The organism is candidate division TA06 bacterium (assembly GCA_016235665.1).
Taxonomy (GTDB): Bacteria; Edwardsbacteria; AC1; order AC1; family EtOH8; genus UBA5202.
In genome coordinates this window covers 115,344-173,014 of record JACRJI010000003.1, presented here as the reverse complement: position 1 = coordinate 173,014, position 57,671 = coordinate 115,344, and the positions used below count along the sequence as shown (strand labels likewise).

General features: G+C 54.2%; 55 protein-coding genes (2 of these 55 cut by a window edge). 21 read left to right on the top strand and 34 right to left on the bottom strand.

Annotation, left to right across the window (positions count from 1 at the left end):
• The 3 genes from msrB to HZA73_01485 all read left to right on the top strand — a co-directional run.
• Positions 1–881, top strand: the 3' portion of a protein-coding gene (gene msrB, locus HZA73_01495) for a peptide-methionine (R)-S-oxide reductase MsrB (protein ID MBI5804701.1). 160 nt of this gene lie to the left of the window's left edge; the window shows 881 of its 1,041 coding nt (coding positions 161–1,041); the start codon falls outside the window, past its left edge; it ends in the stop codon at positions 879–881.
• A 158-nt stretch (positions 882–1,039) separates the two neighbouring features.
• On the top strand, positions 1,040–1,396 hold the full coding sequence (locus HZA73_01490) for a hypothetical protein (protein MBI5804700.1): 357 nt from the start codon (positions 1,040–1,042) through the stop codon (positions 1,394–1,396).
• 21 nt (positions 1,397–1,417) lie between these two features.
• Positions 1,418–2,254, top strand: a complete 837-nt coding sequence (locus tag HZA73_01485; protein ID MBI5804699.1) for an OmpA family protein — start codon at positions 1,418–1,420, stop codon at positions 2,252–2,254.
• Between the two features lie 98 nt (positions 2,255–2,352).
• On the opposite strand, the gene HZA73_01480 is transcribed toward HZA73_01485, so the two are convergent.
• The 6 genes from HZA73_01480 to HZA73_01455 form a co-directional block, all read right to left on the bottom strand.
• A complete protein-coding gene (locus tag HZA73_01480) occupies positions 2,353–3,453 on the bottom strand; it encodes a tetratricopeptide repeat protein (GenBank protein MBI5804698.1) in 1,101 nt (366 codons plus the stop codon).
• Positions 3,454–3,586: 133 nt separating this feature from the next.
• On the bottom strand, positions 3,587–5,260 hold the full coding sequence (gene hcp / locus HZA73_01475; GenBank protein ID MBI5804697.1) for a hydroxylamine reductase: 1,674 nt from the start codon (positions 5,258–5,260) through the stop codon (positions 3,587–3,589).
• Between the two features lie 112 nt (positions 5,261–5,372).
• On the bottom strand, positions 5,373–5,690 hold the full coding sequence (locus HZA73_01470; protein MBI5804696.1) for a cupin domain-containing protein: 318 nt from the start codon (positions 5,688–5,690) through the stop codon (positions 5,373–5,375).
• A 75-nt stretch (positions 5,691–5,765) separates the two neighbouring features.
• Entirely contained in the window at positions 5,766–5,927 is a 162-nt protein-coding gene (locus tag HZA73_01465; GenBank protein ID MBI5804695.1) for a rubredoxin, read from the bottom strand.
• A gap of 58 nt (positions 5,928–5,985) precedes the next feature.
• On the bottom strand, positions 5,986–6,690 hold the full coding sequence (locus HZA73_01460; GenBank protein ID MBI5804694.1) for a 4Fe-4S dicluster domain-containing protein: 705 nt from the start codon (positions 6,688–6,690) through the stop codon (positions 5,986–5,988).
• Between the two features lie 57 nt (positions 6,691–6,747).
• Entirely contained in the window at positions 6,748–7,137 is a 390-nt protein-coding gene (locus tag HZA73_01455; protein MBI5804693.1) for an Rrf2 family transcriptional regulator, read from the bottom strand.
• A 172-nt stretch (positions 7,138–7,309) separates the two neighbouring features.
• Here HZA73_01455 and HZA73_01450 point away from each other — a divergent pair, with 172 nt between their 5' ends.
• Positions 7,310–7,729 carry a YjbQ family protein gene (locus tag HZA73_01450; GenBank protein MBI5804692.1) on the top strand — a complete coding sequence of 140 codons (420 nt, stop codon included), beginning with the start codon at positions 7,310–7,312 and terminating at the stop codon, positions 7,727–7,729.
• Between the two features lie 165 nt (positions 7,730–7,894).
• Here HZA73_01450 and HZA73_01445 read toward each other — a convergent pair whose 3' ends face one another.
• Entirely contained in the window at positions 7,895–8,596 is a 702-nt protein-coding gene (locus HZA73_01445) for a DUF2807 domain-containing protein (GenBank protein ID MBI5804691.1), read from the bottom strand.
• 209 nt (positions 8,597–8,805) lie between these two features.
• Here HZA73_01445 and HZA73_01440 point away from each other — a divergent pair, with 209 nt between their 5' ends.
• From HZA73_01440 to HZA73_01420, 5 genes are all read left to right on the top strand, one after another.
• Positions 8,806–10,440: a hypothetical protein gene (locus tag HZA73_01440; GenBank protein MBI5804690.1), complete on the top strand. Its 1,635-nt coding sequence runs from the start codon at positions 8,806–8,808 to the stop codon at positions 10,438–10,440.
• Positions 10,441–10,845: 405 nt separating this feature from the next.
• Positions 10,846–11,109 (top strand): hypothetical protein, encoded by a 264-nt coding sequence (locus tag HZA73_01435; GenBank protein ID MBI5804689.1) that lies wholly within the window; start codon positions 10,846–10,848, stop codon positions 11,107–11,109.
• A gap of 43 nt (positions 11,110–11,152) precedes the next feature.
• Positions 11,153–11,878, top strand: a complete 726-nt coding sequence (locus HZA73_01430) for a hypothetical protein (GenBank protein MBI5804688.1) — start codon at positions 11,153–11,155, stop codon at positions 11,876–11,878.
• Positions 11,875–12,342, top strand: coding sequence for a hypothetical protein (locus HZA73_01425; protein ID MBI5804687.1), 468 nt, complete (start codon positions 11,875–11,877; stop codon positions 12,340–12,342). The genes HZA73_01430 and HZA73_01425 overlap by 4 nt, the downstream gene beginning before the upstream one ends.
• Before the next feature lie 30 nt (positions 12,343–12,372).
• Entirely contained in the window at positions 12,373–12,771 is a 399-nt protein-coding gene (locus HZA73_01420) for a YjbQ family protein (protein MBI5804686.1), read from the top strand.
• Positions 12,772–12,931: 160 nt separating this feature from the next.
• Here HZA73_01420 and HZA73_01415 read toward each other — a convergent pair whose 3' ends face one another.
• Positions 12,932–13,354 (bottom strand): thioesterase family protein, encoded by a 423-nt coding sequence (locus HZA73_01415; GenBank protein ID MBI5804685.1) that lies wholly within the window; start codon positions 13,352–13,354, stop codon positions 12,932–12,934.
• Positions 13,355–13,562: 208 nt separating this feature from the next.
• Between HZA73_01415 and HZA73_01410 the strand changes: the two genes are divergently transcribed.
• Genes HZA73_01410 through HZA73_01385 form a run of 6 tightly spaced genes read left to right on the top strand, consistent with a single transcriptional unit; the run spans position 13,563 to position 17,268 of the window.
• Entirely contained in the window at positions 13,563–14,096 is a 534-nt protein-coding gene (locus HZA73_01410) for a sigma-70 family RNA polymerase sigma factor (protein MBI5804684.1), read from the top strand.
• A gap of 39 nt (positions 14,097–14,135) precedes the next feature.
• The gene (locus HZA73_01405) at positions 14,136–15,053 is read left to right on the top strand and encodes a zf-HC2 domain-containing protein (protein ID MBI5804683.1); all 918 of its coding nucleotides are present in this window, start codon (positions 14,136–14,138) and stop codon (positions 15,051–15,053) included.
• Positions 15,054–15,096: 43 nt separating this feature from the next.
• Positions 15,097–15,735: a response regulator gene (locus HZA73_01400; GenBank protein MBI5804682.1), complete on the top strand. Its 639-nt coding sequence runs from the start codon at positions 15,097–15,099 to the stop codon at positions 15,733–15,735.
• A 51-nt stretch (positions 15,736–15,786) separates the two neighbouring features.
• Positions 15,787–16,443, top strand: coding sequence for a hypothetical protein (locus tag HZA73_01395; protein MBI5804681.1), 657 nt, complete (start codon positions 15,787–15,789; stop codon positions 16,441–16,443).
• A 22-nt stretch (positions 16,444–16,465) separates the two neighbouring features.
• Positions 16,466–17,035: a zinc ribbon domain-containing protein gene (locus HZA73_01390; protein ID MBI5804680.1), complete on the top strand. Its 570-nt coding sequence runs from the start codon at positions 16,466–16,468 to the stop codon at positions 17,033–17,035.
• Positions 17,036–17,082: 47 nt separating this feature from the next.
• The gene (locus HZA73_01385; protein ID MBI5804679.1) at positions 17,083–17,268 is read left to right on the top strand and encodes a hypothetical protein; all 186 of its coding nucleotides are present in this window, start codon (positions 17,083–17,085) and stop codon (positions 17,266–17,268) included.
• Between the two features lie 130 nt (positions 17,269–17,398).
• On the opposite strand, the gene HZA73_01380 is transcribed toward HZA73_01385, so the two are convergent.
• The 25 genes from HZA73_01380 to lpxB form a co-directional block, all read right to left on the bottom strand.
• On the bottom strand, positions 17,399–18,301 hold the full coding sequence (locus HZA73_01380; protein MBI5804678.1) for a radical SAM protein: 903 nt from the start codon (positions 18,299–18,301) through the stop codon (positions 17,399–17,401).
• Positions 18,298–19,221: an NAD(P)/FAD-dependent oxidoreductase gene (locus tag HZA73_01375; protein MBI5804677.1), complete on the bottom strand. Its 924-nt coding sequence runs from the start codon at positions 19,219–19,221 to the stop codon at positions 18,298–18,300. Before HZA73_01375 ends, HZA73_01380 begins: the two co-directional genes overlap by 4 nt.
• Positions 19,222–19,372: 151 nt before the next feature.
• Complete coding sequence (locus HZA73_01370) at positions 19,373–19,966, bottom strand: cysteine hydrolase (GenBank protein MBI5804676.1); 594 nt, start codon at positions 19,964–19,966, stop codon at positions 19,373–19,375.
• A 261-nt stretch (positions 19,967–20,227) separates the two neighbouring features.
• Entirely contained in the window at positions 20,228–20,803 is a 576-nt protein-coding gene (locus HZA73_01365) for a LemA family protein (GenBank protein ID MBI5804675.1), read from the bottom strand.
• A gap of 65 nt (positions 20,804–20,868) precedes the next feature.
• Positions 20,869–21,864, bottom strand: coding sequence for a hypothetical protein (locus HZA73_01360; protein MBI5804674.1), 996 nt, complete (start codon positions 21,862–21,864; stop codon positions 20,869–20,871).
• A gap of 103 nt (positions 21,865–21,967) precedes the next feature.
• Complete coding sequence (gene mce, locus HZA73_01355) at positions 21,968–22,369, bottom strand: methylmalonyl-CoA epimerase (protein ID MBI5804673.1); 402 nt, start codon at positions 22,367–22,369, stop codon at positions 21,968–21,970.
• A gap of 3 nt (positions 22,370–22,372) precedes the next feature.
• Positions 22,373–24,259, bottom strand: coding sequence for a hypothetical protein (locus tag HZA73_01350; GenBank protein MBI5804672.1), 1,887 nt, complete (start codon positions 24,257–24,259; stop codon positions 22,373–22,375).
• A gap of 115 nt (positions 24,260–24,374) precedes the next feature.
• A complete protein-coding gene (locus HZA73_01345) occupies positions 24,375–26,993 on the bottom strand; it encodes a hypothetical protein (GenBank protein MBI5804671.1) in 2,619 nt (872 codons plus the stop codon).
• Between the two features lie 528 nt (positions 26,994–27,521).
• Positions 27,522–29,120, bottom strand: coding sequence for a DUF3667 domain-containing protein (locus tag HZA73_01340; protein ID MBI5804670.1), 1,599 nt, complete (start codon positions 29,118–29,120; stop codon positions 27,522–27,524).
• Between the two features lie 17 nt (positions 29,121–29,137).
• Complete coding sequence (gene meaB / locus HZA73_01335) at positions 29,138–30,091, bottom strand: methylmalonyl Co-A mutase-associated GTPase MeaB (GenBank protein ID MBI5804669.1); 954 nt, start codon at positions 30,089–30,091, stop codon at positions 29,138–29,140.
• Between the two features lie 112 nt (positions 30,092–30,203).
• Entirely contained in the window at positions 30,204–30,698 is a 495-nt protein-coding gene (locus HZA73_01330) for a hypothetical protein (protein ID MBI5804668.1), read from the bottom strand.
• Positions 30,699–31,218: 520 nt separating this feature from the next.
• Positions 31,219–31,785 carry a hypothetical protein gene (locus tag HZA73_01325; GenBank protein ID MBI5804667.1) on the bottom strand — a complete coding sequence of 189 codons (567 nt, stop codon included), beginning with the start codon at positions 31,783–31,785 and terminating at the stop codon, positions 31,219–31,221.
• On the bottom strand, positions 31,764–31,979 hold the full coding sequence (locus tag HZA73_01320) for a hypothetical protein (protein MBI5804666.1): 216 nt from the start codon (positions 31,977–31,979) through the stop codon (positions 31,764–31,766). The genes HZA73_01325 and HZA73_01320 overlap by 22 nt, the downstream gene beginning before the upstream one ends.
• Positions 31,980–32,094: 115 nt before the next feature.
• The gene (locus tag HZA73_01315; protein MBI5804665.1) at positions 32,095–32,481 is read right to left on the bottom strand and encodes a cobalamin B12-binding domain-containing protein; all 387 of its coding nucleotides are present in this window, start codon (positions 32,479–32,481) and stop codon (positions 32,095–32,097) included.
• Positions 32,482–32,596: 115 nt separating this feature from the next.
• Positions 32,597–33,301 carry a TerC family protein gene (locus tag HZA73_01310; protein ID MBI5804664.1) on the bottom strand — a complete coding sequence of 235 codons (705 nt, stop codon included), beginning with the start codon at positions 33,299–33,301 and terminating at the stop codon, positions 32,597–32,599.
• A 142-nt stretch (positions 33,302–33,443) separates the two neighbouring features.
• Positions 33,444–33,800, bottom strand: coding sequence for a DMT family protein (locus tag HZA73_01305; protein MBI5804663.1), 357 nt, complete (start codon positions 33,798–33,800; stop codon positions 33,444–33,446).
• A 106-nt stretch (positions 33,801–33,906) separates the two neighbouring features.
• Complete coding sequence (locus HZA73_01300) at positions 33,907–35,685, bottom strand: methylmalonyl-CoA mutase family protein (GenBank protein ID MBI5804662.1); 1,779 nt, start codon at positions 35,683–35,685, stop codon at positions 33,907–33,909.
• Between the two features lie 178 nt (positions 35,686–35,863).
• The gene (locus tag HZA73_01295; protein ID MBI5804661.1) at positions 35,864–36,079 is read right to left on the bottom strand and encodes a hypothetical protein; all 216 of its coding nucleotides are present in this window, start codon (positions 36,077–36,079) and stop codon (positions 35,864–35,866) included.
• A 108-nt stretch (positions 36,080–36,187) separates the two neighbouring features.
• Entirely contained in the window at positions 36,188–39,280 is a 3,093-nt protein-coding gene (locus HZA73_01290) for a T9SS type A sorting domain-containing protein (GenBank protein MBI5804660.1), read from the bottom strand.
• A gap of 81 nt (positions 39,281–39,361) precedes the next feature.
• Positions 39,362–42,439, bottom strand: coding sequence for a beta-propeller fold lactonase family protein (locus HZA73_01285; protein ID MBI5804659.1), 3,078 nt, complete (start codon positions 42,437–42,439; stop codon positions 39,362–39,364).
• A gap of 49 nt (positions 42,440–42,488) precedes the next feature.
• The gene (locus HZA73_01280; protein ID MBI5804658.1) at positions 42,489–42,878 is read right to left on the bottom strand and encodes a hypothetical protein; all 390 of its coding nucleotides are present in this window, start codon (positions 42,876–42,878) and stop codon (positions 42,489–42,491) included.
• 182 nt (positions 42,879–43,060) lie between these two features.
• Positions 43,061–46,270: a tetratricopeptide repeat protein gene (locus HZA73_01275; GenBank protein MBI5804657.1), complete on the bottom strand. Its 3,210-nt coding sequence runs from the start codon at positions 46,268–46,270 to the stop codon at positions 43,061–43,063.
• 590 nt (positions 46,271–46,860) lie between these two features.
• The gene (gene speD, locus HZA73_01270) at positions 46,861–47,721 is read right to left on the bottom strand and encodes an adenosylmethionine decarboxylase (GenBank protein ID MBI5804656.1); all 861 of its coding nucleotides are present in this window, start codon (positions 47,719–47,721) and stop codon (positions 46,861–46,863) included.
• 75 nt (positions 47,722–47,796) lie between these two features.
• A complete protein-coding gene (ltaE, locus tag HZA73_01265; protein MBI5804655.1) occupies positions 47,797–48,840 on the bottom strand; it encodes a low-specificity L-threonine aldolase in 1,044 nt (347 codons plus the stop codon).
• A gap of 76 nt (positions 48,841–48,916) precedes the next feature.
• Positions 48,917–50,044: a lipid-A-disaccharide synthase gene (lpxB, locus tag HZA73_01260; protein MBI5804654.1), complete on the bottom strand. Its 1,128-nt coding sequence runs from the start codon at positions 50,042–50,044 to the stop codon at positions 48,917–48,919.
• Positions 50,045–50,142: 98 nt separating this feature from the next.
• Between lpxB and HZA73_01255 the strand changes: the two genes are divergently transcribed.
• The 6 genes from HZA73_01255 (at position 50,143) to HZA73_01230 (ending at position 57,391) form a co-directional block, all read left to right on the top strand.
• Positions 50,143–51,075, top strand: coding sequence for a TerC/Alx family metal homeostasis membrane protein (locus HZA73_01255; GenBank protein ID MBI5804653.1), 933 nt, complete (start codon positions 50,143–50,145; stop codon positions 51,073–51,075).
• A 104-nt stretch (positions 51,076–51,179) separates the two neighbouring features.
• Positions 51,180–52,928: an ABC transporter ATP-binding protein gene (locus HZA73_01250; GenBank protein MBI5804652.1), complete on the top strand. Its 1,749-nt coding sequence runs from the start codon at positions 51,180–51,182 to the stop codon at positions 52,926–52,928.
• A 53-nt stretch (positions 52,929–52,981) separates the two neighbouring features.
• Complete coding sequence (locus tag HZA73_01245) at positions 52,982–53,584, top strand: methyltransferase domain-containing protein (protein ID MBI5804651.1); 603 nt, start codon at positions 52,982–52,984, stop codon at positions 53,582–53,584.
• A 79-nt stretch (positions 53,585–53,663) separates the two neighbouring features.
• Positions 53,664–55,760, top strand: a complete 2,097-nt coding sequence (locus HZA73_01240; GenBank protein ID MBI5804650.1) for an ABC transporter ATP-binding protein — start codon at positions 53,664–53,666, stop codon at positions 55,758–55,760.
• Positions 55,761–55,835: 75 nt separating this feature from the next.
• Entirely contained in the window at positions 55,836–56,453 is a 618-nt protein-coding gene (locus tag HZA73_01235; GenBank protein MBI5804649.1) for a class II aldolase/adducin family protein, read from the top strand.
• Positions 56,454–56,518: 65 nt separating this feature from the next.
• Entirely contained in the window at positions 56,519–57,391 is an 873-nt protein-coding gene (locus HZA73_01230) for a hypothetical protein (GenBank protein ID MBI5804648.1), read from the top strand.
• 77 nt (positions 57,392–57,468) lie between these two features.
• On the opposite strand, the gene HZA73_01225 is transcribed toward HZA73_01230, so the two are convergent.
• A protein-coding gene (locus HZA73_01225; protein ID MBI5804647.1) for a guanine deaminase crosses the window boundary here: on the bottom strand, positions 57,469–57,671 show its 3' end. It continues 1,042 nt past the right edge of the window; the window shows 203 of its 1,245 coding nt (coding positions 1,043–1,245); the start codon falls outside the window, past its right edge; it ends in the stop codon at positions 57,469–57,471.

The following is a 57,671-nucleotide window of genomic DNA, read 5'->3' as shown; positions in this document are numbered from 1 at the left end:
CCGGCTATTCCGGCGGCCACATGAAGGACCCCAGCTACCGGGACGTCTGCTCCGGCGAGACCGGGCACTACGAGGCGGTGCGCATCACTTACGACCCGGCCAAGATCGGTTACGCCCAGTTGCTGGACCACTTCTGGCGGCAGATAGACCCCACCGACCTTACCGGGCAGTTCGCCGACAAGGGACCCCAGTACCAGACCGCCATTTTCTATCAAAACGAAGAGCAGAAGAAACTGGCCGAAGCATCCAAGACAGCCCTGCAGAACTCGGGCAAGTTCAAAGAACCAATAGCCACGGCCATTCTGGCCTACAAGAACTTCTATCCGGCCGAGGAATACCACCAGAAGTATTACCAGAAATGCCCGGCCCGTTACAGCACCTACAAGGTGATGTCCGGCCGCGAGGCGGCGCTAAAGAAGATCTGGAAGGATTCCCCCGCCGTCAAGACCTATACAAAACCCAGCGACAAGGAGCTAAAGAAAAAGCTCTCGTCCCTGGAATACCAGGTGACCCAGAAGAGCGCCACCGAGCCGCCCTTTGCCAACAAGTACTGGAACGAGAAGCGCGACGGCATCTACGTGGACATCACCACCGGCCAGCCCCTGTTCAGCTCAAAGGACAAGTTCGATTCTGAATGCGGCTGGCCCAGCTTTACCAAGCCCTTGGAGACAAGCCTGGTTTTGGAGAAGAAGGATTCCAGTTTCGGCCGGGTAAGGACCGAAGTGCGCAGCCAGGCCGGCGACGCCCACCTGGGCCATGTGTTCGATGACGGCCCCCAGCCCACCGGCCTGCGTTACTGCATCAATTCTGCTTCGCTGAGGTTCATCCCGGCGGAGGATCTGGACAAGGAGGGTTACGGAGAGTACAAGAGACTGTTTTGACCCAACCCTCAATCCCTTCCCCACAAGGGAAGGGAAGCAATAAGCCGTGGCAAAATGCCACGGCTTCTTTTTTCGTCATTTCATTTGACAATGAAATGTTTGTAATATATAATAAACTTTACGAAAGAAGAGAAGTAACCGTTAAATAATGAGCTGAAATGAAAAAGCTTGTCGTCGGTGATACGATCAGGTTTAAAGGTGGTTACGACTACGACCCTACATTTCTTAAAGAACCCCCAAATAAAGCCCGAACCGGAAAGGTGATTAAAACTATACCGGGGCAAAATGGAGAAGATGCTTTTGTGGTAAAATTAGATTTCCCGATAACTGGGAAAAATATTACCGGAGACATTTTGATTATGGAGATTAGATACGAAGGGCAAACATGGACCACCGATGGGCCGGTTCATCTGGAACTCTGTGATTTTATACCTAAAGAAAAAGCATGGAAGGACCGTAAGCGGGGAGAATGGATAGAATCACATGCGTCATTTGAAATAATTGAGAATCTATAAATCCTTAATTTTAGAGGTAACATGAAAAGATCAATAGCTCTCATCTTCAGCCTGTTCTTAGTGCTGGCTAGTTTCGGCCTTTCCCAGGCCGCCGATCCGGATGTAACCGGAGGCAAGGACCATCCCCTGCTGTCACGGATGCCCGGATTCCACATTTCGGACTACAAGGACACCGAATTCGACAGCCATAAATTCATTGGCCAGGACAAGAAGACGGTTGTCATCGAGGGCCACAAGTACTATATCGAATACCGCCTGGACAAGGGATTGCCGGAATCCGGAGAGTTGAAGATCCGGAGGAACATTCAGGAGGCCCTGAAAAAGATCGGGGGAAAGGTGATCTTCGACGACAATTTCAACCGGGCCTCCACCATTGTGCTTAAAAAGGACGGCCGGGAGACGTGGGTCGGGGTTTCGTCGTTCAATAACTGGTACCGGCTGACCATCGTCGAGAAGCAGGCCATGGAGCAGGAGATGGTGGCCAATGCCGAGGCCCTGGGCAACGGCATCAATGCTACCGGCCATGTTTCGGTTTACGGCATATACTTTGATACCGGCAAGTCCGAGATCAAGCCCGAATCCGACGCCGCCATCTCGGAGATCGCCAAGCTTCTTCAGAACAACCCAACGCTTAAACTGTACGTGGTCGGCCACACCGACAACGTCGGCTCCCTTGACTCCAACCTCAAGCTGTCGCTGGACCGGGCAGATGCCGTGGTCAAGTCGCTGACCGGCAAATACGGCATAGCCGCTGCCCGATTGAGCCCCCACGGGGTGGCCTCCCTTTCGCCGGTCACTTCCAATGATACGGAGGAGGGAAGGGCCAAGAACCGCCGGGTGGAATTGGTCAAGCAGTAATACGGGTCGGTTGAATATAGTTGAAAATAAAAAGCCGTGGCATAACGCCACGGCTTTTTATTTTTAGACGGCCAATTTATCTAAGACAGTTCTTCACCTTACCTTACTACGGCCTTGGTCTTTGATATGCGTTCTTGCAATTCTTTGGCGCTTTTTTCGTCGTCTGCATCACCGTTTTCTTCTGCTAATTGATGCGACCTGGCGGCTGCCCGTTCTGCTTCGGACAGGTTATTTAAGGCCATCTGAATTTCAGCCAGCAGAAGGTACTGCTCTGGAAGAAAATACTTGAGACCCAGCTTTTCACCGATAATTATTGCTTCCTGGATTTCACGAAGGGCGTTTTCATACTCCCCCAGGTGATAACTAACCTTGCCCAGGTTCCCAAGCGCCAGACAGGTTCCCTTCTTTTCCCCCATCCGTTTTGCCAGGATAAGTTGCCGGCGATAATTGTCCCTGGCCAGCGGGTAGTTTTCAAATTGTACATAATAATTGCCAATGTTTCCATAGGCCACCCTTATTTTTCCGGTGTCGCCTATGGCGGTTGACAGATCCAGGAATTTGCTAAAAGACTTTATGGCCTTGTCGTATTCGCCTCTTTGCGCATAGATGCAACCCATGGCTCCCATGGCTATGGCTTGAAAATCCTTCCTGTCTTCTTTTCTGGCATTTTCATCCTGGCGGCGGTACCATTCCTCGGCCAGGGCAAGATCTCCCCTGACATACTCCAAATTACCCAGGTTACCGTAGGTGGCGCAAAGTCCGGAGGCATCGTTGCTTTTTGTGTTCAGCTCCAAACGGCGTTCAAAAAGCATTCTGGCTTCCTGATAGCGTGTCTGGTTCAGGCGTATGTTGCCCAAGAGATTGCATACGTCAGCCTGTTGCTTCAGATCGCCCAGCTGCTGGAAGATAGCATCTGCTTTTAGCAGATTCTCTTCAGCTTCGGCATGGTCGCCCATTTTGTACAGCACCCTCCCGATGTTTACCAGCTGAGCGGCGGCCAGTACTGTCAAAGAGGCCCCTTCCGTAATGCCTGCCAGATCCCGGTAAGTTCCCAGGGCTTCGCTCCACATTCCCACCAGTTCCCTTACCTCGGCCCGGCGTAGGTGCAGGTCGTACGGCAGATAATTTCCGCCGCCCTTTTTAAGTTCCCGCAGCCAAAGGATGGTTGTATGATATCTATGGCCTGAACTACTATTCATTGGATTTATTATACACACAACCTGTCCGTTATGCAATAAAAAAGCCGGGGCATAATGCCACGGCTTTATATTTTCTCTTTTCGCTGAGACAGCCGCCCTCTCCTGATTCATCAGGAGAGGGTTGGGGTGAGGTCTACTGTCCAGCCATCAACTTCTTCATATCCTCCTCCACCCCCGCCGTGGGCTGGACATTGAACTTCTCCACCAGCACCTTCAGCACATTGGGCGACACGAAGGCCGGCAGGGTCGGCCCCAGGTGGATGTTCTTCACCCCCAGATGCAGCAGGGCCAAAAGCACCAGCACCGCCTTCTGCTCGTACCAGGCAATGTCGAAGGAAAGCGGCAGTTCGTTAACGTCCTTCAGGCCAAAAGCGTCCTTAAGGGCCAAAGCGATCAGCACCAGCGAATAGCTGTCATTGCACTGCCCGGCGTCAAGCACCCGCGGGATGCCCCCGGTTCCGGTGAGCCCAGTCGAACCGATGTCGCCCAGATTCAGCTTGTTGTAGCGGTACTTGGCGCAGCCTGCGGTGAGAATGACAGCATCCTTGGGCAGTGCCTTGGCTATGTCGGTGAAATATTCCCGGGATTTGTGCCGGCCGTCGCAGCCGGCCATCACCACAAAACGCTTGATGGCGCCGCTTTTCACGGCCTCGATCACCTTGGGAGCCAGGGCCAGCACCTGGTTGTGGGCAAATCCGATGGTCAAATTGCCGTCTTCCAGTTTCTCCGGGGCCTTGGACTTTTGGGCCATAGCGATGACGGCGGAGAAATCCTTCTGTTTACCCTCTTTGCGATCGGCGATGTGTTTGACCTCCGGAAAGCCCACCACTCCGGTGGTAAACACCCGGTCCTTGTAGCTGTCCTTGGGCGGGACCAGGCAGTTGGTGGTCATCAGCACCGGACCGTTGAACTTCTCAAATTCCTCGTTCTGGTGCCACCAGGAGCCGCCGTAGTTGCCGTGGAAGTTGTCATACTTCTTGAAGAACGGATAGGCGTTGGCCGGCAGCATCTCGCCGTGGGTGTAAACGTCCACTCCCTGGCCCTTGGTCTGTTCCAATAATTCCTCCAGATCCCTCAGGTCGTGCCCGCTGATCAAGATCCCGGGGTTGGTGCCTACGTCCAGCTTGACGCTGGTGATCTCGGGATGCCCGTACTTGCCAGTGTTGGCCTTATCCAATAATGCCATGGCCTTTACCCCGTACTCACCGCACTTAAGCACCAGACCTGTCAACTCGTCCGCCGATAGGCCGTCATCCAGAGTGGCGGCCAGGGCCTTCTGCATGAAAAACAGAATGTCGTCCTCCCTGGCATCCAGCACATAGGCGTGATGGGTGTAGGCCGCCAGACCCTTGAGGCCGAACAATATCAGCGACCGCAGGGAGCGGACGTCCTCGTTGGCTGTGGCCAGAATGCCCACCCCGGCGCCCTTGAGCAGGTACTCGTTCAGACCGCTCTGGGCGGACCAGGTGGCGGCATCGGGTAATTTACCGGAGGAATCCTTGGTGGCGGTGTTATTCAGCTGATCGCGGATCTCCCGGGCCCGGTCTATTTGCTTGACGAAATATTCCGGATCAAAATTGACATTGGTGATAGTGGCGAACAGCTGTTCCATCACGAACTCCGAGGCTTTGGGATCGCACTGGCCTCTGTCCTTGGCCTTGACATTGAAATAGGAAATCCCCTTCAGGGTGTGGATCAGGAGGTCTTGCAGGACCGCCACCTGATCGGGCTTGCCGCAGACGCCCCGGGTCCCGGCGCAGCCCTTGTTTCCGGCGGTCTCCTGGCATTGATGACAGAACATGGTCATTTTATCTCCTTCTTATTTTTGGCATTTTGTGTTTCTCATTCCCGTACGCTTATGCCCCGCCGGATACTGAGCTGTGTCGAAGTATGGCGGGGCTTAAATCTTGTCAATTATGTCACTTGTTCTCCGGATTGGGCGTTTTTATCACAATGAAACTTAGGTCTTCCGACTCCCGATTTGTTATGTGCATCGGCGTTCCCCGCGTCACCGCGGCCAGCTGGCCGTGTTTCATGACATGATCCCTTTCCTCAAAGTTGAAAACCCCTTCGCCCTGCAGTACGATCAGGTAGACCATATCGGCGTTAGCCAGGTGACGGGCCACTTCCTGGCCCTGCTTGAGATGTAGATAGTTGACCAGAGCCTGCGGTTGGCTGAACACGCCCTTGCAGGCCTTCTCCGCCGTGTTGAAATCCAAAGTTTCTATGGTTATCATCGCTTACTCCTTTTTAATACCCAGACACTATGCATAAAATATCCTTAATAATATCTCTGTGTCTCTGTGGCATGTTTAGTCTAAAGGTTCAAAGTTGCTTTTGTCCACCTGGCAGATCGGGCAGACCCAGGTATCCGGGATCTTCTCGAACGGGGTCCCCGGGGCAATGCCGGAATCGGGATCACCGGCGGCCGGATCGTAGATGTAATCGCAGATAGTACAGCGGTACTTTTTCATGGTGGTTCCTTTCTGGTTGGGGCAATTCATGAATTGCCCTTACTTTTTAAGGTTGGGGTCATAGCCTTTCGCCTTTTACGGTGATTGTTTCTACAGTAATAGACATTCTCTTCCCCGAGTCCTTCAGCGACTGGCGCACCAGCCGCAGCAAACCCTGGCAGCATGGCACTTCCATGATGGCCACGGTAACGGATTTGATGTCGTTCTGCCGGAATATCTCCGTCAGCTTTTCCAGATACGGCTCTGTCTTGTCCAGTTTGGGGCAGGCTATTATCAGCGATTTACCGGCCAGCATCACGGTGTGAAAATCCCCGTAGGAAAAAGGCGTGCAGGAGGCGGCGATAAGCAGATCGGCATCCTGGAAGAACGGGACGTTGACCGGCACCAGGTGCAGTTGGATGGGCCAATGAGCCAGTTGAGAGTTTACAGTTGTAACGTTTGCAGTTGCCGGGGATGGAAGTTTCTGCCGGATCTGCGATCCGGGACAGGCGCAGGCCGGGGAATTATTTGTTTTATCCCGTAAGGGCGATTCATGAATCGCCCTTACGATATTTTCATCGAAGGCCTCGGCCTCGCGCTCCACCACCCTGATGGCATCCTGGGGACAATGTCCCAGGCAGGCCCCCAACCCGTCGCAGTATTTGTCGCCCACCAGCCGGGCCTTGCCGTCCACGATCTTCAGCGCGCCCTCCACGCAGTTGGGGATGCATTCTCCGCAGCCGTTGCATTTTTCCTGGTCTATCTGGACTATCTTGCGTTTCATGATATCCTTTGACCTCTCCCTCTTTCCCTCCCCTCGAGGGGAGGGATGGGGTGGGGTTCAAACAAAGATTGACAGTTTGGCCGAATTAAGCTGGTTGTCCAGGTCTTTCTGTAGTTTGGTCAGGGCCGGATAGATCGGGCAGACATGGTGCTTACAGCGGCCCTCGTTCAGGCAGGCGCTGACCAAAAGCGTCCCGTCCACCGCCGAAAAGATCTGTTTTACCAGTATCTTTTGGGCCGGCCGGCCCAGGAACAGCCCCCCGTTCTTGCCCTTTTGGGACCTTACCAGACCGGCCCCGGAAAGCTGCTGGGCTATCTTGGACATGAAGGCCGGAGTGGTCTTTAATTTTTTGGCCAGGGCCGAGGCCGGCACTGGCTCTCCTTCCTTTTGGCGAGCCAGCAGGATCATGGCCTGCAGGGCGTACTCGTTGCGTTTGGTCAGAAGCATTTTCGAACCTTTTTATTATAAGACTAATTTAGTCCTATTATACATAAAATGTCCGGATTTGTCAATAGCCGGTTTAATTATTTTTGGCCCTTGTATTTTGGGCCGTCCTGGCCCTATAATTGGAGGACTCAGCCCCGGAGAACATGCTAAACATTTTTTAAGGATCCTTGCCATGAAATCCTACCGCCAGGAACTTTGGTTCAACCTGCCAGGCCGCCGGGGATTTGTGAACATCACGCCCCAGGTGGAAAAATGCTTAAAGGATAGCGGCATTACCGAGGGCCTGTGCCTGGTCAACGCCATGCACATCACCGCCAGCGTTTTCATCAACGATGACGAGGGCGGCCTTCACCAGGACTACGAGAAATGGCTGGAGAAACTGGCTCCGCACGAGCCGGTATCGCAATACCTGCACAATAGGACCGGCGAGGACAACGGCGACGCCCACCTCAAGCGGCAGGTGATGGGCCGGGAGATCGTGGCGGCGGTGACCAAGGGAAAGCTGGACTTCGGACCCTGGGAGCAGATCTTCTACGGCGAGTTCGACGGCAGGCGGAAGAAGCGGGTGCTGGTGAAGATAATCGGGGAATAAATAAAGGGCGGGTTCGATGAACCCGCCCTTTATTAAGCGATAGCCTAAAGGCTATCGCTTGATATCATCAAGGCCGCACAAGCGGCCTGATATTGGAGGCTCGAAAGAGCCTTGTTGATTACCAGCGATATCATTCATGTTATCGCTGTTTTGGTAATCATCAGGTCACTCTACCTTTTTCACCTCGCCCGACCCGCTGACGCTGTTGCTGACCTTGGCCGGGTTGCCCTTGTAGCTCACGTCCCCGCTACCGGCGATGCTGATCTCCAATTCCTGTGACGCGTTCACCTGGCAGTCGCCCGAGCCGGCAATGGATACCTCGCATTTTTCCGTGATCAGCTCCAAAGCCTTGATGTCCCCCGAGCCGGCGATGGCGGCGCTGAAGGTTTTGGCGATGCCGGTAAGCTTGACATATCCCGCTCCTGAGATGGCGGTTTCCAGCACCTTGGTTTCCAGCTCCAGAATGATGTCCCCGGACCCGGAGATCGAAAGATCCATGGTATCGCTGACGAACTTTCCCTTGCCGGTGATGTCGGCCGATCCGTCTATGTCAATGGCTTTCAAGTCCTTGACCGTGATGTAGACCTTGATGTCTTCCCGGTCGTTATGGCAGGAACCGAACCAGCCGCGGCCTTTGGTGTCCACCCTCAACGTTCCGTTCTTGACCTCGGTGGTAACCTTGGCCAGCAGTTTGGGCTCGGCCTCGATCTTGACCGAGCAGGTTTGGCCCTGCTCAACGAACACGGTATAGGCCCCGTCGAAATGCAATTTGCTGAAATCCCCGGTGTTCCTGACCTGGACCTCCGGCGCGGCCGCGCGGGCCAAAGCGGTCCATAAAAAGACCAGGATGGTTACCATATACGGCATTTGGCCGATCCTTGTTTTTAACGATGAAAAATTCATGTTTTTCCCCTCTTTTGGCGGTTTTTTGCTGTGTTTAGATTGAATACGCATGGACGCTGTCTTTTGTTTCAAATTTTCTTGACAATTGATTTTACATATATTAAGATGATTGTAATACAAGTAAATTTCGACTGTTTTCCGAAATTTGACATACCCAAACAAAGGGTTTGAAAATGAAACATAAACCATTCTTCCTGGCCCTAAGCCTCCTGCTGGCCGTCGGCTCCACCGCCCTGGCCGACTACCGCTTTGAGCTCCCCCGCAATGTCTCCTGGGTGACCATAAACCCCTCGGGACAGGCTGACCTGTATTATGCCCTGACCTTCACCTGTCTGCCCGAAGGCCAGGCCATAGACATCGTGGACATAGGGCTGCCCAACGGCAGCTACCAGCTGGAATCGGCCCGGGCCAAGGTCGGCGAGACCGTGCTTTCCGACATCCGGGTCTCGGAGTACGTCAAGCCCTACGGGGTGGAGGTGCATTTGGACGAAATGTCCATCGCCCCAGGCGATTCAGGGACGCTGGAGTTCTGGGTGCATTTGACCAGCATGCTGAACCAGGATTCCCAGGACGAGGCCTATGCCTCCTTCATGTTCTCGCCCACCTGGTACGGCTCGGAATATGTCTCCGGCAGCACCTACCTGGAATGCAACTTCGTCTTCCCGCCCGGCGTTCAGGCGGACGAGCCGCGCTATCACGAAAATCAGTTCACCGAGGCCTGGTACGATACCGTGGACAATACCCCGGTCTACCGCTGGGTGATGGAATCAGCAGAACCCGATGAACAGTACACCTTTGGGGCCTCCTTCCCGGCCAGATACGTCAGCCCCGGGGCCGTCTCCCGGCCGGCCCCTTTGTTGGTGCGGATAGTGGGCGGGTTCTTCAAAGCCATCTGGTGGGTGATCCGGTTCCTTTTGGGAAATATTTTCTTCCTGTTCTTCCCCGCCATCATCGCCCTGGGATACTGGCAGAACAAGAAGCGCAAGATGAAATACCTGCCGCCCGAGGTCTCGGTGGAGGGCGTGGGCATCAAGCGGGGCCTGACCGCGCCCGAGGCCGGCCTGCTGCTGGAGATGCCTCTGGACAAGGTTCTGACCATGATCCTGTTCGGGCTGATCAAGAAAGGCGCGCTGGAGGTTTCCAGCCGCTCGCCCCAGCTTAAGTTCAAGGTGCTGGACGAAACCACGGCCGACCAACCCTACGAAAAAACATTCCTGGCGTCTTTGGACAAGCAGGGCCTTGCTCCCGAAGCCAAGCTGCAGGCCCTAATGATCGATCTCATCAAGGAGACCAACGCCAAGATGAAGGGTTTTTCCCGCAAGGAGACCATCGCCTATTATAAGAGCATCGTCAGCCAGGCCTGGCAGCAGGTCACCGCGGCCCAGACCCCGGAGCTTAAGACCAAAGAGCTGGAGGAACAGTTCGACTGGATGAGCATGGACCCCGCTTACAACGACCGGATGCGCAGCCAGTACGGCACGGGTGATGTGTTCCTTCCCCGCTGGTGGGGCCGCTGGGGATACGGCGGCGGCCAGACCACCGGCGGCGGGGGCTCGGTGGGAAAAGGGCCGAGCATTGAGATGCCCAAGCTTCCCGGCGCCGATTTTGCCAATAGGATGACCACCGGCATGGAGGGCTTTGCCGCCGGGCTGGTGGGCAAGGTGGACAGTTTCACCGGCAAGATCACCGACAAGACCAACCCCGTCCCGGTAAGCTCCGGCAGCGGCAGAACCAGCGGCGGCGGGGGCTGCGCCTGTGCCTGCGCCTGCGCCGGGTGCGCCTGCGCCTGCGCGGGAGGAGGAAGATAATACTTTTCCCTGGACAGGATTAACATGATTCTTTTACTAATGTTGCTACGTTGAAATCCTGTAAGATATTTGTCCAATTAGCTCGGGATTATGTATGAATAACCGGTGTCAACCCCGGTATGTCGCGTTAAAACGATCAGTGAGCATCGCAGTTGATGGCGGAAAAAGCTTGTCTGCATGTTTGAGGGATTGGCCAAAGCCCGAGTTCAGACAAGCCCGTCAGCAACGAGAAGCGCAACGCGGGCCCGCTGAAGCTTTAGCGTAAGCGTGGCCCGGAGAGTTTTAAGCGACGAGCTTTTTTCTTTTTGGTTCTTTTTCTTAGTTGGCGGTACAAAAAAGAAAAAGAACATGGTGATTTCAGGTAAATCCTGTCTATCCCGTAAATAATATTTTTCAGAAAAAAGTATGCGCGTTAATTTAGACAACAACCTCGATCTTTCCCAGGGTTCGCCCTTCGCCCAGCAGGACCCGGTGATCACCGTGATCGCCATGGCCATCCTGGTGCCGGTCTGCTTCTGGGTGTATTACGACGCCAGGCAGCGCTACCGGGCGCCCTGGGCTCCATTGCTCTGGGCCATGCTGGTCTTCCTGGTGCTGATATTCTTCCTGCCGATGTACCTGATCACACGGCCGCCCAAGAACGCCCCGGTGGGCAAGAATACACAGTAACAGACTTCACCCCGCCGGAACAGATTTACCACGGAAACACAGAATGTTGAAAAAAATATTCATCCTTTTAGCCTTGCCTTTGCTGGCATTCGCCCAGCAGCCGAAGCTGATCAAAGATATCCCCGTCCCGGCCGGCTACAAAGCGGTCGAATATCCCGCAGAAGGCTATAGTTATTGGCTTACCCGGCGGCCGCTGAAAAACAGTCTGGAGATAGCGGACCATGCCGGACGCAAGGTCCCGGCCGGATCATACAGCGTTTACGCTGTGCTGGACCTGCCCCTCTTGTTCACCGGAGACCTGGAGCAGTGCGCCGATTACGCCATGCGGCTGTGGGCCGAGTATCATAAGGACACCAACCGGCTGGATAAGCTCTACCTGTTTGACTACAACGGCAGGAGGCAGAATTACAGCACCTCCCGGCTGAGTTACCGGAATTTCTTGCGCCGGGCCTTTGCCAACAGCAATTCCTATTCCCTTAAAAAAGGCTGCGCCGTGGTGGATACCTCCGCCCTGGCCCCCGGCGACATGGTGGTCCAGAACGAGCGGGGCGGGGTGGGCCACGTTTCGGTGGTGATGAATGTCTGCCGGAACTCTGCCGGACAAAAGCTTTATCTGCTGGGCTTCAGCTACATGCCGGCCCAGGAGTTCCATATCGAGAAGGCCCTGGAGGGTTACGGCAAGGATGGCTGGTTCACTGTGGAGGGTTACTTCAGGTATCTTAAAGATTACATGGACCTGGGAACACCGGTGTTAAGGAGATTTAAATGATATTACCTGCCCGCGAAACACGCGAAAACAATAATATTAACCGCACAAATCCCCCAGTCCAAAAGATCATCCTTTGGGCCGTAGCCTCGGAGCCGCTGTTTTTGGCCGGCATCGCCTACTTTCTTAATCAGCAGGGGGCTTTTGGACGGCCTGTTAGCGGCGCCCCGGAAGAGATCATAACTGCCGTTTTTACCCTGGTTTCGCTGGTGGTGGCGGGTCTTTCCTTCAAATTCGCCTCCCTGTCCGGACGGCCCAGGCCCTTGCCGGGGCAGCTGCCCGAGCCGGCCATTCCGGCGGTGGTCAAGCCGATGCAGATAATAGCCGTGGCCCTGGCCGCCATCCCCGGGATCTTCGGCTTCGTTCTCTTCATCCTGCTGCGCAATGAACTTCACCTTATGCTCTTCAACGGCGGAGCCTTGGCATTGGCGGCTTGGCACATAATGAGCTTTGAAAATGCCCGTTAAATATGGCTGAAACGCTAGAACGTGGATAAACTGCATAAAATAATCCTTTCCACCGGGTCCCGCTCCCAGTTTCTGGACATCACCGGCCGGGTGCAGGAGATAATTGCCCGGGAAAAGGTCAAGGACGGACTGGCCCTGGTCTGGGTGCCCCACACCACCGCCGGGCTGACCGTCAACGAAAACGCCGACCCCGACGTGGTCCGGGACATTCTGGCCTCTTTGGACAGGCGGTTTCCCTGGGACGACAACTACGCCCACTCCGAGGGCAATTCGGCCGCCCACATCAAGTCCAGCCTGATGGGCTGTGAGAAGACCTTGATCATAAAAGACGAACGTTTGGCCCTGGGAACCTGGCAGGGGCTGTATTTCTGCGAGTTTGACGGGCCCAGGAAACGGGAGGTCTGGGTGAAGCTGGTGGAGGGACGATAAAAAAACCGGGGCTTAAATCTTTAAGTCCCGGTTTTTTGGGTTACTGTCGACAGTCATTGCAAGGTGGCTCATCATCGGACAAACGGAGCAATCCACCTGCTTAAAGTCAGATTGCTTCATTTGTAAGGCACGGTGCCACATTCGCAATGACGTGGGGCGGTCACTCAAACCTCTTCCTAAATCCCTCCGGCACCGGCAATACCTTCTTGTTCCGGTAATCATAGAACACTATCCCGGTCTTGGCCCCGCCCACGGGGCCTCCGGTCTTGGCGTTGGTGACCTGGTAAAATATGTCGCAGCCGGCCCGGGAGAATTCCCCGGCGGTAACCTGAAACTTAAGGACATCGCCGTAAAAGCACTCGGCCTGGTAGACGATGGCCGCGTCGGACATGATTATCCCCGCGCCTTCGACATCATGCTCGCTGTAACCCATGCTCTTCAGGAACCTCAGCCGGGCCTCGTGGATCAGCCCCAGCAGTGCATCGTTGCCCAGGTGCCCGCCGTAGTTGATGTCGGTGATCCGCACAGGCATCTCCGTTTCAAAGCTGAATTTTGGGGGAAGGTCTATCTTTATCCGGGCCATTTTCAGTTCCTTTATTATTTGCTTGAATTGCGGTGGCCTTTGTATTATACTATAAATTATAGTTTTAAGAAAGTATTTTGCCACAAAGACACTAAGACACAAAGGATATAAATTACTGCTTGAGAATTAAAGAAAAATATTGGTGCCTTTATGTCTTGGTGGCGAGCCCGGTAAAGTGGAATAAACCAAGCCTTTTGAAAGTATATACTTGGAACAGCAAACCGATCAAGCGCTTATAGAACAGACCCTGGCCGGCGACAACCAGGCCTTTAACCTGTTGGTAATCCGTTACCAGAAGGCGGTTTACTCTTCGGCCGCTCGCATCCTGCGGGACCATGACCTGGCCGATGAGGCCGCCCAGGAAACCTTCGTCAAGGCCTATTTTGCCCTGAAACAGTACGACGACAGCTACAAGTTCTACACCTGGATCCTCCGAATATGCCTTAACCTCTGCTACGACCAGCTGAAGAAACAGAAAAGACTGGCTCCGATTGACGAGGCTTTGGAACACCAGGGCCCGGACCCGGCCGAGATTTTCGCCAACGACGATGCCTGCAGAAAGATAAGAAAAGAGATAGACAAACTGCCAGCAGACCAGAGGATGGTGGTTCAGTTACGGGTGGACAAGGACCTCTCTTATTCCGAGATCGGCCAGGCGCTGAAGATACCGATCGGGACCGTGATGTCACGGTTGTCCCGGGCCCGGCTGGCGCTGGGAAAAAATTTGAAGGAGATATTATAAGTACGGGTTGGTCTTAGACCCACCCCAACAATAAAGAAAATGAAACACACAGAACAACATACATTCACGCCGGAGCAGATAGGCGCCTACTACGACGGCCAGCTGACGGAGACCGAACGGCTTGAGGTCGAACAGCACCTGAAGCAATGCGCCGCCTGCCAAGCCGTTTTGACTGAGCTGTCCCTGGTGGACAAGGCCGTGGAAAAAGCCGAGGGCATCAAAACCCCCGAGGGCTATTTCCAGACCTTTGGCTCGGCCGTGGCCAACCGCATCGCCCAACAGAAACTGGCTCCGCAGAAAGAAGCCAAAAGATTCAGCTGGGGCTGGGTAACCGCCGCCGCCGCTTTGGCCAGCCTGGCCATTGTGCTGGTCTCCGGCGACCTGACCAAACCCCGCCTGTACCGCTCCGTTCCGGAAGAACAAAGGACAGTTTTGCTGGAAGCCCCAGCCATATCCCAACCAACCGCTGCGGATGAGGCAAAATATCAGGCCCCGGCCCAAAGTTCAAAAAGCCTGGAAGCCGCTCCGGAATTGAACCTGGCCGAAGCTCCCGCCGAAGAGGCGGGTGAAGAGACACCTGCCCAAGAAATCCGGAAAATGGAAGCTGCGCCGGAGATGGACCTGGCTGAGGTCTCCATGGAAAAAGAAGCTCCTTCAGCGGCCCCGGCCAAGCGAGCCAAAAGCATGGAAATGGCCGCTTCCATCAGTTCCCACGCAATTGGCTCTGCCGGGATATCAGACAAAAAAGACCTGGCCGCAAAACCTGCCTCAGTACAGGCCTCGGTTAAAGGGGCTTCATCACCGGCTCCGGCCCCGGTTTCTCTGGCTACTTCGCAGGTCAGCCCCTCCTCGGTGGAGACGGTCACGGTGATAGAGATCTGTCTGCCCGACGGAAACAAGGACTGCCCCGAGCCCAAGGTAAGATCGGCCATCAGGATAAACCTGGACGGAATATAAAAAGGTATTGACATCAATACAGCGTTTAGCTTATACTAATCGCATGCCGGGATACAAAATTTTAGTGGCCGATGACGAGGTCAACATCGTCAAAATAATGGAGTTCGAGCTTAAGAAGAACGGTTACGAGGTCTTTACCGCCAACGACGGCGCCGAGGCCTTTGAACTGGCCAAGCAGAACACTCCTGATCTGATCCTCTCGGACATCATGATGCCCAGGATGGATGGGTACGAGCTATGCCAGAAGGTCAAGGAAATTCCCGGCATGCGGGGCACTCCGTTCATTTTCCTGACCGCCAAGACCGGCATGGAGAACCGCATCCAGGGCTATCTGCTGGGCGCCTCCAAGTACATCACCAAGCCCTGCAGCCGCCAGGACCTGATCAAGGCCATAGACATGCGGCTGAAGCTGGCCGAGCAGGCCAAGAGCCTTTTTGCCCAGAAGGCCAAGAAGTTCACCGGCGACCTGTCCATTATCTCGGTCTTCAGTTTATTGGACATGTTCTTCATCGGCAACTGGAGCGGCTACGTGGAGATGGACTCCGGCGACGGGCACCGTGGCCTGCTGGAGATAAACGACTCCCGGATAAGCGCCTGGAACCTGGACGGGAGCAACGACGAGGCTGCGCTGGGAAATCTGCTTTCCTGGACCCAGGGAAAATTCACCGCCGAGCATGTTTAAAACCCCCGCAGTTGCGGGGGTTTTATTTTTCAATATTTAAGGAGTTTCAAAATGAAACGTTTTACTCTTCTGTTTGTTATTCCAGCCCTTCTTTTAACTGGTTGCGCCAGCATATATACCGCACCAGATTTTGATGTTTACTATCAGGCCCATAAGACCGTTGCCATAATGCCGTTTAAGGTTAGCTACGATCCTTCCAAACTCCCCAAAGACATGACAACCGAAACGATTGCTTCAATCCAAAAAGAGGAGGCCTATTCGCTCCAACAACAGATGTACATCAAATTCCTTGAACGTGAGGCAAAAAACAAATTTACTGTGACCTTTCAGGACGTTACACAAACCAATGCTCTTCTCAATGACGCAAGCATAAAGTATGATTCTTTATCTTTTTACACACCTCAAAAATTGCGAGAAATATTGAACGTCGATGCCATTATTACTGGTCATGTTCGCCGGTCCAAACCGATGTCCACAGGAGCCGCAGTAGCGATGGGGGTTATTTTCGGGGCTTGGGGGCCTACCAATGAGGTCAATGTGACCGTTAGCATACACGACGCCGGGGCAGGAACTTTGTTATGGAACTATGAGCATAAGCTATCTGGCAGTATTGGAAGTTCTTCGGAGGGATTGGCAAAATCTCTGATTTCAGACATTTCTTCTAGTTTCCCCTATAAACGGGATCGTAAAATTAAGAACCCTCAATAACATATTCGTTCAATCAGTTTCTATGTACTGCCCGCACTGCGGCACCCTAAACAACCCCGCAGCCAAGCGCTGCACCCAATGCACCGGCCTTTTGCCCGAGCTTAACAAAAAAAGCCTCTGGCAGCAGTTCTACCGGCCGGGGCAGGGCCTGGGCTGTCTGCTGATCATCGCGGCCCTGGCCATCAGCAGCCTCTTCATCATCATTCCCCAATACCGGCTGTACAACATGCAGGTTAACCTGGCCCGGGAGTCCGTCGTCAAGAGCAACATGCGGCAGCTGCGGGTGGCCCTGGACCAGATGGCGGTGGAATACGACAGCTACCCGGCCAGCCTTGACTTGGAAAGCTCCAAGATGGATGAACCCGGCATGGAATACATCTACTCCGTCCTCCGGCAGTTACACAACCCATTTGACCAAAGGGATCCGGCAGTGGGCGAATCCGAGATCGAGCCCCCGGACTGGAAAGCCTTTAAACCCGGACAGATAATATACGTGCCCATGGATGTCAGCGAGGGCCGGGCCCAAGGCTGCGCGATATACGGGGTGGGCAAAAAGGGACTGCTGAAAGAAGTGCTGCGCAGCGGGTTTTGAGCCAATGGATTTTCAAGTTTCCTAAATGAATAGATATTGTTTTATCTATGTTCTTTTTCTTTTTTGTACCGCCAACTAAGAAAAAGAACCAAAAAGAAAAAAGCTCGTCGCAAAGAACCATCCGGGCGTTGCGCTTCTCGCTGACGGCGGGCTTGTCTGAACTCGGGCTTTTGCCAATCCCTCAAACAGGCGCAGACAAGCTTTTAACCGCCGTCAACTGCGATGCTCACTGATGGTTCTTAACGCGACAACGGGGTTGATACTTTGGGTAGGTTTCGTTAGAAACCTTGATGATATCTAGCGATAGCCTTTAGGCTATCGCTAGCTGAGTGAAGCCCCCCGCCAAAGGCGGGGGGCTTCTTGCTATACAGCCATGCAGTCCACAAAACTTCTTACCGCCTGGCCGCAGTTGCTTCCTATCCTGTTCTCCTCCAGCTCGCCGATGGATCTGATCACCAAAAACCCCTGCCGTTCCAAGTCCCGGGCCTTTTCCTCCATCTTGCCGTTTATCGAGCCCAAGTCCTCGTTCAGATCCAGACCATTCTCCCTGCCGGTCGCGGTGGGGTTGGTGGGTGTCAGCTTGACCGCAAAATATTTTGGGTCGAATTTCCTCCTCAGTTCCACCGCATCCAGCGGCCAATCGGGCTGCAGGGCAAAGTTCAGCACCGCCTTGCGCTGGCCCGGCCGGTAAAAAGCCTGGCCGTAATCTGCCAGTTGGCTCAATAACATCTTGGGATAAGGCATGATCACATTGCGCAAAGCCTCATCGGTAGAGTTTATCGAGAACTGCAGTTGGAAATCCCGGAACAGGTCCCGCACTATCAGCAGTTCGCTGAACCAGCGGCTGGAATCCTTGGGCCCGATGGTGGCGATGCAGGGGATCACTCCGGGATACAGGGCGGAAAGTTCGCGGAGCGCTGTGATCACCTGGGAATTTAGGGCCGGCTCGCCCATCCTGGCGAACTGGACCTTGAACTTGGCGCAGGAGTTGGGATCCAGCCCGTTCTCGGCCACTACTGTTTTGACCTGCCCCAGCATTTCATCTGAACTCAAGTTGCCCCTGAACCCGCCTCCGGCGTCGCACATCACGCAGTTCACCGGACAGCCCAGCTGGGTGGAAACGATGATCACCCACTTCTTCAGCCTGTCGCCCAGGACCGGGGAACAGGCATCCACGAACTCCACCAGGTATTTCTGATCATTGCGAAGGCTGGCTATGTAGACCCGGGCCAGTTCAGGTTTGCCGTTCACTTGAAGGATGTTCATTTGCTCCTTTTGACCCTTCCCTCTCCTAATGTTGCTGAGCCGGTCGAAGTATTAGGAGAGGGATAAAGGGTGAGGTCAGCCAGCATGGCAGCTTGTACCCCGCTGCCAAAAGCAATGGCCGCTTGCTTGTGATCCTTGTTTGCCAGATCCCCGGCCAGATACAGCCCTTTGTTCAAGAGCTTTTTTGCTTGACTATAGATAATTGTCCCTGGTACAGATGAACCTATGGCCACCACGGCCCGATCGCATTTAATGTTCCTGTTTTCTGAACCATGGAGAACCAGCTCCTGCCCGTTCAAAGAGATCCTGTCAATTATGGAACCGTATTTTATCTTCACCCCCAGGCCTTCCGCCATTTTGATCAAACCGGGATAGGCTTTCACTTTATCGCCCCTAACCAGCACCGTAGCCTTGGCCCCCTTGGCTGCCAGACTACAGGCCTGATCCAGAGCCACTTCCCCGCCGCCGATGACTGCTATACTCTTGTCTTTCAGTTGCCCAGGAATATCGTCCCAGTAGTAAACCAAGCGTTTCTGTTCAAAGGCTTTCCCAGCGCCGGGGACGAGGAGCTTCTTGGGCTCCAGCCCCCCGGCCATGACCACCGACCGGGAATTGTACAAGTGGTCGTTTATCAAAGAGACAAAACATACGCCTTTATGGTCTATAGCCTGACAAGTGCCTTGGATCGTGCCAATATCAAGGCTCTTCAACTGTTTCACCAGTCCACGGACGATTGTTTTCCCGGAACTTCCTTCCGGCCCGGCCAGAGGAAAGTTCTTTACCCAAAAGGCATGGTTAAGCCGGCCGCCCAAAATGTCCTTTTCGGCCAACAGTACTTTGCGCCCCTCGCGCCCGGCCTGCAGGGCCGCGCCGATCCCGGCCGGCCCCCCGCCGATGATTATGAGGTCGTATGGTTTCATGATATTGTTCACAGTTCATACCAACTCAACCCCATGTCCCCTTCTCTTGGCCGGCAGATGGCCAACATGAACGAAAGAGAAGGGGATGGCAGGGGATGAGTTCGGCCAGTTACCTTAAAATAGGGATAATAAATAGTATGAATTATCTTTGTTAATCTGCGTAATGCTTCGACTCACTCAGCACAACGTCTGCGGACAAGAAATTCCCGGTTATTTCTCTTGTACTCACAACTTCCGCAAAGCCGTGTCCCAGCGCCAGCAGGGCCGCCCGGTGCAGGGCCGGACTTTTGGAGCAGCAGGCATCCCTGACGATCACAGGCTGGAACCCCAGCATAAAGGCGTGCCGAGCGGTGGTATCCACGCAAAGATGGGTCATAGCTCCGCAAAGCACCACCCGGCCAATACCCCGCTTTTTCAGATATTTTTCCAGCCCCGTTCCAATGAAGGCCGAGTAATGCTGCTTGTGAATGATCTTTGCCTTGCCCGGAACGTTCAAGTCTTGTTGAAGCTCACATTGTTTACCCTTGGGCAAATGGCGCCATTTGGCAAGCATCAGGTTCCCGGGACTGTACGACGGCCCATGGATGGTGAAGACCACCGGCCATTTACGGACCTGCGCCAAAGTGACCAGCTTTTTCACCCGTGGCAGTAGTCTCTTGGATGCAGGCAGGTAGGCCGGTGAGGCCGGGTCGAAGAAATATTTCTGGCAATCTATCACCAGCAGGACTGTTTTAGTGTTTTTCATAAATACCTTATTTTTAAACCGCGAAGACACTAAGCATGCACTGAGCGCCACACTAAGTATACAGAAATGTAATGCCGAAGTGAACGCGAAGTGTTTTATTCCTCTGTGTCTCTGTGCCTCTGTGCCTCTGTGCCTCTGTGCCTCTGTGGCTGTAAATAAACGAAGCCACCCACACCGGAAGCTCCGGTCTGGGTGGCTTTTTACAAAACCTTATTGCATGACCAACTTTAATTATATAACAGTGCTGTGCCCGGTGTCAAGCTATTTGGGCATGTTGAAAGCAATGTCCGGTGACTTCTTCTCGGCCTCGGCCACCTTGTACATCTCGCGCTCCATGTAGCCCATCATGTTGGCCACGATCATATCCGGGAACTGGCGGATCCGGGTGTTGAAGATGGCCACCGACTCGTTGTAGAACTCCCGGCGGTCGGCGATCTGGTTCTCCAGCGCGGTCACCCGGCCCTGCAGGTGGACGAAGTTCTGGTCGGCCTTAAGCTGGGGATAGTTCTCGGCCACCGCGAACAGGGTCTTTAGCGCTCCGGCCATGTCCGAGCTGGCCTGGGCCATGCCGGCCGGGGTCTTGGCTTCCATGAACTTGGTGCGGGCCTCGGTCACCTTCTGCAGGGTCTCCTTTTCGTACTGCATGTAGCCCTCGCAGATCTTGACCAGCTTGGGGATCTCGTCAAAGCGCTGTTTCTCCATCACCTCGATGTTGCCCCAGGCCTTGTCGATGTTGACCTTCACCTGGATCAGCTGGTTGTAGATGCTGATCAGGTAGCCGATGACTCCCACCAGCAGCAGTCCGATGATGACCAGCAGCAGGAACACAACTATCATTTTGGTCTCCTTATTAAGTTTTATATTTTCAAATGCCTTTGGTTCTGGCTTGATCCGCTGACCGGTTAGTGAACGATGTTCTTCAGCAGCAAGTAGGCCATCCAGATTATCAATCCGCTGCCGGAGACAAAGGAAAGCCCGGATTGTATGGTTTTATTCTTTATCACCTGGCGCTCGTCCTGGTCGGAGATGATCATGATGTTGTTGGACGGGTCCCGGCTTATCACCACGTCGTCCTCCAGCTGCTGGGGCTTATCCAGCTGTTCCTTTAAAAGGTCCTGCTCGGCCTGCTGGCGGGCCATCTCCCATTCGTCGCAGTCAATTTGGCCGTTGCCGTCCAGGTCGAACTTCTTCAGCCGTTCCTTGTCATCCTTGATGGCCTTCAGCTTCTCAGCCACTTTGAACTTGTGGTCGTCGAAGGCGCTCTTCCACTTTTTGATGGTGCCGATGGCGTAAACGGTGTCGTTGGGGACTATGTACCATTCGGTGTAGCGCATCCTCTGGCCGCCGAAGATGGACGGCGTGCTGTAGGTCCGGGCCTTGCCGCTGGAGATGATGTCGGTGCCGGTGTATTTGTAGTCCGAGAACAGGTGCAGTTCGGCGTCCACCGGATCCACCAGGATCCTGCCGGTCTCGTCCTCCACGTAGAAGAAATGAGTGGAACTGCCTTCGTTGACCACCTTCCAGCGGCTGTTCTTGCCTTCCTGTTCGTATTTTTCCACCAGAAATTTGTAATAAAGGCAATCGGTGAGGGTCAGCGGGCTTTTCAGCCAGACGTAGGGGGCCGCCTTGCCCTGGACCTCGGCCAGCCCCATGGCGGCAGAGCGGGCCTTGGAGCGGGGGATGTTCTCCATTAGGTTTTTCTGCCGCAGCAGCTCAAACCCCAAAGTAAAGACCAGAACGCCCAGCGTCAGCCCCAGCAGGGGAAGCACCACCGAAAAAAAGGAGTAGGCACCGTAAATTCCGCTTCCCCTCATTACTAACGAAACAAGCATATACAGTCCGAATCCCAGAAAGGCAAAGACCTGGGAGGCCTGTTTGCGGTTGTCGCGGAAGTACATGGATATTCTTTGAAGCGGATGCACGACTTTTGGGAAATAGTTATTTGTGATTAGATAATTGGGGGTTGATCTTAGAAATCACACGGTTGTTCATTGTTAATTGTTAATGGCTCTGAGAGAGTTCCAGCAGTACGCCCTTGGTGGCCTTGGGGTGCAGGAAGGCTATCTTGTGTCCGCCGGCGCCGATCCGCGGGGTTTTGTCTATCAGCTGGTATCCCTTGGCGTTTAGTTCTTCCAACGCCTTTTCGATGTTGTCCACTTTCACCGCCAGGTGATGGATACCCTCGCCCTTGGCTTCGATGAACTTGGCGATGTTGCCGTCCGGGGCGGTGGATTCCAGCAGTTCTATCCGGCTCTGTCCGATGCCGATGAAGGCCACTTTTACCTTTTGGCTCTCGACAACTTCTGTGCCCTCGATCTTCAGGCCCAGGTCGGTGTAGAGTTTGGCGGCTTCCTCGATGTTCTTGACCGCGATGCCGATGTGATCGATCTGTGAGGTTTGCATGCATTAATCCTTTTTATTTTTAAAATTACTTCTTACCGCAATATATTTTTCCCGTAATTTAGTAATATCGTTCAAATTGCTAACTGCTTTATATTCAGTATATACCGATTTTGCACTATCGATAGCACTTAGACCTATATTTATCGCAATTGGACTATAATATAGAGTAAGAGTGTCATTATTAATTCTATAACAAGCACTATATAATAAACCTGCTTTTAAAAAATATAAATAAGCCCAGTCCAAACCATCATTATATCTATTCAATATTTTAAGTGACGCGTCTACTGTGTCAATAGCTTCAGTTAATAGTTTAAGACGTTTATCATTATCGTTTTCGATATTTGAGTATTCTGCTAGCAAAACAATATATGATAATTTGATACTTTCTCTGACTTCTTTGCAGTTTAATTTGGATGCTTGTTTTAGTTGGATATTTGCGGAATCAAGATAAATCTTCCTTTTACTTTTATCAATTAAAGTCGTACTAAAATGTATGAATAGGTCTGCTATATTACTATAGTAGGCACTATTCATCAAGGTATCATTTTTGTCCTGTAGTGCTTCATATTTCTTCAAATACGCTCTTGCATTATTATAACACACATTATTTTGGTTGCCGTTTTTCAACATCCGCTCATTCCAATGTCTTCCAGAGTTAAAGTAACAATATGGTATATATCTTCTAAAATGCGTTTTTTCTAATATATTTACTGTCGAGTCTAATATCTTCATAGATGTATTGATGGCGTTTGTGTCATTATACTTACTGTACAAATCGGAAGCTACTACCGACATATTATTAGCAGTAATAAATAAATCTAATGGGCTTTTTACTTTGTCTGCTATAAATACATAGTCATTATATACGCTTCGCGTCATATTGAAATATACATTTCTATCGTAATAGCACCTAGCTGACAGTTTCGCATTCGCGGAATTCAATTTTGCATTAACCCATAAAGTATCATCCTGACCGGCCAAAGCAATAAAACTATCATAGCAAGCAATAGCATTACTATAATTTGTAAATGGCTTTTGAGTATCAGCAAGTTGGTCATAGCATAACCCTTTATAATAGTATTTGGAAACAATGTCTGATTTATCAAATAGATTCAGCGCTTCCAAAATGTGGTTGTCATTAAAATATGCCACACCCAACACAAAATACAATAATTCCGTTATTGAGTCACACACCTGTTTTTTAAACGACAAATAATTCGGACCGTAACTAGTATAAATTCGTTCTCCATTAGCATTTTTAAAATTTATTCCATTAAATGGATTTGCGCAGGTAATGTACGGTTTTATTTGTAATTGGTTTTCATCCTTCCAAATATCACCCCAAATAATAATATTGCCCCTACCTATAATACTCTTGCACAAATCTACTGCATTCTTTCTTCTCTCTTCTTGGTTAGCCCCGTCGACACAATATTTAACTTTATTAATTCTTATCGGTATTTTTTCATCCTGTATTTTGCCAATTATATCTGATATGGCATACGTTAAATTATTAGCATCATCAACTACATTAGAACTGACTGGTTTAAAATTTGTAATAGTGACTGTAATATAACGTTTGTTCAATGGCACACTATATATGCCAAAATAAAGCCCTCCCAATGGAATGAAAATCGCTAACCCTAATAATATTTTAACAAATAATTTTGCTTTCAACAGTAAATTAATTATTATACATATTATCATTATTGAAGAACTAATAATAATAAACCAATTGTTAAATATTGTTTCTCTAAATGACAATGTGAGATAGTGCATTATAAAAAAGAAAACCGTAACACACAATACAATACCAATAAGTATTGGCAATATATTATATTTTAACGCTAATTCTTCGATCTTCTTTTTAGTAAGGTCCCAGGCCATATAATATTACCTTTCTTTTACCTTGGCAACTTCAGCTTCTTGTATTTCTCACAGTCAGTTAGTATCCGTGCTTATTCGCATTCAACAATAGCTCTAAATCAGATTTTTTCTCAAACTAAGACAGAATAATTTCGCCAGCGTCCCCGTCCACCGTGATCATATCGCCGTCTTTTATCAAAGCTGTCGCCCCCTTCACCCCCACAACCGCCGGTATACCGTACTCCCGGGCCACGATGGCCCCGTGGCAGATGCTTCCGCCCACTTCCATCACCAATGCCTTGGAAAGTAGGAACAACGGGGCCCAGCCCGGCTCGGTGAACGGCGCCACCAGGATCTCGCCTTTCCGGAATCTGTGGGCCTGCGAAGGGTCCCGGATGATCCGGGCAATGCCTGTGACCCGGCCGCCGGAGGCCGCCACGCCCTTTAATATTTTACCCTCTTTTGCCGGGGTTGTCAATCCAAATACCCTTATTCCGTCGCTGCGGATGATGAACTCTCCCGGGCTGTCCGCCTGTTTCTGCCAGCGGGCCTGGCGCCCGGCTATCAAGGTCTTCATCTGGGCAGGTTCCAGTCCCTGTCCCTTTTCCTGCCGTTCGATCTCCGGTATGGTCAGGAAAAATATGTCCTCCGGTCCTGCGATCAGCCCGGCCTGCAGGTAGCGCCGGCCGATCTCGGCGATTATCCGGCGGCTGCCGGGAAACACCTTGACCCCGTAGAATTTCTCGTTCTCCCTCCAGGGCAGAAAATCGTGCACCATCTTCAGCGCCCAATCGAATACCCGGCGCTTTATGGAGGACAGCCGGGAACGGATCTCAGCCTCCAGCGCCAACCGCCCGGCCACCGCCTTTTGGAATTGCTCCAGGGGATTATGGTCCTCAGGCCCCAGGCCCATGTAACCCTTGAGCATGGCAAAGATGTAGGTGGGATCTTCCTTCCAGCTGGGATGGCCCGCGTCCAGGTCCTTGGAGCCCCGGTGGCCGTATTCTTCCAGAAAGGCGGTGATCCTTTTCAGGAACTCCCGGCCGGCCTGGCTTTGGTCAAGTTCCCGGCGGACCCGGTGCACGTCATGAATATTGACGAAGTCGGACCCGGCAAAGATATTTTTTACTTCTTCCGGAGCCAAAGAAAGTTTGTAAAGCTCCAGCGCCGTTTCGGTGGTCTTGTTGCCCGGGATCCCGGCCAGCAGGCCGGCGCTTTTCAGGTCCGGCCATTTTTTTATCAGCTTATCTATTACCCAAAGACCCGCCAAGGATTTGCTGGCCACCACCAGCAGGGGAAAGGCGAACCTGGAGATTATATCCGCATAGAGCCGGGCCTGTTCCAGCATTTGCCCTATGGACATCTTTTCCAGGGGCAGTTCCACATACTCCTTTACCTGCACCAGAAATCTTTGGCATCGTTTTTCTATCCAGCGGGGCGAGGCCAGCCAGGGAAATGAAATGAAGGTTGCAAAACCCTTTATCAGCGGGAGGATCAACTGATGCCGGGGCAGCGGTATCTTGGCCGGGACAAAATCACCGCGCTTTTGCAGTTCGGAAAAGGCCGTGGCCGCTTCCTGATCCAGCTTGTCCAGGTGCGGCATGATCATCCGCCCGGCCAGAGGATGCCCCGCCAGCATCGACATGTTCCAGTAGGCCCGGCCGTTGACCAGGTCCACAAACTGGCTGTATTGGGAAAGGACCGAGCCGGGCTTGGCCCCGTACAGCACGTTACCGATCACCGGCACCAGCAGGTCGTTGAAGAAGGACCAGGCCAGGGGCTTTAATGGATAGGCCATGTTCTCCCGGGTGTTCCAGTTGGACCAGAAGATGACCCGGCCCTGCGCCAGCTTTTGGTTGACCGGGTTGCCCCACTGCACGTCCGGCAGGGCCGGCGGGGACGAGACTGAAGTGACGGGGCGGGATTGCAGTATCCAGAACAGCTTTCCGTCATGGGCCCATTCTATGTCCTGGGGCGCGCCGAACAGGGCTTCGAGCTGCCGGGCCAGGCCGGCCAGTTCTTTGATCTGTTCACCGGACAGCACGGAATCCTTGCCGGACAAGCGCTGGGTGATCCTGCCATCGGTCTTGTCAACCGTGTATTCGTCCGGGGAGATCAGTCCCGAGACCAATTTGTCGCCCAGGCCCTGGACGGCGTTGATCAGCATCTGGTCTATTCTACTGCTGACCGGGTCGGTGGTGAAGATCACCCCTGCACTTTGGGCCTTGACCATCAGCTGGACCAGCACCGCCATGCCGGCCCCGGCACCGTCTGTTCCGGTGGCCTGCCGGTAAGCTAACGCCCTGCCGGACCAGAGCGAGGCCCAGCACTTTTTGACGGCCTCCAGCACACCGGACTCGGTTGTTACACTAAGAAATGTATCGTGCTGGCCGGCAAAGGAAAGCTTTGGCAGGTCTTCGCAGGTGGCCGAGGAACGCACGGCCAGGGATCGATCCGCCGGGCTCTGCTTTGCCAGTCCGGCCATGGCCAGGGATATTCCATCATGGATGGCTGCGGGAAATGGTGATTTCACTATCTTGTTTCCGACGGCCGTCCCGGCTTCCTCCGGCTTGACGGAAGCGGTCAGTTCCTTGATCCCGTTTTCCGCCATGAACCGGTCATAGGCGGCGGTGGAGATGCAAAAAAACGGGGGGACTTTGAAGCCCGCCCGGAGCAGCCGCTGCAGGCTGGCGCCTTTCCCCCCGGCTATTGCCAGAGTCCACTCTTGATCTTTATGTAGAATGTATTCCGGCACGGTGCATGGTCCATTTGATGCTGATGAATCTGTGTAAAATACTTATCCAATTAGCTCCGAATACTGGGTAAACACTTGGTGCCAAACCTAGCATGTCGCGTTAAAACGATCAGTGAGCATCGCAGTTGATGGCGGAAAAAGCTTGTCTGCATGTTTGAGGGCTTGGCCAAAGCCCGAGTTCAGACAAGCCCGTCAGCAACGAGAAGCGCAACGCGGGCCCGCTGAATCCTTGCTTGCCCGCCGAAGCTTTGCGTAGGCAGGGCGTAAGCGTAGCCCGGAGAGTTTTAAGCGAGCCCACTTCGCCGAAGTAGCTTTTATATGACAGCCTGCTACGTAGGCTGAACGAGCTTTTTTCTTTTTGGTTCTTTTTATTAGTTGGCGGTACAAAAAAGAAAAAGAACATAACAGGGGTTATATTACGTTATAAACAAATCCACTGTTTTCATTCTACTTTTCCTGAGCAAGCTCGATAGTCCTTCTGCGTAACTCTGTTCCATCTGCGATGAGTATTTCCGTCTTTACCCGTCACTACAGCGACATCAGGGAAAAGACGAAGGCCAGCGCCACCCCCAGCACGAATATGATCCCGTAATTGAAGGACAACAGCAGGAACTTGACCACGGTCTTTCCCAGGTCCTGGCCGTAGAACCTTTTCATGGCCAGCAGCAGGTAGAACGGCAACAGCCAGAAAAGGTAGTCCGCGTGCTGTTTCAGGAACCCGCCTCCCCAGAGATTGATGGTCAGGATGATCGAAAGAACGAAGAACACGTAGGCATGAAAGTGCAGGGAGAATATCAGGTGCTGCATGAAATAACGGCCCCTCCGGAGGTAAAGCAGCTTTAACAGCAGGGCAAAGATCGGCAGCAGCAGGAACATTATGTGCCCGAATTTTTCCACCGCCAGCTCCATCACCTTTTCCGGGTCTTCCTTGGCCTTTTCCCAGCCATGCTCGGCCGCTTTCTCAAAGCGATGGAGGAAACCCGTGGTGTCGCCTGGGGCTTCGGTGGAATCCGTTAAATGCAGGGAAAGACCGGAAGCTGCCGGCTGTGATCCTTCTCCATCCTTGGTCAGACTTGGATCAACGATCTCATGGCGCTTCAAAACCCTTGTGATCAGAGAATCACCGATGCCGGCTTCCTTTAACACTTGGGAGACGCTGTCCGCGGAAGAGACGGCCCCGGTGCTGTCGGCCTCCTGTTCAGCGGTGGTGATGATCTTTCCCAGGTCCACGTGACGGCTGCTTAATGCCAGAAGAAAGAACATCACCAAGCTGATGAAGACATACATCCTTAGCGGCGGCACGTAGCGGACCCGGCGGCCGGCGATGTAGTCGGCGGTGAGCAGGCCGGGCTTGAAAAGCAGGGGAATGATGGTGTGGCCCAGCCGGGCGTCTATCTTCAGCTCGTCCCTTAAGAACTCCTGGATCACCTCGCCAATGGGCACGTCGATCTCGGTCCCCTTTTGGCCGCACTTATAGCAATACTCTCCCTTAAGCCCCTCCCTGCAATTCAGACAGTGGGTCAATTGGTGATGCTTCGGCGATCTTTCGATGGTGATGAAGGCTCCGGTATTATTACGGTATTCCCTGTAAACATCTCCCAGTTCCGCTTCCAGTCCTTTGTCTTCGGCCTTGATCAGAGAACGGATGATGAAAACCCAAACTATGGAGACCGTCAGCATCGCCGGGGAATTGGAAAGAAGCGCGGCGGACATCAAGAATAACAGCAGGCCCAGGAACTGGGGATGGCGCAGTTTTAGGTAGATACCCCCGAACAAGGAGGGGCCGGGGCCGGGGAAAATACTTTTGCGGCCGGCTGCCTTAAGCCCGCCCCAAAGATGGTAGGCGGCTGGGAACAGCAGGATGAAACCAACCAGAGAAGAGAGGGCGGAGGGCCAGGGCAGTTTTTCCAGCCATTTCAGGGACAGCGGGCAATGACGGCAGGAAAAGAAAAGGAACAGATGTGCCGCCAGCAGGATCAAAGAAAAGAACCGGTACTGGGCGGCGCGGCTGCGCCAGCCCCTTTCCGGTTCAACTGCATTCCCGTCCGGTCTCAGGCTTAAAATATAAAAATGCCGGAACAATAAAGCCGTGACGGCCAGCAGTATCAGATCAAGCCATGGGTTCATTGGGCCTCAACCTTCTTTCAGGGTTTTTCTATGCCCAGCTGATTGATGATCTCCAGGGCCACCGAGTATGGATCGGTCTTCTTCTGGTACAATTCCTCCAGGTTCTCCCTGGTCTCCATGTCGTGGGTCAGTTTGGCCCGGGCCCATTTGTCCAGCCGGTTGGTGATGATGTTGTGTACCTCGTCCTTGACCCGGGCCCGGCGCTTGGCTTCCAGCCGGCCTTCGTTCATCAGGTATTCCCGGTGCTTTTCTATGGCCGCGGCCAATTCCTTGACCCCCTGGTTCTCCTTGGCCACCAGCTGCAGGATGGGCGGTAGAAATGTGCTTTGGTCCATCTCCTTTACCGACAGCAGCTGCTCCAGCTCAATCACGCAGCGCTCCACCCCCTCCCGGTCGGCCTTGTTGACCGCGAAGATGTCGGCGATCTCCATGGTCCCGGCCTTCAGCACCTGGACGTCGTCTCCCAGGCCGGGGACTGTGACCAGCACCGTGGTGTCCACCCGGCCGGCCACTTCCACCTCGGACTGCCCGATGCCCACCGTCTCGAAGATCACGATGTCGTACCCGGCGGCGTCCAGTATCTTGGCGGCGTCGGTGGTGGCCAGGGCCAGCCCGCCCAGATGCCCGCGGCTGCCCATGGAGCGGATGAAGACCCCGCCGTCGGTGGCGTGCTGCTGCATCCTTACCCGGTCGCCCAGAATGGCCCCGCCGGAGAATGGGCTGGAGGGGTCCACCGCCAGCACCCCGACCTTTTTCTTTTGTCCCCGGTAAAGCTTGATCAGCTTGTCAACCAAAGTTGACTTGCCGCCGCCCGGCGGCCCGGTGATGCCTATCAGGTAGGCCTTCCCGGTATGCCGGTAAAGCTCCTTCAATAGCAGGGCCGACCCGGCATCGTCGTTCTCGATCACGGTGATGCCCCGGGCTATGGAGCGGATGTCTCCGCTGATTATTTTACCGGCCAGTTCTTTCATGTGTATTTTGATTTTCAGTTCATCAAATAATAACAGATATCCTCCGCATTTTCAACATAAATCAAAAAAAAGAAGCCCCGAAGATGATCGGGGCTTCTGGCTGGCTATCGTACTATCTGTCTACTGTCATTTTTTGGGTGACCACCAGGCCGGCTGCCGATAGCCGCGTAAAGTAAAGACCGTTGGAAACCAGGCGTTCGCTGCCGTCCCGTCCGTCCCACCTTACCTGATAACTGTCGGGCTCCAGCAGATCGTCTACCAGCACCGCCACTTCGCAACCCGCCGGATCAAAGATGCATAACCGCACCGCCGTTTCACTGCCCGTTGCGCCGTTGACCCGGAACAGGATCACGGTTTCATTCTTAAGCGCTTCCGGCTGGATACCAACTATCGCAGCCACTGGTTTCTGGCTTTGAGCCTGATAGTTGGCGGCGTTTTCATCTCTACGGGAAAAAACATCTTCCGCCGGTTTGACCGGAATCGTTCCGGCTGAGGCCAAATCAGCATAGCTAAGAGATACCGGAACATCGCTTCCGGCACTTTGGGCTATGGTTTGTCCGGTCAATATCGCCAGAACAAAAAATAGAATCAAAAGAATGCTTTTCATGGTTGGCCTCCGTACGTTATTATTTGCTTAATATCCTTTCTCCATTTATATTAAGCAAAGCGTATGCCAGGAGACAACCAGTCACATAAAGCCTTATGGTACGAGTTGTTATAGCCCTTGGTGATGATATTTTAGTGGTCCATGATCATGCTATTTAGTCTTTCGGAAAACACATCTGTCATGTAATTGTTGCAATGCCCGCCAACAGAAAGATTAGCTGGCCTGGTCGTGTTTGTGTGTCCTTGCATGGTAAACGTTATTGCAGAATAAAAGAGGCCATGGATATCCACGGCCTCTTTTATTTTTTGTCCGGTTTTTAATTTGATCCTTGTGAACCGCTAACAATGCCCTGCGAATCGAAGGGACACCACCGCCTTAAAGATCACCCTATTACTTGCCCTATACTACCCGGCTTAGTCTGCCGAAGCTCCTTCGAAGGAAAGGCTTGTTACCAAACAAACCGAAGGATAAGTTCTTGTTTCTGCAATCCACCTGCCGGGAAAGTGCAGGTAACGCCATTTTATACCGGTTCCGCCTGTTCTTTTATCTGTCGCCACATATCACCAACCTCCAAAACCGCCGCCCATTTCCCGATATAACTCTCATCCAGGCTTGCCCCCTGCACTTCGTAGACCCTGAGGGCGTCCTGAAACTGCTTTTGACTGCCGCCGGAAAGTTTGGCCCAACGGAGTTTCATCATAATGGTATCCTCGGGACTGGAAACGTAAACCGGGAACCCGAAAACCTCCTCCCGCCGCCGCCGGGCGAAACGTTCCCGGTCAAACGGATCTTCGGTCAATAACCAAAAATCTATCTTGTCTCCGCTGGCCGTCTCGATGACATTGAACATGCTGCGGGCCGAGACGGCTGCTTGGGCGGCCATGATATCATAATGATAATCCGGAGCGGCAAACACGGCGGCCAGTTCCGAGAGCTGTTTCTGGCTAACCACGACCACCATGTCTATGTCATGAGTGGCCCGGGGCTCTCCCTGCATGCTGGAGACCGTGGAGCCGGTGAGCATATAGGGGATCCCGGCTGCTTCCAAAGCCCCGGCGGCCTTTTTTAATAGTTCCTGTTGTGACATTTATTCAGCCTTTTTAGCATTAGCCGGTGCAGTTCCGGCTCGGACATGCCGGGAAACCGCCGTCTTAGGCCGTCCTGGAAAAGCCGGCGGGAAAAATCCGACAGCTCAAAGGCCTTGGCCAGCCTCTGTTCGGGGCTCATGGCCCTGAGGGCTTTTATATATATTTTGTGATTGGGCCGGGCCTTGATATCCACGGTTCCCCTTAAATGGTAACTTGTAAATCGTTACGGGCAAATTGGAAACTTCGCGCGATTGATCAATCACCCTTACAGATTTATTGTGTGCCCTTTGTGCTTTTTTGTGGTAAAACTAATTTTGGTTGATGTAATCCACCACCTGCTGGGACGAGGCCCCGGGAGTGAAGATCTCCTTGATCCCGGCGGCCTTCAGTCCCGGGATGTCGTCGGCCGGGATCACCCCGCCGCCGAAGACCTTGATGTCCGGGGCGTTCTTTTCTTTTAGCAACTGGACCACCCGGGGGAACAGGGAATTGTGGGCCCCGGACAGGCAGGACAGCCCTACCCACTGCACGTCCTCCTGGACGGCGGCGGCGGCGATGGCCTCCGGGGTCTGGCGCAGGCCGGTGTAGATCACCTCGAACCCGGCGTCGCGCAGGGCCCGGGCGATGTACTTGGCGCCGCGGTCGTGCCCGTCCAGGCCGGGCTTGGCGATGAGGATGCGGATCTTGTTTGGCATGTGAATGCTCCTAGTTTATATGACAAAATATTTGTTTTATAAAAAACCTTGCTGCTCCTATGGACACACCCCTTGTTCCCCTCTTCCCCAAGAAGGGACTTGGAAACTATCAGTTTCAAGTAGCCTCCGGCACCTTCCGCTTCTTATTATGCTCATACCTCAGCTGCAGCATCTCCACCAGCAGGGCAAAGCCCATCGGCAGGTAAATATAGGCCTTGGGCACGTGCTTGTGCATCCCCTCCATGAAAATGGTGATCCCGATGGTGATCAAAAACGACAGGGCCAGGATCTTCAAAGTGGGCCGGTCCAGGATGAAATCCCCGATGGGCTTGGCCGCGAACAATATGGCGGCAAAGGAGACGATGACCGCCGCAATTATCACCCACAGCTGGCTGGTCAGCCCGATGGCCGTCACCACCGAGTCTATGGAGAACACTATGTCCAAAAGCACTATCTGGGTGATCACCGCCGCAAAGGCCTGCTTGGCTTTTTTCTCCCGATGCTGTTCTTCCTTCAACTCCACGGTGTGGTGGATCTCAGTCACCGCCTTGTACAGCAGGAACATGCCCCCGGCCAGCAGGATCAGGTCCCGCACCGAAAGGTTAAGGAACAGCGGGTTGGTAAGTTTGGCCAGCCAAAGCAGAATGACCAGCATCACGACCCGGGCCAGCAGGGCAAAGGCCAGGCCCAGCAGGCGGGCCTTGTTGCGCTCTCCGGCCGGAAGCCGCCCCACGAAGATGGAGATCACCAGGATGTTGTCCACGCCCAGGACCAGTTCCAGTCCGATGAGCAGGGCCAGAAGGATGAGTGCGTCGGTCATAGGACTTGAATGTTGTTAGATGCTTTTACAATAGGTTATGTTCTTGGCGCTTCCAAAGTCCCCTCTAATAAGAGGGGGTGATAGGGGTGTGTCATAACCGGGTGCCCGCCACACACCCCTCGTTCCCCTCTCGAGAGGGGACTTAGGTCCCAAACAATTTCGCCCTAAACAAAAAGAACACCGCGCCCAGCAAGCACAACCCGGCCCACAGGTAATCCAGGCTGGGCTTCTCCCGCAGATACAAAATGGAGAACGGCACGAACACGCTTAAGGTGATCACTTCCTGCAGGATCTTCAACTGGCCCACGTTCATCACCTTGTAGCCGATGCGGTTGGCCGGCACCTGCACTAAGTACTCGAACAGGGCGATGCCCCAGCTGACCAAAGCGGCCAAGAACCACGACCGCCCGGACATGTTCTTAAGGTGCCCGTACCAGGCGAAGGTCATGAAGATGTTGCTGACGCACAACAGGCCGGTGGTTAGGTAGTATGGTTTCATATATCAGGACACACCCCTTGCTCCCCTCTTCCCCAAGAGGGGACTTGGTGCGCAGACCTCTCCCCTAATAAGGGGAGAACAAGAGGGGTGTCTTTTGTTTTTTGCTTTACAGTACCACCGATTCCTGGTACTCCCCGAACACTTCTCTCAGCACTCCGCAGATCTCTCCCAGCGTGGCGTACTTCCGCACCGCGTCCACGATGAAGGGCATCAGGTTCTCGCTGCCGTGGGCAGCCCGGTGGATCTCGCCCAGCGCCTTCTTTACCGCCTCGTTGTCACGCTTGGCCTTCATCTCGGCCAGCCGCTTCATCTGGGCGTCCTGCACCGCCTGGGAAACCTTCAGCAGATTCTTGGGAGCCTCTTCCTTTACCGTGAATTTGTTGACCCCGACCACGATCCGCTCCTGGGCCTCCACGTCCTTCTGGTAGCGGTAGGCGCTGTCCTGGATCTCTTTCTGGACATAGCCCTTCTCGATGGCCTTCACCATCCCGCCCAGCTTGTCTATCTTGGCGATGTATTCCAGGGCTGCCTTCTCTATCTCGCTGGTCCGGGCCTCCACGTAATAGGAGCCGGCCAGGGGATCAACGGTATCGGCTGCGCCGGACTCGTGGGCCACTATCTGCTGGGTGCGCAGGGCGATGCGGACCGAATCCTCGGTGGGCAGGGCCAGGGCCTCGTCGCGGGAGTTGGTGTGCAGGCTCTGGGTGCCGCCCAAAACCGCGGCCAATGTCTGGATGGTGACCCGGATGATGTTGTTGTCCGGCTGCTGGGCGGTCAGGGTGCTGCCGGCGGTCTGGGTATGGAAGCGCAGCATCTGGGACGAGGCCTTTTGGGCCTTGAACCTTTCCTTCATGATCCGGGCCCAGATCCGGCGGGCGGCCCTAAACTTGGCCACCTCTTCCAAAAGATCGTTGTGCGAATTGAAGAAGAACGAAAGGCGCGAGGAGAAGTCGTCCACGCTCAGGCCCGAGGCGATGGCCGCCTGGACGTAGGCGATGCCGTCGGCCAGGGTAAAGGCCACTTCCTGGGTGGCGGAAGAACCGGCTTCGCGGATGTGATAGCCCGAGATGCTGATGGTGTTCCACTTGGGCACCTGCTTGGCGCAGTATTCAAAGATGTCGGTGATCAGCCGCATGCTGGGCGTGGGGGGGAAGATGTAGGTGCCACGGGCGATGTATTCCTTTAGAATGTCGTTCTGGATGGTGCCGTTAAGCTGGTCGGCCTTTACCCCCTGCTTCTCGGCCACCGCCACGTACATGGCCAGCAGTACCCCGGCCGGGGCGTTGATGGTCATGGAGGTGGAGACCTTGTCCAATGGAATACCGTCGAACAATATTTCCATGTCGGCCAAAGAATCGATGGCCACGCCCACCTTGCCCACCTCGCCGGCGGACATGGGGTCGTCGGAGTCGTAGCCGATCTGGGTGGGCAGGTCAAAGGCGATGGACAGCCCGGTCTGGCCCTGGGCCAAAAGATACTTGTAGCGCTTGTTAGACTCGGCCGCATCGCCGAAGCCGGCGTACTGGCGCATGGTCCAGAACTTTCCCCGGTACATGGTGGGCTGGACGCCCCGGGTATAGGGGTACTGGCCGGGGAAGCCCAGATCTTTCTGGTAATCCAGGCCCTCGGTCTCGCAGGGGGTGTAAACCCGCTTGACCTCGTCGCCCGAGGTGGACAGGAACTGCTTCTTGCGCTCGGGGTACTTGGCCAGCATCGGCTGGACGCAGGTGTTGTCCCATTCCTTGAGAGTGGTGAACAGATCCTGCTTCTTGGGCTGGACAGCCACTTTGAGGGTCGGCTTCTTGGCCGGAGTTTTCTTCTTCACCGTTTTGACGGCTTTTTTGATCTTGGGCTTGGCTTTGATCTTGGTCTTTGCGCTTTTCATGATTCACCTGCCTGTTGTGAAGATTTATATGATGATGTTTTTTGCCATTAGTTGGCATCTCTACCCGCAAAACTTGTCCTGTGCGGCGCCGAAAGATACGCGAAATACTTTTTAATTTAAACCATCAATATTTAGCGATTTTTGCGTGTTTCGCGGGAAAGGCCGCGGTAGTTGGTATTCAGTTTTTGTCCTTCCGTTCGTGGAGCATCTCCAGCACCAGGGCCAGCAGGTACATTGTTAAAGAGCAGTAAATGCCCTTGGCCAAAAAATACCAGGACATCCCGTCGTTGCTGAACTTTCCCTGAAACACCCCGTTGCCCAGCAGAAAAGTGTAGAGACAGATGGCCATCACCACCATGGCCGCAGCCGAGGTGATCTTTTTCAGCTTTTTCATGGGCGCTCCTTTATGGTATATTGCAAAAATATTATAGCACTATCCATTAAAAAATGCAAAATAAAAAAGGGACTGTTTTCACAGTCCCTTTTTGGTCTGAGTTCCGGTTTATTTGACTATCAGAAGTTTCTTGGTGGCGCTGAAATTCCCTGCCTTAAGCTGGTAGAAATAGATGCCATTAGCCATGGTATTGTCGTTAATTTTGACCTGGTGATACCCGGCCGGCTTCTGTCCTTCGTTGATGGTCTTCACCAATTGCCCGGCCACATTGTAGACCTGAAGCCGGACATCGGATGCTTTGGGCAACTGGTATTTGATGACAGTTTGACCGCGCGATGGATTAGGGTAAGCCGCCTGCAGGGCAAAGATCTTGGGCAGGGCCGGATCGGTTGGGTTGCCCTCCACTCCGGTAAGGTTGCGGAGGCGGAAGGAGCGGATATTTGATGAAATCGTATTGCTGCTGTTAATGGCAATATTGGCATGATCACCTGCGTCGATCATATACGACATCACCGCGGTATCGCCTTCCGTAACTATTTGGGCTGGTATTTCTGCAATAAAAGTATCCGCAGCAGCCCTGGTCATAGCCACTGAAGGCCATGATTTGCCAGACATTTGATAGTATAATGTTGCATAATCCACCCCCGAAAAATCGGTGATCACCGCTTTGACCGTATAAGGCCCATAGCCATCCAGCGAATCATTATCGGCGTCCAGGCTGTCCCACCAGGCGATGGTCGGAGCTGCATAATCTATTCGGTACATCACATAGGTTGTGATATTACCCATAAAAGGCGTTCCTGCGCCCAAATTATTGGTCGTGGCCGACTGGGTCTCCAACGCTCCGCGAAGATAAACATTGTCGCCGTAGATCGCGGTGTCGGCTCTCCAGTCATTTCCGGTCAGCCAGTCCAGCGAAGAATCGGTGCTGGAGGAGTACGTCCCGAACTTCCAGAACGATTGGTTTGTGGCCAAGCAGAAAACTCCTTCGCTTATGGTCGTATTGTACGGGGTCCAATGGTTGGTTGAGGTCACTACCTGGTTTTTGCTGTTTCCAGTGAAAATATATTTCCAGGTGGCCTCGTTGTCATCGGTGGTTACTTTTGTATCCTGCTCCACGACCTGATCAAGAACCACCGCCCGACCGGCGGTGTAGCAGGCCAGGTATACCTTGCCGATGGCCGGATTCACAACCACCTGTCTGGGTCCCGCCGGCATAGTCATGGTCTTGACGCTGCGGCTGGCGCAGTCTATGATGCTCAGGCTGCTGCCGTCGCTGTTGGAGACGAAGACCTTGCCCGTCACCGGGTCGGCCGCGATCCATTCCGGATGTACCCCCACCTTGATGGTGCTGGTGCCGTTGGTGGCTCCGTCGATCTCGGTCACGGTGCTGTCGTTGTAATTGGTGACGTAGATCTTGTTGTTAGCCCGGTTCACCGCCACCCCGGACGGCCAGTTGCCCACGGTCACATTGGTGCTGGTGTTAGTGGCCCCGTCTATCACCGCTACCTGGCCCCCGGTCTGGAGCTTGGCCGCGTAGATCTTGTTGGTCACCGGATTGATGTCTATCTTGTACGGCCGGTTGACCGAAACCGAGGTTAGCACCGTGTGGCTCGCCCCGTCTATCACCGTGACCGTATTGCTGACATCATTGCCCACATAGATGCGGTTGGTGGCTGGATTTACTGCGATGGAGAACGGCTTGGATCCCACCAGCACCGAGGTGGTGTCCCAGTCCTTCCCGTCTATTACCTTGACCCGGTTGGCCGAGGCAAAGAAACTGTTAACGTAGATATAGTTGGTCAGGGGATTGACCGCCACTATGGTGGGCAGGGTATCCACTGTTATGGTTCGCTCCACTGAGTAGCTGGCGCCGTTGATCACCGAAACTGATTTGCTGGCGAAGTTGCAGACGAACACCTTGTTGCTCAGAGGATTCACCGTGATCATCCTTGGATCGTCGCCCACCACGATGGTCATTGTGTCCCCGTTGGCCTTGATCACGGTTACATTGTCGCTGCTGCTGTTGCTGAAGAAGACGTCGCCTGTGATGTGGTTGACCGCGGCGAACTGGGTGCCGCTCTTGGAGGCCGTGATGGTGGTATCAAAGTCCGAGCCGTCGATCACCGCCAGGCTGTCGGGGTTACCGGCCTCCACGCGCACATATATCTTGTTGGTGGCCGGGTTCAGGGCCAGCGTGCTTGGAGCATGGCCCAATACCACTGAGTCGCGCAGGCCGCTTTTCCAGTCGAGCACCGTCACAATGTTGTCAGTCATGCCATGGGTAATGTAAAGTTTTCCGGTGGATGGGTTGATGGCCATCAGGTCGGGGCCTAATTTTACCGGGACATCGCTGACCACGGCATTGGTCGAACAATTGATGGCGGTGACCGTACCGCCCAGATTATTGGCCACATAAACTGTCTTCGCCCCCGGATCGGTCACCACCGACATCGGATAGTCGCCCACTTTGATTTTTTTGATCGCCTCCGGCGGAACTATTGCACAATCAATCACTGTGACGCTGTCCTCAAGGGCATTGGCCACATAGACCTTGTTGGCTGCGGCGTTGATGGCCAGACCGATCGCCCGCTGTCCGGTGGTAATGTGCATGATGCTGTACTGGCCCAGGTTAAGGGTTCCGACGCTGTTGGAGTTTCCATAGGTAATGAATAGGGCATGGTTAATCGGGTTTAAAAACAGGTGCGCCGGTCCATCATTGACCGGGTATGATAGCCACAAAGTATCGCTGGCAAAGATGCTGATGGTATCACTGCCGCTGTTGGCCACATACAGCCGGTCATTGTCGGAATCGACCACCATCGACCAGGGCTCTTTCTTGACCGGCATTTTTTTTATTATGGTCCCGGTGGTGTCGAAAATTACCACCGTATCATTTGTGGCTGAACCGTTGATGGATACATACAATTTGCCGGTGACGGGATTGACCGCCAGGAACCGGGGATTCTGTCCGGGAAACCAGGTTTGGACCTGGTTGGTGCGGCCGTTTACAACGGTGATGGTGTTCGACGGCGTGTTGGCCGTAAAGGTAAGATTACGCACCGGATCGATGGCCATCATCGGGTAAGTACCGCTCTCACCCACACCCACCGTGGCAGTGTGCCAGTCGGCTGAAGACGGAATAGCCGCCAGTGTGACCACGGCCAGCGCCAGCAAGAATAATTTACGGCAAGACTTCATTGGTGTTCTCCTTTGCTTATTGTTCCTAAAATAATTATGGGAGCGGCTGTATAGCTCGGCCGCTCCTTGTTACGAGTTGCCCTATTTTAGAACCACTAGTTTTTTGGTGGCGCTGAATTCCCCTGCTGTTAATTTATAGAAGTAGATTCCATTGGCCATAACATTGTCCTTCAAGCCTATCTGGTGGTACCCCGCCGGCTTCTGTCCTTCGTTTATAGTCTTCACCAATTGCCCGGCCACGTTGTATACCTGAAGCTGGACATTTGAAGCTTTGGGCAATTGGTATTTGAGGACAGCTTGACCGTGGGAAGGATTGGGATAGGCCGCCTGCAGGGCGAAGGTCTTGGGTAGGGCCGGATCAGTTGGGTTGCCATCCACTCCGGTCAGGTTGCGGAGATGGATCACCCGCTGGCTGGTAGCTGAGTAATTGAAGGTGCCATAAGGATTTTGCGCATGGTCTTGTGCCTCTATCATGTAGGACAGGGCTGCCGTATCGCCGTAAGCCAGGATCTGGGCAGGGATCACTCCCACAAAGGTGTCGGCCAGGGCCCGGGTCATGCCGGTGTAGGCCTTCGCCGGGTTGTAGTGAAGGTAGACCGTGTCCAATCCCGAAAAGTCGGTGATCACCGCTTTGACCGTATAGGGCCCGTAGCCATCCAGTGAATCGTTGTCGTCTGCCAGGCTGTCCCACCAGGCGATGGTAGGAGTAGCATTGTCCAGCCGGTACATCACATCGGTGGTGATGTTGCCAATAAATGGCGTTCCTGAACCCAGGTTGTTGGTGGCGAAGGCTTGGGTTTCCAGAGCACTGCGGCGGTAAACGTTATCCCCGTAGATTGCCGTGTCTGATCCCCATCCGTTCCCGGTCAGCCACACCAAAGAGGAGTCGTTGCTTGAGCTACTTGCGCCGAACTTCCAGAATGACTGGCTGGTGGCCAGGCTGAAAAATCCTTTATTGATTTTTGTTTTATAGGGAAGCCAGTGATTTATGGTGGACACGGAACGATTTTGGTTGCTTCCCGGGAAAACGTGGGCCCAGGTGGTGCCGCCGTCATAAGTAGTCACTTTGACATCCTGTTCCACGGTCTGGTCCAAGACCACCGCCCGCCCGGCGGTATAGCAGGCCAGGTAAGCCTTGCCGGTGGCCGGATTCACGACTACTTGTCTCGGCCCGGCCGGCACCGCCATGGTCTTGACGCTGCGGCTGGCGCAGTCTATTATGTTCAGGCTGCTGCCGTCGCTGTTGGAGACGAACACCTTGCCGGTCACCGGGTCGGCCGCGATCCATTCAGGATGAACGCCCACCTTGATGGTACTGGTGGCGTTGGTCAGACCGTCGATCTCTGTCACCGTGCTGTCGTTGTAGTTGGTGACGTAGATCTTGTTATTGGCCCGGTTGACAGCCACTCCGGAGGGCCAGTTACCCACGGTCACATTGGTGCTGGTGTTAGTGGCCCCGTCTATCACCGCCACCTGGCCGCTGGTCTGGAGCTTGGCCACGTAGATCTTGTTGGTCACGGGGTTGATGTCTATCTTGTACGGCCGATTGACCGGAACAGAGGTTATCACAGTATGGCGGGCCCCGTCGATCACTGTCACCGTGTTGCTTACGTCATTGCCCACATAGATCCGGTTGGTAACCGGGTTCACCGCGATGGAGAAGGGTTTGGATCCCACCAACACCGAGGTGGTGTCCCAGTGCTTGGTGTCTATGACCTTAAGCCGGTTGGCCGAGGCCAAAAAACTGTTGACATAAACATAGTTGGTCAGCGGATTGACAGCCACGATGGTTGGCAGGGTATCAACGGTAATGGTGTTCTCCACGGAATAGCTGGCGCCATTTATGACCGATACCGACTTGCTTCCGGTGTTGCAGACAAACGCTTTATTGGTAATAGGATTAACGGCGATCATTCTTGGGTCGTCTCCCACCGCGATGGTCAGGGTGTCGCCGTTGGCCTTGATCACCGTCACGTTGTCCGCATTGCTGTTGCTGAAGAAGGCGTCCCCGGTGATGGGGTTGACCGCGGCGAACTGGGTGCCGCTTTTGGCCACAGCGATGGTGGTATCATAGTCCGAGCCGTCGATCACCGCCAGACTGTCATTGACGGTTGCGCCGCACTCCAATACGGCGTAAATGCTGTTGGTGGCCGGGTTGAGCGCCATCCGGCCCGGGGCGTGGGTCAGCACCACGGAATCGCGGACCACCCCGCTGCGCCAGTCCAGGATCATCAGCACCGGGATGGCGTTATCGTTGCCCACGTAAAGTTTTCTGGTGACCGGGTTGATGGCCATCTGAATGGGAAATGGTTTGACCAAAGCCTGTCCGGCGCTGGTGTTGGTGGAACAATTTACGGCGGTTACCGTGCCACTGCTCATATTGGCCACATAGGCCTGCTTGGCCGCCGGATCGCAGACCACCGATACCGGATAATCGCCGGAGTAAAGCTTGGCTTCCTTGACATAGCCCCAGCAGTCGAATACCGTCACGCTGTCGTCGTCGGTGTTGGCCACATACAGCCGGTTGACCGAGGCGCAGACCGCCATGCCGTAAGCCCGCCGGCCGGACCATAGCGTATTGGTAAGTTCACCCGAGCGACGGATGACGGTAACCGAATCGGAAAGCTCGTAGGACACCCAGACGTAATGCTGCACCGGGTCCAGCACCATTGCCCGGGGGCGATCCTTAACCACTACGTTCCTCAGCAGCGCTTCGTTCTTGAAGATGCTCACGGTGTCGCTGCCATAATTGGCCACGTACAGAAAATTGCTATCGGCGTCAAAGACCATCGCCTTGGGGTGGTTCTTGACCTCCAGCTTGGCAACCACCGAACCGAGGGTATCCACCACCATGATCGTATCCACGGTAGAGGAACTGTTGGTGGCCACATACAGCCTGCCGGTGATCGGATTGACCGCCAGGCAGTTCGGCCCGGCGCCTACCCACCAGCCCTGAACCGCATTCGTCTTTCCATTGGTCACGCTGATCATGCCGCTGCCGCTGTCGGCGGAGAATACCAGGTTGCGCACCGGGTCAACGGCTACGCTCTTGATGCCGTTCCCCAAGCCCACCGTGCCGGTCTGCCAGTCGGCCATGGCTGGCAGTGCTACCAGGCCCAGGGCCAGCGCCAGCATTGCCAGTTTACTCCAAGTTCTCATGTGTGACCTCCTTATAAATTTAGTTTACTGATTATTTTACTAATAACTTTCAGTACCCGGCCAGGCTTATCTCACTTATGGACACGGCAGCTCCGGTCGCCGCAGATTCCTGCCTATCTTCAGGCTTCAGGCTTATCCCCAGACCCCGCCGCTGTTTGTTGGTGGTGGCCGGGCGGGCCTGGATCACTCGAACGTACTTGCGGACGGCCTGCTCAACTTCCGCCCGTTTTTGCTCTTTGTCCTCGGTGGCCAGCCGGGCCGCCTCCTGGGCCGACCGGTGCCTGACAAAGGCCTGGCTCCAGGCGTTTCTAGCTTTCTGCAGTTCGGCGGCTTCGCTGTCGGTCAGACCCAGCTCTGACCTATGCTGGGTGCTGTATTCTATGAAATCGGCCACCCATCGGTCGAACACGCTGTCCGGGCGGGGAAGATAATCCGGCATTTTAAGTTCTCCAAGCTGATCGTTTATCCAGGAACGGCAAACCTGTTCCCTTCTCCGTTCTCTTTGTCCCCTTGAACAAGGGTTCAGTATATAACACCGATTCTTAGTTTTTTCTTAGTTTTGGGAGACAAAAAAAGAGCCCCTGTCGGGCTCTTTTAAAATAGTTGTTAGATTACAAGGTCCTATTTCTCGGAAGACATCACCGTCCGGTAAATTTCCATGGTTTCGGGGGCAGGCTCCGCCTTCAATTCCTTACGCAGGGCTTTTTCGAGCTTGGCGAACAGGGCCTTGGCTTGGTTAAGATCGCCCTGCGCCCCGTGGATCCTTATCAATCCCCGATAGGCCTCTTCACATAATTCGTTGTGGTCAATAGCCTGTTTATAACACTCCAGGCTGTTGTCCAGTTCCCCATCCCGGAGATGCAGGGCCCCCAGCTTTAACCGTGCCTTTTGGTGCAGATCCTCCAACCGGCGTGATATCCTCTGCACCCAGTCCTCCGTCCAGCCCTGGCAGAGCTCCCCCCTCTTAAGGGACAGTGCCTGGCTCAGAAGTTTTTTGGCGGTGACCGCATCCCCGGTCTTTTCCGCTTCCCGCGATCCGGCCAATAACTCCTCAAAGGCCCGGACATCGGTTCTCACCGGCAGGCCGGGGCCGAGCCGGTATCTTCCCCCCTCTTTTACTATGGCCTTGCCATAGGATCTCCCGATGTTTTTCAGCAGGCCCTGCCGTACCTCGAACATCACCAGGTGAAAATTGTCCACCGCCAGTTTGGGCTTGACCCTGGGCCACATGGCCTCCAATATCTCGTCCCGGCTCAGACCTCTCTCCCCGTGATAAGCCAAAAGGCAGAATAACTGCTGGGCCTGCCGCCTGATGCCGTTGGTGATCTCTTTTCCGCCAAATAATATCTTGGGCGGCCCCAGCAGTTCTATCCGCAGTCCTGATATCTCGGGAGCAGGATCTTTGCCTGCATGGTTCCCAAAAGAGGGGATGGTCAGTAGATAAGCCTTCTCGGTCTTACATTTCTTGGCCAATTGTCCCAGGACGGGACTGGCCCGGAGTTCGCAGGCCAGCAGTCCGTCAAAACCGTAATTTTTGGACAGACTGACCGCTTTTAGAAGCCAGCGCTCGGCGTCTTTGGGTTTTTTAAAGCCGGCCTGTATTTCCGCCTCTGCCAAATAGCAGATGATCTCCCCCATCTTGCCGAAATACTTGATGGCCTGCTCTTTACAGGAGTCCAGAGATTCCCGGGCCGGGAGATACTGTTTTTTGTGGATGTCGATCAGGGCCTGTTCCATTAAGATCGCGATCCGGTCCAAAGGCCCCAAAGGCTGTTGTTTCATCAGCTCCAGATAATGCAGGGCCTTCTCCGGATTTCCCCGGTAGCGGTAAAGACGGCTCAGCTGGCGGAGCGCAATGCAGACCGAACGGGTCCAGTTCATCTCCTTGAAAATGTCGTGGGCCCTTTCCAGGTGTTTTTGGGCCTGGTCCCATTGGCCCTTAAAAAGATACAGGTACCCGTAGCCGAACTCCAGCATGGATTCGGAGAAAATATCCTCGTAGCCCAGGCACACCGCATACCCCTTGTTCAGGCATTCTCCGGCCCAATCGTAACGGCCGTAATCCAGGGCTACCTTGGCGGCGTTGTGGAAATACGAACCCACCAGGTGGGAGTAATTATCGCCTATCATTTCGATTATGCCCTTGTAGATGCCGAAGGCCTTGCGCTTTTCCCCGATGCTTTCCCACAGGACCGACTGCTTCTGCTCAATGTAAACCGCCTGCATATTGTTGGAGGTTCCTTTCAGCAGTTTCCGGGCTTGGTTCAGACAGGTTTTGGCCTTGCTGGCATTTCCCTGCCCCTCCAGCCAGACCTGGGCTGTAAAACCCAGAATGGAGGTCTTCAGGTCGCTGTTCTCCGGTGAGCAGCATTTAAGGGCCTGCTTAAGAACCGTCAGGGCTTCTTTGGATTCTCCTTTGCGGTGCAGAACGATGCTTTTTTCGTAAAGCACGTAGGCCCGGGAAGAACTTTGGGCCGTTTTCCCCTGGAGTTGCTTTTCCGCCTGCTGGTAAAGGTTTTCGGCCTGCTCCAGCTTGCCCTGCTCCTTGTAAAGCACCGCTTGGACCGCGTAAAGCCAGGGAAATTCATCGTAGACCTGCGGGGCCAGGCGCTCCAGCCAGGAGCGGAGCAGGGAGAACTGGGCCCGGTTGATCAGCCGCTCCCGGTCACGGTCTATCAGCCGCACCGCTTCCCGGTGCTTGTCAGCGGAAAGATAATGCCCGATGGCCTTGGCGGCTTCTCCATTCTTTTCGTGGTGCTCGGCCGCCCTTATGTGGAGCCCGCACCTCTCGGCCTGGTCAGTCAGCTGGTCATAAAGGAATTCCCGGAAAAGCCTGTGATACCTGTATTCCCCGGAGCCATCCGCGGTGACAAACAGATTGCCCTTGACCAGTTCCTCCAGCCATACTTCGGGTTTATTTACTTTTAGAACATAGCGGCAGGACTCGGACGTCATTACTTCCAGCACCGAACTGCGCTTCATAAAGTCACGCAGTCCCTCCTTCTCCCGGTTGAAAATCTCCCCGGCAAAATAACGGAACAGGCCGCCGTGTTCCTCCAGATAAGCGTTCAGCATTTCCCGCACCGAACGTCCGTCCCGGCCTGCGGCCTGCAGTATCAGTTGGACCCCGGTGATCCAGCCTTCGGTCTTTTGGACCAGGCCCTTGATCTCTGTTTCCGAAAGACTGATCTTATAAAACTGTTCCAGCAGGGACCGGATCTCTTCCTCGGTGAATTTCAGCGATTCCCGGCTCAGTTCGGCCAGGTCGCGTTTGGCCCGCCACTTGGGAAGGGAGGGCAGCGGAGGTTCCTTGCGTGAGGCTATCACCAGATGGACATCCGGCGGCAGGTGATCGATGAAATAATCCAGCGCCTGATGAACCCCGCTGTCCTCGGACAGGGAGTGGTAGTCGTCCAGAAAGATGAACAGCTCTTCGTTGCGTTTCTCCACCAGCTCGTTCAGCAGGGTACCCATGGCCAGTCTATGGTTCTTTCCTATATCGGTGCCCCGGTCCACCAGGCCCCGGCACCGCCTGGCCAGCCCAGGCTGCAGCCGTTCCAGGCCATAGACCAGGCCGGAATAGAATGTCACCAGGTCGCTGTCTTCCGGCTCCAGTGAAAGAAACACTCCTGGCAGGCGGGCCTTTTCGCTGAGCTGGGCAAGCAGTGTGGTTTTTCCGTACCCCGCATCGCCGGTGATCACCAACAGCCGGCGGTCCAGTTGGTTGCCCAAGGCGTCCATCAGCCGCGGCCTTTTTAGGGTTTCCGGCTTGGGCCTGGGAAGCTGCAGCTTGGAACGAAGGATTAAAGACGGTTGAACTGTTTTAGCCATGCCTTTACTATACAAAATTATTTTAGGCCTGTCAATACAATAGACAACTAAACGATTATCCGACCAACTCAGGAAACATGGAATCAATAATTACCGACCCCGGTTGTCGCGTTAAAACGATCCGTGAGCATCACAGTTGATGGCGGAAAAAGCTTTTCTGGCATGTTTGAGGGCTTGGCCAAAGCCCGAGTTCAGACAAGCCCGCCAGCAACGAGAAGCGCAACGCGGGCCCGCTGAAGCTTTAGCGTAAGCGTGGCCTGGAGAGTTTTAAGCGAGCCCACTTCGCCGAAGTAGCTTTTATATGGCAGCCTGCTACGTAGGCTGAACGAGCTTTTCCCCCGCCACAATAGTATTAATAATGCGGGGCCCGCCAAAGGCGTGGCTTTTGGTTCTTCTCTTTTGGACGGTACAAAAAGAAAAGAACATAATCGGGCTAAATCTGCTTTTTTTAGCCAAACCGGCTTTACGCTTTCTACTTTTCCTGATCAAGTTAGATTGTCATTAACAACTATTTTGGGGTTTGTTCATGGGAACAAAAAAAGGACTGTTGACACAGTCCCTTTTTATGGATCCTCCATATTATAACCCCTTTAGAACCTGGGCGTATTCTCCCCGGAAAAAATCTCGTACATCTCCTTTTGCAGGCGTTTCTTGATCTTGAACTTGTCCCAGGCCAGCAGTTTTTTCTGGCCCCGGCCGAACAGGTATTCGTCGATGTCAAAATCCTTGAGCACCATCTTGGTGTGGAAGATGTTCTCCTGGTAAACGTTGACGTCCACCATCTGATAATCCTTGACCAGTTCCTTGGAGAGGTAGTTCTGAATAGAGTTGATCTTGTGGTCTATATAATATTTCTTGCCGGAGACATCCCGGGTAAAGCCCCGCACCCGGTAGTCCATGATGGCGATGTCGGAATAGAAGCAGTTTATCAGGTAGTTCAGGGCCCGCAGCGGCGAGATCACCCCGCAGGTGGAGACGTCGATGTCGGCCCTGAAGGTGCTGATGCCGTTGTCGGGGTGGCTTTCGGGATAGGTGTGAACGGTGATGTGGCTCTTGTCCAGGTGCCCCACCACGTCCTGGTGTTCCAGGTTCTCGGCTGTGCCGTTGGGAAAGTCTATGTGCTCCGGCTGGACGTGTTCTTCCGAGATCAGCATGGTGACGCTGGCTCCCTGGGGGTCGTAGTCCTGCTGGGCGATGTTCAGCACCTTTGCCCCGATGATGTTGGCCACCTCGTTCAGGATCTTGGTCAGCCGGGCCGCGTTGTATTCCTCGTCGATGTACTTGATGTACTCTTCCCGGTGCTTCTGGTTCTTGGCGTAGCAGATGTCGTACATGTTGAAGCTCAGGGTCTTGGTCAGATTGTTGAACCCGTGAAGCTTCAGGCTTTTCAGGGGTTTGACGTCGGTCTTGGTGTTTTTGATATGGGATATCTGCTGGGATTTGTATTTCATCTCTGTCTTTCGAAAGATTTTTAGGGGTTGAAAAAAGTGACCTATTATATATAGTTATCCGTGAAATTGCAATGATTATTTATTGCGCCCGCCGAATATTTTCCGCATTATGGCCCCGGCGGTTTTTATGTCTTTGTCGCCCACATCCAAATGGGTCACCGCCCTGAGCCGGGTGGGCCCGAAAGACACCAGCCACAGGCCTTTCCCGGCCAGTTTTTCCATAGCCTGCTCTGATCTCATTCCGGTTTGTTTGATGTCGAAGACAACTATGTTGGTCTGGACGCTGCCCAAATCGATTTGTATTTTTGGTATTTGAGATATTATTCGGGCCAATGTTTTGGCCCGCTTATGGTCCTCGGCCATTCTTTTGAAGTTGTGCTTAAGCGCATACAGCCCGGCCCCGGCCAGAATGCCAGCCTGGCGCATGCCTCCACCCATCATCTTGCGGTTGCGCCGAGCCTTTTCAATGAACTCCCTGTCCCCCGCCAGCACCGACCCCGCCGGACAGCCCAGGCCTTTGGAGAAACAGACCATCACCGAGTCGAAGTATTTGGAATATTCTTTCAGCGAAACACCGCTGGCGATGGAGGCGTTCCAAAGCCGGGCTCCGTCCAGGTGCATCCTGATCTTGTGTTTTTTGCACAAAGCGGAGATCTTTTTTATCTCGTCCAATGGATAGATAACCCCGCCGGCCCGGTTATGGGTGTTCTCTAAGCAGACCACCGTGGTTTGCGGCTGATGGATGTCCTCCGGGCGGATGGCCTGTTTGACCTGCTCTGCGGTTAGGATCCCGCCGGGTCCGGTAATGGTATGGAACTGCAGGCCGGACATCACCGCCGCACCGGCCACTTCGTAACGGAAGATGTGGGACTCGTGGTCCAGGATCACTTCGTCCCCGGACCGGGCCAGGGTCTTTAACGCTATCTGGTTGCCCATAGTGCCGGAGGGCACGAACAACCCGCCCTGCTTGCCCAGCAGTCTGGCGGTCTCGGCCTGAAGTTTGTTGACCGTGGGGTCGTCGCCGAAGACGTCGTCGCCCAGCGGGGCGCTGAACATGGCCTGCTTCATGACGGCCGAGGGTTTTGTAACCGTATCGGAGCGAAGGTCTATGATCTTCATTGAGATTTGTGAATTGATGTTTGGGATTTGGAGGTTGCCGTTTATTGACTACTGTCTACTGGATACAGAATACTTATTATTGCTTTTTGCTAATAGTTTCGTAGATCTCCCCCACCGCCCGTTTGGCTGCTCCCGGTTCTCCCAGTATATCCCGGATCTTGGCCAGCTCCGCCATCACAACCTGCCGCGGACGGCCCTCGGCCAGCAGCACCTGGGCCATCAGGAATATCGCCCCGGGCCGGGCTTCGCCCTGCAGGAACTCCGGCACCACCCTCTTTCCGGCCACTAAGTTGACCAGGCCGATGTCCGGGACCTTGATCAGCCGGCGGCCGATGAAGTAGGTCAGGGGCGAGGTCTTGTAGATGACGATCATCGGCGTGCCGCTGATCCCGGCCTCCAACGTGGCCGTGCCCGAGGCCACCAGTAGCAGCCGGGAGTGAGCCATCAGGTTGTAGGCCGGCCCTTCGATCAGGGCCGCATCCAGGCCGGAGACCGCGATCATGTCCTCGATCCGCTCCCGGTCCATACCCGGAGCCAGACCCAGGGCGAACTGCAGGGCGGGATCCTTTTCCTTGAGCATCACTGCGGTCTGCAGCATCACCGGCAGGATCATTTCTATCTCCTGCTTGCGGCTGCCCGGCAGCAGTCCCACCAAATGGTGCTTTGGATCCATTCCGTTGTTTTTATAGAACTGCTCCCGGCTTTGGCTGGTCTTGACCTCGTCCATTGATGGATTGCCCACATACCGGGCGTTGATCCGGCGGCCCCGGTAAAAATCCTCCTCGAACGGCAGGATGCAGAGCATCTTGTCCACCAATCTCCGGATATTGCGCACCCGGCCCCGGCCCCAGGCCCAGACCTTGGGCGAGATGAAATAGACCACCGGGATCCCGGCTTTTTTCACCTTTCGAGCGAACCGCAGATTGAACCCGGGATAGTCTATAAGCACCACCGCATCAGGTTTCCGGGCATAAAGCTCGGTCTCCAGCTTCTTCATCACCGAACGGATGAACGGCAGATGGCCGATCACTTCGGCCAGACCCATAAAGGAAAGCTCATTGACATGGTATAGAAGCTCCATCCCTCCGGCCTGCATCCGGTCGCCCCCGATCCCGAATATCTCCAGGCCTGGGTCCAGCGCCTTCAGTTCCTTCACCAGCTGGCCGCCGTGGAGGTCCCCGGAGGTTTCTCCGGCGATGATCATTATCCTTGCCATAACAAATAAAGTATAGCAATAATTATCCGCCGGCGCAAGTGAAATCTCTTCTCCGTCTGTTTTCGTTTTTTCTTGACTTCACGCTGATGCACCTCTATAATTATGTCATGATAGATACAATTATGTGGTTCGCATTTGCGGTCATAGTGGCGGTGATGCTGTTCATCGACCTGTTCGCCACCAGCCACCGCCATCACGCCCTGTCGGCCAAGAAAGCCCTGATGTGGAGCCTGGTCTGGATCGGAGCGGCCTTGGTCTTCTGCGCCGGCATCTGGATCTTTGAGGGGCACACCAAGGCCCTGGAGTTTTTAACCGCCTACCTGCTGGAGAAATCGCTCTCGGTGGACAACCTGTTCGTGTTCATCCTGATCTTCTCCAGCTTCTCCATCGGCCCGGACCGCCAGACCCTGATCCTTAAATGGGGTATTTTGGGAGCCATCGTAATGCGGGTGGTGCTGATCCTGTTCGGGGTCTCGCTGATGCAGACTTTCAGCTGGGTCATCTACTTGTTCGGGGGAATCCTGGTGGTGACCGCCGTTAAGATGGCCTTCACCGATGAGCAGGAGATGGACGTGGAAAAGCACCTGGTGGTGCGGATGGCCCGGAAGATGTTCCCGGTGGCGGTCTCCAATCACGGAGAAAAGTTTTTCGTTGTTCATGACGGCCGGCGAGCAGTCACCTCACTATTCCTTGCCCTGCTGGTGGTGGAGAGCTCGGACCTGGTGTTCGCGGTGGATTCCATTCCGGCGGTGCTGGCGGTTTCTCCCCACGCCTTCATCGCCGTCACTTCAAACATCTTCGCCATCCTGGGACTGCGGGCCCTGTATTTCCTGCTGGCCAGCGTCATCGGCATGTTCCGCTTCCTTAAGTACGGCGTGGCCCTGATCCTGATGTTTGTGGGCGTCAAGATGCTGATCGCCCGATGGATCCATATATCCATCGGGGTCTCCCTGACCTTCATCTGCGCCACCCTGGCGCTGTCGATACTGCTGTCTCTGGCCAAGAAAGAAGCCAAATGACCATCGGACGCTGATCTTCGCCGATCAACAGGAGTTATTTACGTCTTTTCTTTTCAAAACATTTTCTATCTTCCGGCTTTCCTTATAACGTTTAATTCCTGGGAATGAAAGAACTCTTTAAACTAAAGAAATATCTGGCCCGTTACAAATGGGCCCTGCTGGCCGGGTTCATCAGCCTGATCGCGGTGGACCTGCTGCAGCTGGCCATTCCGTTGTACATCAAACACGCTGTGGATGACCTGGCGGCCGGGGTGGCCGTCCCTGCCCGGCTGGCCGGCTACGGCCTGTGGGTCCTGGGGCTGGCGCTGGCCATCGGCCTGGGGCGCTTTTTCTGGCGCTATTTTTTGATCGGCACCGCCCGGAAGGTGGAACGCCACCTGCGGGACGAGTTCTTCTCCCACCTCTGCACTTTGGACTTTGTATATTTCGACTCCACCAAGACCGGAGACCTTATGGCCCACGCCACCAACGACATCAACGCGGTGCGGATGGCCCTGGGCTTTGGCTCGGTGATCCTGACCGACATTTTGGTGCTGGGCCTGGCTTCCCTGTTCCTGATGTTCAGCCTTTCGCCCCGGCTGGCCCTGTATGCCCTGATCCCCCTGCCCTTTTTGAGCTTGATTGTGGCCCTATTCGGACGGATCATCCGCCACCGGTTCGAGGTGGTCCAAAAATCATTTTCCGAACTGACCGAGACGGTACGGGAAAATATCTCTGGCATCAAGGTGGTGAAACTTTTCGTCCAGGAGCATTCGGAGAATGTCCGGTTTGACGCCTCCAGCCAGGATTACCTGAATAAGAACATGCAGCTGGTCTGGGTCTGGGGAGCTTTCTTTCCATTGATCACTCTGGTGGCCTCGTTCTCCCAGGGCATAGCCTTGTGGTGGGGCGGGCGGCTGGCAGTTTCCGGCCGGATCTCTTTGGGAGACTTCGTGGCCTTCATGGCTTATTTGGGAATACTGATCTGGCCGATGATCGCCATCGGGCGGGCCATCGACATCTTCCAGCGGGGAGCGGCCTCGCAGGGAAGGCTTAACCGGATATTTGAGACCCGTCTCCAGATCAAGGATCTGCCCGGCGCTGTAAACTTTAGAGCAGCCCGGGGTAGCATTACGGTCGAAGGCCTGACCTATTACCATCAGGACCAGTCCCGGCCGGCCCTGCAGGACATCAGCTTTGAGCTTAAGGACCGGAAAATGCTGGGCATCACCGGCACCATCGGTTCGGGCAAAAGCACCCTGGCCCACCTGATGATGAGGCTGTACGATTACCGGCAGGGCCGGATACTGCTTGATGGCCGGGAGATCACCGGGTACACTGTAGACTCGCTGAGGGAGCAGTTCGCCTTTGTGCCTCAGGACAGTTTTCTTTTCTCCGACAGCATTGAAGAAAACCTCTCTTTCGGGCGCTGGCCCCTTCCGGACCAGGGGGAACTGGAGCGGGTGGCCCGGCTGGCCGCGGTGCACCAGGAGATACTGGGCCTGCCTAAAGGGTATCAGACCGTGATCGGCGAGCGGGGCGTGACCCTGTCCGGAGGACAGAAGCAGCGGCTGGCGCTGGCTCGGGCCCTGCTGCTGGACAAGCCAATCCTGATCCTGGACGACGCCCTGTCGGCGGTGGACGCCGACACCGAGCGAAGGATCTTGGACAGCCTGAGATCCGAACTGGAACAACGCACCTCCATCGTCATCTCCCACCGCATCTTCGCCATCATGGACGCCGATCTGATATTGGTGATGGACCAGGGCCGGGTCGTGGAGCAGGGGAAACACCAGGAACTGCTGGAACGCAGAGGCAAGTATTTTGAGATGCACCAGCTACAGCAGCTGGAAAGGGAGCTGGAGAAAGCTTGACTGGATTAGTTATTGGTTAATTGTTAATCGTAATTTATAAGACAGGCAAATGGATGGACAAGCCTTTTTGGGAAAAATCTTATAAAAGCATGGAGACTGCAACATTTGGAAATCCCAGCCTTGAGATATACGAGATATCCAACGCGTTGCCAAAAGGATCCAAAATTCTTGATGCCGGTTGCGGCGATGGAAGAAACGCCTTGTATCTGGCTGAAAAAGGTTTTTCCGTGGATGCTTTTGATGTCTCAGCCAACGGCATAGAAAAATTGACAGCCATCACCAAACAAAAAGATATAACGATCAATGCCTGGATTCAGGACCTGGCCGAGTATGAATTTAACAACCGATATGATCTGATAATATCGCACGGCGTTTTACATTTGGTAAAACGGGAGGTTTGGGCCAGATTCATCCAAGGCATGAAGTCGCATACCAGGATCAACGGCCTTAACGTAGTTGTAGTGTTTACCGATGCCTTGCCTGTTCCCGCTGATTTGGCCGAACATTGCATTGGTTTGTTTGCTGAAAAAGAGCTCAGAAACATTTACTCTGACTGGGCCGTTGAATATTTTAAGTCTTACGATTTCTACGACACCCATCCCGGCGGGATAAAGCATCATCACGCCGCGAACAAGCTGATCGCCCGGAAGAGATAGGGCCTCGAACCCTTTCACAGTTCACTATTCATTGTTGTCCTTTCCAATCATCCAATCCCTAACAACTATTTTCAATTAGATGTCCCCCCACGAACACCACGAAGTCCACGAAGAGGCGGCCCTGGGCAGCATCTACGACGCCAGGCTGATAAAAAGATTGCTGTCCTTTTTATGGCCCTACCGCGTTAAGTTGGCCCTTTCGCTGGTGGTACTGCTGGCCGTCACCGGGTTCGAGCTGGTGCTGCCCCACATTACCAAGGAGGCCATCGACCGCTACATCACCGCCTCCGGGCGCAAGGCGGTGCTGGACCGCCCGGTACCGGGGACTTTGTCCCTGGCCGGAGATACTGTGCTGGTTGACGTTTCCAGGCTTTCCTCCGGCGACAGATACCTGATGGCCCGCTGGCAGAAACAGGGACTGGCCGGCAACACCCCTTACTATTACTTTAAGCTCGGGGATTTCCCCCGTCCGGAAAGCGTCATTCCGGTTCTGTCCGCCCACCCCGGGATCTTTTCCCGCTACGGCGATGTGGTGCTGATAAAACATTCCGACCTGAGGCAATTGTCACCGGACGAGATCCTGGCCCTGCGGGACCGCGACTTTGCCGGGATCAGAAGGATCGGCCTGCTGTTCCTGGGGCTGATCCTGTTGAGCTTCGGTTTGAATTTCTGCCAGGTGTTCCTGGTGATGATGGTCAGCCAGCGCTTCATGCACGACCTGCGGCGCCGGGTCTTCGCCAAGCTCCAGGTGCTGGACATGTGCTACTTTGACCGCAACCCGGTGGGCCGCCTGGTGACCCGGGCCACCAACGACGTGGACGCCGTCAACGAGGCCTTCACCTCGGTGTTCTCGGTCCTGCTGCGGGATGTTCTTCTGACCCTGGCCATCCTGGGGGTTTTGCTGGCCTACGACATCAAGATGACAATGGTGGTGCTGGCCCTGCTGCCATTCATCGCGCTGTGGACGGTGTTCTTCCGGATCCGGGCCCGCAACATTTACCGCCAGATCCGGGTCCGGCTGGCCCGACTTAACGCCACCCTGCAGGAGAACATCTCCGGGGTCCGGGTGATCCAGATCTTCCGCCGCCAGGCCGAAAGCGTCCGCCGCTTCAATCTGGTCAATCAGGAATATTTCAAATCCTCCATGCAAGAGGTTCTGGTGATGTCCTTCTTCCGCCCCCTGGTGGAGGTGATCTCCGGGATCGGCCTGGGGCTGATCATTTACTACGGCGGCGGACAGGTGATACGGCAGAATATCTCGCTGGGTGTGCTGGTGGCCTTCATCACTTATCTGAGAATGTTCTTCCGCCCTATCCAGGAGCTGACCGAAAGCTACACTGTGCTGCAGTCGGCCATGGCCAGTTCCGAACGCATCTTCCAGCTGCTGGACGAGCCGGTGACCATAAAGGACATTCCACCGGCTTCGGAACCGGAGCGGGCCAGGGGCAGGATAGAATTCAAGGACGTCTGCTTTGAATACCTGCCGGGCGAGCCGGTGCTCAAGAACATCACCTTTGCCGTGGCCCCCGGCGAAAAAGTGGCCCTGGTGGGTTCCACCGGCAGCGGCAAGACCACCATCATCAACCTGATCTCCAGGCTTTACGACGTAAGCAGCGGCCAGATCCTGCTGGACGGAACGGACATCCGGGAGCTGGGCCTTTCCCGCCTCCGCTCCTCGCTGGGTGTGGTGATGCAGGACGTGTTCCTGTTCTCCGGAGATATCAAGGGCAACATCCGGTTGAACAAGGACCTGTCCGATGAAAATGTAAGGGAGATCGCCCGCCAGGTCCACGCCGACACCTTCATCGAAAGACTGCCGCAGAAATACGGCCAGGAGGTCAAGGAGCGGGGGGTGACCCTTTCCTCCGGGGAGCGCCAGCTGCTGTCCTTTGCCCGGGCCCTGGCCTTCGATCCGCCGGTGCTGGTGCTGGACGAGGCCACCGCCAACATCGACTCGGCCACCGAGAAGCTGATCCAGGACGCCCTGGACATCCTGATGCGGGGCCGCACCTCCATAGTCATCGCCCACCGGCTTTCCACCATCAAGCACGTGGACCGGATCTATGTGCTGCACAAGGGGCAGATCAAGGAAGTGGGCACCCACCAGGAACTGCTGAAGAAGCGCGGGATCTACTACAACCTTTACCAGCTGCAGCATGGCAAAGAGTCTGAGTAACCAGGTTTTTTATCAGGAGACCGGGAAATTATTCCTGCATTCCTGGTTTCCTTATAAATGAAGAAAGGATTGTTGATGAATGTAACTATAAAAGAAATCATCCGGGTTTGCCGAAAGCTGGACGCCCTGGGCTTCGTGCCCGCCACCGACGGCAACGTCTCGGCCCGGCTGGACGGCAGGAGGATCCTGATCACCCCCTCCATGCTGCGCAAGGGCGATATAAATGAATCCCAGCTGCTGGTGACCGATCTGGAAGGCAAGGTGCTTGAAGGAAAAGGACTGCCTTCTTCCGAGATCAAAATGCACCTTTATGCCTATAAGATGCGGCCGGACGTCAAGGCCATGGTCCACGCCCACCCGCCCTTTGCCACTGCCTTCGCCGCCGCCGGGCTGGACTTAAGGGCTCCCCTTCTGCCCGAAGTGGTTCTGACCATTGGCCCCGTTCCCCTGGCCCGGTATGCCACGCCCTCCACGGATGAAGTGCCCCGGTCAATGGCGCCATTGATAAAACAGCATCAGGCCCTGCTTTTGGCCAATCACGGGGTTCTGGCCCTGGGCCGGAGCTTGGAGGAAGCCCTGCAAAGAATGGAGCGGGTGGAACACCTGGCCAAAATTTCCTTTTTGGCACAAACCCTGGCCCGGCCAAAATATTTAGATAAAAAACATTTGCAGGGGCTTCTTGACTTGCAATAAAAAATAGAGTATATTTTTAATGAGGCAGCGACAACTAACAACTATTTCAATAAAAGGAGTAACGGATGAAACAAGTAAAACTGTACCTGGTGCTGGTGCTGATAGCTTTTGTGGCTTTTGGCTGCAGCAAGACCCCCACCGAGACCGAGACCCCTCCCACCTCGACCACTACCGCCCTGCCTGCGGCCCAGCAGTCAGCGGCCGCTGGTGTAGCCACAACAAATGCGACCGCCAGCATCGATGGCACCGACGACATGGCCGGCGGTCTGAGCAGCGGAAGTTTTTCTCCAAGCTTCAAGAAAGGCGGCAAGACCCCTCCGGATACTTTCTGGACACTGGGTGCGGATGGCTGGTACTTTTATTCAAACGACAACTATTATTACCTCGACACAGTCAAGGTCAAATTCACCCCGGATATCTGGGCCTCCGCGGCACCATATCCCCAGGCCACCAAGGTAGAGTACAAGTACTATTATGACACCACCACCACCAACGAGAGCGGTACTGTGACCTCAAAGTTTTTGTACAACGGGATGTGCCAGCGGGCCGATACGTTGAGTCTGATAGTTTCCGGCAACTACAACTATAATTATACCTACCTGTTCACCTCCTCCGTTTACAACATGGACCTGAGCTATATCTGGAATTTTTCTTTTGACAACGTCAATGTTACCTACTCCGATAAAACCGGACACTATACCTGGAGCTGCACCTATCCGTTCGTGAACGAAGCCAGCCCCACCACGATATCCCACACCAGCTTGACCGGAGAAATGAAATTTGACGCCAACGGGTACGGAAACCTGGGCGACAACGGTTATGCCGGCTGGTGCGCCACGGAAGGAACTGTTTTTGTGAAATATTATTCCACCTCCACCGAAAAATACTACACCCTTGCCGGGGACGGATTTACCGCCCACATTACCTGGAGCAAATAATCACAACCTGACCATAAAAGGCGGAAGAGTAACTCTCTTCCGCCTTTTATATTTTCCTTCGACGCTATAAATGAAATTTATGAAGGGCTCTCCAACGGCCAAAATTTCCGCCCTCCCACATAGACCTGCAATGTCTCCCGCTGGTCCCACTTGAATATCAGATCGTACAGCAGTTCTTCGGAGCCAGGATCCTGAATGTCCGACAGTCTGATCACCGAAAAATCGGCCTGCTTGCCGGCCTGCAGGCTGCCGATGGTCTTTTCCAGCCCCAGCGCCCTGG

Excerpts from the sequence above, each read along its gene's own strand:
- HZA73_01490 (MBI5804700.1), top strand. The coding sequence starts at position 1,040 with ATGAAAAAGCTTGTCGTCGGTGATACGATCAGGTTTAAAGGTGGTTAC.
- HZA73_01485 (MBI5804699.1), top strand. The coding sequence starts at position 1,418 with ATGAAAAGATCAATAGCTCTCATCTTCAGCCTGTTCTTAGTGCTGGCT.
- HZA73_01480 (MBI5804698.1), bottom strand. The coding sequence starts at position 3,453 with ATGAATAGTAGTTCAGGCCATAGATATCATACAACCATCCTTTGGCTG.
- hcp (MBI5804697.1), bottom strand. The coding sequence starts at position 5,260 with ATGACCATGTTCTGTCATCAATGCCAGGAGACCGCCGGAAACAAGGGC.
- HZA73_01470 (MBI5804696.1), bottom strand. The coding sequence starts at position 5,690 with ATGATAACCATAGAAACTTTGGATTTCAACACGGCGGAGAAGGCCTGC.
- HZA73_01465 (MBI5804695.1), bottom strand. The coding sequence starts at position 5,927 with ATGAAAAAGTACCGCTGTACTATCTGCGATTACATCTACGATCCGGCC.
- HZA73_01460 (MBI5804694.1), bottom strand. The coding sequence starts at position 6,690 with ATGAAACGCAAGATAGTCCAGATAGACCAGGAAAAATGCAACGGCTGC.
- HZA73_01455 (MBI5804693.1), bottom strand. The coding sequence starts at position 7,137 with ATGCTTCTGACCAAACGCAACGAGTACGCCCTGCAGGCCATGATCCTG.
- HZA73_01450 (MBI5804692.1), top strand. The coding sequence starts at position 7,310 with ATGAAATCCTACCGCCAGGAACTTTGGTTCAACCTGCCAGGCCGCCGG.
- HZA73_01445 (MBI5804691.1), bottom strand. The coding sequence starts at position 8,596 with ATGCCGTATATGGTAACCATCCTGGTCTTTTTATGGACCGCTTTGGCC.
- HZA73_01440 (MBI5804690.1), top strand. The coding sequence starts at position 8,806 with ATGAAACATAAACCATTCTTCCTGGCCCTAAGCCTCCTGCTGGCCGTC.
- HZA73_01435 (MBI5804689.1), top strand. The coding sequence starts at position 10,846 with ATGCGCGTTAATTTAGACAACAACCTCGATCTTTCCCAGGGTTCGCCC.
- HZA73_01430 (MBI5804688.1), top strand. The coding sequence starts at position 11,153 with ATGTTGAAAAAAATATTCATCCTTTTAGCCTTGCCTTTGCTGGCATTC.
- HZA73_01425 (MBI5804687.1), top strand. The coding sequence starts at position 11,875 with ATGATATTACCTGCCCGCGAAACACGCGAAAACAATAATATTAACCGC.
- HZA73_01415 (MBI5804685.1), bottom strand. The coding sequence starts at position 13,354 with ATGGCCCGGATAAAGATAGACCTTCCCCCAAAATTCAGCTTTGAAACG.
- HZA73_01405 (MBI5804683.1), top strand. The coding sequence starts at position 14,136 with ATGAAACACACAGAACAACATACATTCACGCCGGAGCAGATAGGCGCC.
- HZA73_01400 (MBI5804682.1), top strand. The coding sequence starts at position 15,097 with ATGCCGGGATACAAAATTTTAGTGGCCGATGACGAGGTCAACATCGTC.
- HZA73_01395 (MBI5804681.1), top strand. The coding sequence starts at position 15,787 with ATGAAACGTTTTACTCTTCTGTTTGTTATTCCAGCCCTTCTTTTAACT.
- HZA73_01390 (MBI5804680.1), top strand. The coding sequence starts at position 16,466 with ATGTACTGCCCGCACTGCGGCACCCTAAACAACCCCGCAGCCAAGCGC.
- HZA73_01385 (MBI5804679.1), top strand. The coding sequence starts at position 17,083 with ATGTTCTTTTTCTTTTTTGTACCGCCAACTAAGAAAAAGAACCAAAAA.
- HZA73_01380 (MBI5804678.1), bottom strand. The coding sequence starts at position 18,301 with ATGAACATCCTTCAAGTGAACGGCAAACCTGAACTGGCCCGGGTCTAC.
- HZA73_01375 (MBI5804677.1), bottom strand. The coding sequence starts at position 19,221 with ATGAAACCATACGACCTCATAATCATCGGCGGGGGGCCGGCCGGGATC.
- HZA73_01370 (MBI5804676.1), bottom strand. The coding sequence starts at position 19,966 with ATGAAAAACACTAAAACAGTCCTGCTGGTGATAGATTGCCAGAAATAT.
- HZA73_01365 (MBI5804675.1), bottom strand. The coding sequence starts at position 20,803 with ATGATAGTTGTGTTCCTGCTGCTGGTCATCATCGGACTGCTGCTGGTG.
- HZA73_01360 (MBI5804674.1), bottom strand. The coding sequence starts at position 21,864 with ATGTACTTCCGCGACAACCGCAAACAGGCCTCCCAGGTCTTTGCCTTT.
- mce (MBI5804673.1), bottom strand. The coding sequence starts at position 22,369 with ATGCAAACCTCACAGATCGATCACATCGGCATCGCGGTCAAGAACATC.
- HZA73_01350 (MBI5804672.1), bottom strand. The coding sequence starts at position 24,259 with ATGGCCTGGGACCTTACTAAAAAGAAGATCGAAGAATTAGCGTTAAAA.
- HZA73_01340 (MBI5804670.1), bottom strand. The coding sequence starts at position 29,120 with ATGAACCCATGGCTTGATCTGATACTGCTGGCCGTCACGGCTTTATTG.
- meaB (MBI5804669.1), bottom strand. The coding sequence starts at position 30,091 with ATGAAAGAACTGGCCGGTAAAATAATCAGCGGAGACATCCGCTCCATA.
- HZA73_01330 (MBI5804668.1), bottom strand. The coding sequence starts at position 30,698 with ATGAAAAGCATTCTTTTGATTCTATTTTTTGTTCTGGCGATATTGACC.
- HZA73_01325 (MBI5804667.1), bottom strand. The coding sequence starts at position 31,785 with ATGTCACAACAGGAACTATTAAAAAAGGCCGCCGGGGCTTTGGAAGCA.
- HZA73_01315 (MBI5804665.1), bottom strand. The coding sequence starts at position 32,481 with ATGCCAAACAAGATCCGCATCCTCATCGCCAAGCCCGGCCTGGACGGG.
- HZA73_01310 (MBI5804664.1), bottom strand. The coding sequence starts at position 33,301 with ATGACCGACGCACTCATCCTTCTGGCCCTGCTCATCGGACTGGAACTG.
- HZA73_01305 (MBI5804663.1), bottom strand. The coding sequence starts at position 33,800 with ATGAAACCATACTACCTAACCACCGGCCTGTTGTGCGTCAGCAACATC.
- HZA73_01300 (MBI5804662.1), bottom strand. The coding sequence starts at position 35,685 with ATGAAAAGCGCAAAGACCAAGATCAAAGCCAAGCCCAAGATCAAAAAA.
- HZA73_01295 (MBI5804661.1), bottom strand. The coding sequence starts at position 36,079 with ATGAAAAAGCTGAAAAAGATCACCTCGGCTGCGGCCATGGTGGTGATG.
- HZA73_01290 (MBI5804660.1), bottom strand. The coding sequence starts at position 39,280 with ATGAAGTCTTGCCGTAAATTATTCTTGCTGGCGCTGGCCGTGGTCACA.
- HZA73_01285 (MBI5804659.1), bottom strand. The coding sequence starts at position 42,439 with ATGAGAACTTGGAGTAAACTGGCAATGCTGGCGCTGGCCCTGGGCCTG.
- HZA73_01280 (MBI5804658.1), bottom strand. The coding sequence starts at position 42,878 with ATGCCGGATTATCTTCCCCGCCCGGACAGCGTGTTCGACCGATGGGTG.
- HZA73_01275 (MBI5804657.1), bottom strand. The coding sequence starts at position 46,270 with ATGGCTAAAACAGTTCAACCGTCTTTAATCCTTCGTTCCAAGCTGCAG.
- speD (MBI5804656.1), bottom strand. The coding sequence starts at position 47,721 with ATGAAATACAAATCCCAGCAGATATCCCATATCAAAAACACCAAGACC.
- ltaE (MBI5804655.1), bottom strand. The coding sequence starts at position 48,840 with ATGAAGATCATAGACCTTCGCTCCGATACGGTTACAAAACCCTCGGCC.
- lpxB (MBI5804654.1), bottom strand. The coding sequence starts at position 50,044 with ATGATCATCGCCGGAGAAACCTCCGGGGACCTCCACGGCGGCCAGCTG.
- HZA73_01255 (MBI5804653.1), top strand. The coding sequence starts at position 50,143 with ATGCACCTCTATAATTATGTCATGATAGATACAATTATGTGGTTCGCA.
- HZA73_01250 (MBI5804652.1), top strand. The coding sequence starts at position 51,180 with ATGAAAGAACTCTTTAAACTAAAGAAATATCTGGCCCGTTACAAATGG.
- HZA73_01245 (MBI5804651.1), top strand. The coding sequence starts at position 52,982 with ATGGACAAGCCTTTTTGGGAAAAATCTTATAAAAGCATGGAGACTGCA.
- HZA73_01240 (MBI5804650.1), top strand. The coding sequence starts at position 53,664 with ATGTCCCCCCACGAACACCACGAAGTCCACGAAGAGGCGGCCCTGGGC.
- HZA73_01235 (MBI5804649.1), top strand. The coding sequence starts at position 55,836 with ATGAATGTAACTATAAAAGAAATCATCCGGGTTTGCCGAAAGCTGGAC.
- HZA73_01230 (MBI5804648.1), top strand. The coding sequence starts at position 56,519 with ATGAAACAAGTAAAACTGTACCTGGTGCTGGTGCTGATAGCTTTTGTG.